The 47,955-nt window shown below is 61.2% G+C and carries 49 protein-coding genes and 1 pseudogene; 17 read left to right on the plus strand and 33 right to left on the minus strand.

What is annotated here, in order from left to right; genetic code table 11:
* Positions 1-478: group II intron maturase-specific domain-containing protein (locus CFE428DRAFT_RS30465; RefSeq protein ID WP_042726145.1), on the plus strand; the 478-nt coding region annotated here is incomplete at its 5' end.
* Between the two features lie 132 nt (positions 479-610).
* Here the strand turns inward: CFE428DRAFT_RS30465 and CFE428DRAFT_RS30470 are convergent.
* From CFE428DRAFT_RS30470 to CFE428DRAFT_RS30480, 3 genes are all read right to left on the minus strand, one after another.
* The gene (locus CFE428DRAFT_RS30470; protein WP_006983584.1) at positions 611-1,072 is read right to left on the minus strand and encodes an ERCC4 domain-containing protein; all 462 of its coding nucleotides are present in this window, start codon (positions 1,070-1,072) and stop codon (positions 611-613) included.
* A 169-nt stretch (positions 1,073-1,241) separates the two neighbouring features.
* Positions 1,242-2,279 (minus strand): AAA family ATPase, encoded by a 1,038-nt coding sequence (locus CFE428DRAFT_RS30475; protein WP_006983585.1) that lies wholly within the window; start codon positions 2,277-2,279, stop codon positions 1,242-1,244.
* Between the two features lie 31 nt (positions 2,280-2,310).
* The gene (locus CFE428DRAFT_RS30480) at positions 2,311-2,811 is read right to left on the minus strand and encodes a DnaB-like helicase N-terminal domain-containing protein (protein WP_006983586.1); all 501 of its coding nucleotides are present in this window, start codon (positions 2,809-2,811) and stop codon (positions 2,311-2,313) included.
* 336 nt (positions 2,812-3,147) lie between these two features.
* Between CFE428DRAFT_RS30480 and rpsT the strand changes: the two genes are divergently transcribed.
* Entirely contained in the window at positions 3,148-3,411 is a 264-nt protein-coding gene (gene rpsT, locus CFE428DRAFT_RS30485) for a 30S ribosomal protein S20 (RefSeq protein ID WP_042726151.1), read from the plus strand.
* Between the two features lie 189 nt (positions 3,412-3,600).
* Here rpsT and CFE428DRAFT_RS30490 read toward each other — a convergent pair whose 3' ends face one another.
* The 3 genes from CFE428DRAFT_RS30490 to CFE428DRAFT_RS30500 form a co-directional block, all read right to left on the minus strand.
* The gene (locus CFE428DRAFT_RS30490; RefSeq protein WP_006983588.1) at positions 3,601-3,924 is read right to left on the minus strand and encodes a PilZ domain-containing protein; all 324 of its coding nucleotides are present in this window, start codon (positions 3,922-3,924) and stop codon (positions 3,601-3,603) included.
* Between the two features lie 89 nt (positions 3,925-4,013).
* Entirely contained in the window at positions 4,014-4,790 is a 777-nt protein-coding gene (locus tag CFE428DRAFT_RS30495) for a TVP38/TMEM64 family protein (protein WP_006983589.1), read from the minus strand.
* Between the two features lie 10 nt (positions 4,791-4,800).
* Positions 4,801-5,652 carry a homocysteine S-methyltransferase family protein gene (locus CFE428DRAFT_RS30500; RefSeq protein ID WP_006983590.1) on the minus strand — a complete coding sequence of 284 codons (852 nt, stop codon included), beginning with the start codon at positions 5,650-5,652 and terminating at the stop codon, positions 4,801-4,803.
* A gap of 507 nt (positions 5,653-6,159) precedes the next feature.
* Between CFE428DRAFT_RS30500 and CFE428DRAFT_RS30505 the strand changes: the two genes are divergently transcribed.
* Complete coding sequence (locus CFE428DRAFT_RS30505; RefSeq protein WP_006983591.1) at positions 6,160-6,936, plus strand: hypothetical protein; 777 nt, start codon at positions 6,160-6,162, stop codon at positions 6,934-6,936.
* 16 nt (positions 6,937-6,952) lie between these two features.
* On the plus strand, positions 6,953-8,089 hold the full coding sequence (locus CFE428DRAFT_RS30510) for a heparan-alpha-glucosaminide N-acetyltransferase domain-containing protein (protein WP_006983592.1): 1,137 nt from the start codon (positions 6,953-6,955) through the stop codon (positions 8,087-8,089).
* Positions 8,090-8,690: 601 nt separating this feature from the next.
* Here the strand turns inward: CFE428DRAFT_RS30510 and CFE428DRAFT_RS30515 are convergent.
* Together CFE428DRAFT_RS30515 and CFE428DRAFT_RS30520 are read right to left on the minus strand one after the other, a co-directional pair.
* Positions 8,691-9,032 carry a hypothetical protein gene (locus tag CFE428DRAFT_RS30515; RefSeq protein WP_006983593.1) on the minus strand — a complete coding sequence of 114 codons (342 nt, stop codon included), beginning with the start codon at positions 9,030-9,032 and terminating at the stop codon, positions 8,691-8,693.
* Positions 9,033-9,043: 11 nt separating this feature from the next.
* Positions 9,044-9,715 (minus strand): SGNH/GDSL hydrolase family protein, encoded by a 672-nt coding sequence (locus CFE428DRAFT_RS30520; protein ID WP_042726154.1) that lies wholly within the window; start codon positions 9,713-9,715, stop codon positions 9,044-9,046.
* A gap of 384 nt (positions 9,716-10,099) precedes the next feature.
* Here CFE428DRAFT_RS30520 and CFE428DRAFT_RS30530 point away from each other — a divergent pair, with 384 nt between their 5' ends.
* Together CFE428DRAFT_RS30530 and CFE428DRAFT_RS30535 are read left to right on the plus strand one after the other, a co-directional pair.
* Positions 10,100-10,639, plus strand: a complete 540-nt coding sequence (locus CFE428DRAFT_RS30530) for an SGNH/GDSL hydrolase family protein (protein ID WP_006983595.1) — start codon at positions 10,100-10,102, stop codon at positions 10,637-10,639.
* Complete coding sequence (locus CFE428DRAFT_RS30535; protein WP_006983596.1) at positions 10,636-11,520, plus strand: hypothetical protein; 885 nt, start codon at positions 10,636-10,638, stop codon at positions 11,518-11,520. Before CFE428DRAFT_RS30530 ends, CFE428DRAFT_RS30535 begins: the two co-directional genes overlap by 4 nt.
* Here the strand turns inward: CFE428DRAFT_RS30535 and CFE428DRAFT_RS30540 are convergent.
* The 5 genes from CFE428DRAFT_RS30540 to CFE428DRAFT_RS30560 are packed head-to-tail and all read right to left on the minus strand — an operon-like array spanning position 11,517 to position 18,507.
* Positions 11,517-13,229 carry a HEAT repeat domain-containing protein gene (locus tag CFE428DRAFT_RS30540; protein ID WP_006983597.1) on the minus strand — a complete coding sequence of 571 codons (1,713 nt, stop codon included), beginning with the start codon at positions 13,227-13,229 and terminating at the stop codon, positions 11,517-11,519. The two genes, CFE428DRAFT_RS30535 and CFE428DRAFT_RS30540, sit on opposite strands and share 4 nt — an antisense overlap.
* Before the next feature lie 7 nt (positions 13,230-13,236).
* On the minus strand, positions 13,237-13,431 hold the full coding sequence (locus CFE428DRAFT_RS38340; protein WP_006983598.1) for a hypothetical protein: 195 nt from the start codon (positions 13,429-13,431) through the stop codon (positions 13,237-13,239).
* A 24-nt stretch (positions 13,432-13,455) separates the two neighbouring features.
* Positions 13,456-13,779, minus strand: coding sequence for a SorB family sulfite dehydrogenase c-type cytochrome subunit (gene sorB / locus CFE428DRAFT_RS30550; RefSeq protein WP_006983599.1), 324 nt, complete (start codon positions 13,777-13,779; stop codon positions 13,456-13,458).
* Between the two features lie 5 nt (positions 13,780-13,784).
* Entirely contained in the window at positions 13,785-15,005 is a 1,221-nt protein-coding gene (gene sorA, locus CFE428DRAFT_RS30555; protein ID WP_042726148.1) for a SorA family sulfite dehydrogenase catalytic subunit, read from the minus strand.
* A 37-nt stretch (positions 15,006-15,042) separates the two neighbouring features.
* On the minus strand, positions 15,043-18,507 hold the full coding sequence (locus tag CFE428DRAFT_RS30560) for a glycoside hydrolase family protein (protein ID WP_006983601.1): 3,465 nt from the start codon (positions 18,505-18,507) through the stop codon (positions 15,043-15,045).
* Between the two features lie 1,080 nt (positions 18,508-19,587).
* On the opposite strand from CFE428DRAFT_RS30560, the gene CFE428DRAFT_RS30565 reads away from it, so the two are divergent.
* Entirely contained in the window at positions 19,588-20,172 is a 585-nt protein-coding gene (locus tag CFE428DRAFT_RS30565) for a peptidoglycan-binding domain-containing protein (protein ID WP_157447698.1), read from the plus strand.
* 78 nt (positions 20,173-20,250) lie between these two features.
* Here CFE428DRAFT_RS30565 and CFE428DRAFT_RS30570 read toward each other — a convergent pair whose 3' ends face one another.
* A complete protein-coding gene (locus CFE428DRAFT_RS30570) occupies positions 20,251-21,099 on the minus strand; it encodes an aspartyl protease family protein (protein ID WP_157447699.1) in 849 nt (282 codons plus the stop codon).
* 148 nt (positions 21,100-21,247) lie between these two features.
* Here CFE428DRAFT_RS30570 and CFE428DRAFT_RS30575 point away from each other — a divergent pair, with 148 nt between their 5' ends.
* Complete coding sequence (locus CFE428DRAFT_RS30575) at positions 21,248-21,538, plus strand: hypothetical protein (RefSeq protein WP_006983606.1); 291 nt, start codon at positions 21,248-21,250, stop codon at positions 21,536-21,538.
* 51 nt (positions 21,539-21,589) lie between these two features.
* Here the strand turns inward: CFE428DRAFT_RS30575 and CFE428DRAFT_RS30580 are convergent, their stop codons facing one another.
* The 3 genes from CFE428DRAFT_RS30580 to CFE428DRAFT_RS30590 form a co-directional block, all read right to left on the minus strand.
* Entirely contained in the window at positions 21,590-22,036 is a 447-nt protein-coding gene (locus tag CFE428DRAFT_RS30580) for a response regulator (RefSeq protein WP_006983607.1), read from the minus strand.
* A 415-nt stretch (positions 22,037-22,451) separates the two neighbouring features.
* Complete coding sequence (locus CFE428DRAFT_RS30585) at positions 22,452-23,366, minus strand: sugar phosphate isomerase/epimerase family protein (RefSeq protein ID WP_006983608.1); 915 nt, start codon at positions 23,364-23,366, stop codon at positions 22,452-22,454.
* 591 nt (positions 23,367-23,957) lie between these two features.
* A complete protein-coding gene (locus tag CFE428DRAFT_RS30590) occupies positions 23,958-24,983 on the minus strand; it encodes a sugar phosphate isomerase/epimerase family protein (RefSeq protein ID WP_006983609.1) in 1,026 nt (341 codons plus the stop codon).
* A 229-nt stretch (positions 24,984-25,212) separates the two neighbouring features.
* Between CFE428DRAFT_RS30590 and hpt the strand changes: the two genes are divergently transcribed.
* Complete coding sequence (hpt, locus tag CFE428DRAFT_RS30595; RefSeq protein WP_006983610.1) at positions 25,213-25,758, plus strand: hypoxanthine phosphoribosyltransferase; 546 nt, start codon at positions 25,213-25,215, stop codon at positions 25,756-25,758.
* Here the strand turns inward: hpt and CFE428DRAFT_RS30600 are convergent.
* Positions 25,755-26,933 carry a prenyltransferase/squalene oxidase repeat-containing protein gene (locus CFE428DRAFT_RS30600; protein WP_006983611.1) on the minus strand — a complete coding sequence of 393 codons (1,179 nt, stop codon included), beginning with the start codon at positions 26,931-26,933 and terminating at the stop codon, positions 25,755-25,757. The genes hpt and CFE428DRAFT_RS30600 overlap by 4 nt on opposite strands.
* Positions 26,930-27,661: a YdjY domain-containing protein gene (locus CFE428DRAFT_RS30605; RefSeq protein WP_006983612.1), complete on the minus strand. Its 732-nt coding sequence runs from the start codon at positions 27,659-27,661 to the stop codon at positions 26,930-26,932. Before CFE428DRAFT_RS30605 ends, CFE428DRAFT_RS30600 begins: the two co-directional genes overlap by 4 nt.
* 265 nt (positions 27,662-27,926) lie before the next feature.
* Between CFE428DRAFT_RS30605 and CFE428DRAFT_RS34805 the strand changes: the two genes are divergently transcribed.
* Entirely contained in the window at positions 27,927-28,466 is a 540-nt protein-coding gene (locus CFE428DRAFT_RS34805) for a protein-tyrosine phosphatase family protein (RefSeq protein ID WP_049975805.1), read from the plus strand.
* An 8-nt stretch (positions 28,467-28,474) separates the two neighbouring features.
* Here CFE428DRAFT_RS34805 and CFE428DRAFT_RS30615 read toward each other — a convergent pair whose 3' ends face one another.
* The 4 genes from CFE428DRAFT_RS30615 to CFE428DRAFT_RS30630 form a co-directional block, all read right to left on the minus strand.
* On the minus strand, positions 28,475-29,146 hold the full coding sequence (locus CFE428DRAFT_RS30615) for an NPCBM/NEW2 domain-containing protein (RefSeq protein WP_006983614.1): 672 nt from the start codon (positions 29,144-29,146) through the stop codon (positions 28,475-28,477).
* Positions 29,086-29,562, minus strand: a complete 477-nt coding sequence (locus tag CFE428DRAFT_RS30620; protein ID WP_157447700.1) for a hypothetical protein — start codon at positions 29,560-29,562, stop codon at positions 29,086-29,088. The genes CFE428DRAFT_RS30615 and CFE428DRAFT_RS30620 overlap by 61 nt, the downstream gene beginning before the upstream one ends.
* A 70-nt stretch (positions 29,563-29,632) precedes the next feature.
* On the minus strand, positions 29,633-30,682 hold the full coding sequence (locus tag CFE428DRAFT_RS30625) for a prenyltransferase/squalene oxidase repeat-containing protein (protein WP_006983616.1): 1,050 nt from the start codon (positions 30,680-30,682) through the stop codon (positions 29,633-29,635).
* A gap of 114 nt (positions 30,683-30,796) precedes the next feature.
* Positions 30,797-31,594 (minus strand): ABC transporter ATP-binding protein, encoded by a 798-nt coding sequence (locus CFE428DRAFT_RS30630; RefSeq protein ID WP_006983617.1) that lies wholly within the window; start codon positions 31,592-31,594, stop codon positions 30,797-30,799.
* A 189-nt stretch (positions 31,595-31,783) separates the two neighbouring features.
* Here CFE428DRAFT_RS30630 and CFE428DRAFT_RS30635 point away from each other — a divergent pair, with 189 nt between their 5' ends.
* From CFE428DRAFT_RS30635 to CFE428DRAFT_RS34810, 4 genes are all read left to right on the plus strand, one after another.
* On the plus strand, positions 31,784-34,474 hold the full coding sequence (locus tag CFE428DRAFT_RS30635; RefSeq protein ID WP_006983618.1) for a glycosyltransferase: 2,691 nt from the start codon (positions 31,784-31,786) through the stop codon (positions 34,472-34,474).
* 133 nt (positions 34,475-34,607) lie between these two features.
* Entirely contained in the window at positions 34,608-35,576 is a 969-nt protein-coding gene (gene queA, locus CFE428DRAFT_RS30640) for a tRNA preQ1(34) S-adenosylmethionine ribosyltransferase-isomerase QueA (protein WP_006983619.1), read from the plus strand.
* 147 nt (positions 35,577-35,723) lie between these two features.
* Positions 35,724-35,942 (plus strand): hypothetical protein, encoded by a 219-nt coding sequence (locus tag CFE428DRAFT_RS38060; RefSeq protein WP_006983620.1) that lies wholly within the window; start codon positions 35,724-35,726, stop codon positions 35,940-35,942.
* Positions 35,943-36,350: 408 nt separating this feature from the next.
* Positions 36,351-38,273: a beta strand repeat-containing protein gene (locus tag CFE428DRAFT_RS34810; RefSeq protein ID WP_006983621.1), complete on the plus strand. Its 1,923-nt coding sequence runs from the start codon at positions 36,351-36,353 to the stop codon at positions 38,271-38,273.
* 131 nt (positions 38,274-38,404) lie between these two features.
* On the opposite strand, the gene CFE428DRAFT_RS30650 is transcribed toward CFE428DRAFT_RS34810, so the two are convergent.
* From CFE428DRAFT_RS30650 to CFE428DRAFT_RS39380, 10 genes and pseudogenes are all read right to left on the minus strand, one after another.
* Positions 38,405-38,710, minus strand: a complete 306-nt coding sequence (locus CFE428DRAFT_RS30650; RefSeq protein WP_042726150.1) for a hypothetical protein — start codon at positions 38,708-38,710, stop codon at positions 38,405-38,407.
* A gap of 113 nt (positions 38,711-38,823) precedes the next feature.
* On the minus strand, positions 38,824-40,167 hold the full coding sequence (locus CFE428DRAFT_RS30655) for an ABC transporter permease (RefSeq protein WP_006983622.1): 1,344 nt from the start codon (positions 40,165-40,167) through the stop codon (positions 38,824-38,826).
* A 1-nt stretch (position 40,168) separates the two neighbouring features.
* Positions 40,169-42,520, minus strand: a complete 2,352-nt coding sequence (locus CFE428DRAFT_RS36435) for an ATP-binding cassette domain-containing protein (RefSeq protein WP_006983623.1) — start codon at positions 42,518-42,520, stop codon at positions 40,169-40,171.
* Position 42,521: 1 nt separating this feature from the next.
* On the minus strand, positions 42,522-43,508 hold the full coding sequence (locus CFE428DRAFT_RS30665) for a substrate-binding domain-containing protein (RefSeq protein ID WP_006983624.1): 987 nt from the start codon (positions 43,506-43,508) through the stop codon (positions 42,522-42,524).
* A gap of 18 nt (positions 43,509-43,526) precedes the next feature.
* On the minus strand, positions 43,527-44,450 hold the full coding sequence (locus CFE428DRAFT_RS30670; protein WP_006983625.1) for a carbohydrate kinase family protein: 924 nt from the start codon (positions 44,448-44,450) through the stop codon (positions 43,527-43,529).
* 125 nt (positions 44,451-44,575) lie between these two features.
* On the minus strand, positions 44,576-45,394 hold the full coding sequence (locus tag CFE428DRAFT_RS30675; protein WP_006983626.1) for a DUF4432 family protein: 819 nt from the start codon (positions 45,392-45,394) through the stop codon (positions 44,576-44,578).
* An 83-nt stretch (positions 45,395-45,477) separates the two neighbouring features.
* Positions 45,478-45,861: pseudogene (locus tag CFE428DRAFT_RS41470) on the minus strand (DUF4432 family protein); the annotation flags it as partial.
* Positions 45,862-46,086: 225 nt separating this feature from the next.
* Positions 46,087-46,257: a hypothetical protein gene (locus tag CFE428DRAFT_RS38065; protein ID WP_006983627.1), complete on the minus strand. Its 171-nt coding sequence runs from the start codon at positions 46,255-46,257 to the stop codon at positions 46,087-46,089.
* The gene (locus CFE428DRAFT_RS38070) at positions 46,254-46,472 is read right to left on the minus strand and encodes a hypothetical protein (protein WP_006983628.1); all 219 of its coding nucleotides are present in this window, start codon (positions 46,470-46,472) and stop codon (positions 46,254-46,256) included. Before CFE428DRAFT_RS38070 ends, CFE428DRAFT_RS38065 begins: the two co-directional genes overlap by 4 nt.
* A 24-nt stretch (positions 46,473-46,496) precedes the next feature.
* A complete protein-coding gene (locus tag CFE428DRAFT_RS39380) occupies positions 46,497-46,871 on the minus strand; it encodes a hypothetical protein (protein ID WP_006983629.1) in 375 nt (124 codons plus the stop codon).
* 108 nt (positions 46,872-46,979) lie between these two features.
* Between CFE428DRAFT_RS39380 and CFE428DRAFT_RS30685 the strand changes: the two genes are divergently transcribed.
* From CFE428DRAFT_RS30685 to CFE428DRAFT_RS30690, 3 genes are read left to right on the plus strand one after another with little or no spacing between them, the layout of a single operon-like run.
* The gene (locus CFE428DRAFT_RS30685; protein WP_006983630.1) at positions 46,980-47,273 is read left to right on the plus strand and encodes an SWIB/MDM2 domain-containing protein; all 294 of its coding nucleotides are present in this window, start codon (positions 46,980-46,982) and stop codon (positions 47,271-47,273) included.
* Positions 47,274-47,314: 41 nt separating this feature from the next.
* Positions 47,315-47,491, plus strand: coding sequence for a hypothetical protein (locus CFE428DRAFT_RS38530; RefSeq protein WP_006983631.1), 177 nt, complete (start codon positions 47,315-47,317; stop codon positions 47,489-47,491).
* Between the two features lie 23 nt (positions 47,492-47,514).
* Positions 47,515-47,775, plus strand: coding sequence for a hypothetical protein (locus CFE428DRAFT_RS30690; RefSeq protein WP_006983632.1), 261 nt, complete (start codon positions 47,515-47,517; stop codon positions 47,773-47,775).
* Positions 47,776-47,955 lie beyond the last annotated feature (180 nt).

Here is a 47,955-nt window from a genome sequence, read left to right on the forward strand (position 1 = left end):
AGTGGGGACGAAACTGGAAGAGTTCGTGCGGGCGAAAATCGAGGACTGGCTGGGGCTGAAAATCAACCGGGAGAAAACCCGCGTGGTGGAGGTGCGAGAGCCCTCTGCGGAGCTGGAGTTCCTCGGTTACAGCTTCCGGTTGGACCGCGACCTGGGTGGGCGGAAAATACGCTACTGGAACATGCAGCCTTCGGCCAAAGCGCTGGCGCGTGAGCGCGAGAAGCTCCGTGGGTTGATCAACCGTCGGCGTGGCTGCCAAGCGCTGCCCGAACTGATCGCCGAACTCAACCGTCATCTGCGCGGCTGGGCCAACTACTTCGGAGCCGGTTACAGCCGCAAGGCGTTCCGGGAAATCAACGCTCAAGTCAGTCGGCGGCTGGCGCGTCATCTGCGTCGCCGCAGTCAACGAGGGTGGCGACCACCGAAAGGTACTTCGATCCACGCTCATCTCCAGCAACTTGGCCTGATCTACTTGTGAATGCCTCGTCCAAGAACGTTCTGCGAAAGCCGGATGCGGGAAATCTGCACGTCCGGTTTGACGAGGGGAGGGGCGGTCGACGGTCATGGCCATTACGGCTCTCATTCCGTCACCCCCCTCCTACTCTACCGTTTAAGCGCCTTTGGGTGGGCTGAGGGATTCGGCGGCTTGGGCGATGCTCCGGGCGTACCAGAAGGACCAGCGCTCGACCAACTCGGCGCCGTCCGCCGGGGTGCGCGCCCAGACCACGGGGACATACTTCGCTTCGACCGAGTAGAGGCTGTGCAGGATCGCTTTCGGGGCGGTGCGGGAGCGGTAGTGGCCTTGCTCGATCTGGCCGGGGCAGCCGATGACCAGCAGCCGGGCGAAGCGGTAGCCGCGCAGTCGTTCGAGCTCGCGGAGGAATCGGTCCCGGTCCCGCGTCAGGCTCTGGACGAGGTCCGGGATGCTCTTGCGTTCGACGCTGAAGAGGCTTTCCAGGCCGGCTACCGAGTAGTCGCCGGAGGTCAGGCCGCGCACCGCCGTGGGGTAGGCCTGGATGGGGAGGGGATCTTGTTCCCGGCTGTCGATGAGGATGGTGGGAGAGATGTCCATTAGGACACGGTTTTGCTGGTGTGTTCCAAAGCGTGTCGGCACCAGCCAGACACGGACACGGTTTTTGCCCTATATACATGGGCAAAACCGTGTCCGTGTTTGGCACACGGTTTTGGGGGCGGGACATGGTTTTTAGGACACGGTTTCGAAACGTGTCCTGAATCTATTTTCATGCTTTCCCTTCTTCTTCTTCCGGGTAGTCCGAGGCCAATTCCTTGGCCCATTCCGGGCTCGCTTCAAACATCCCCGCTACGGTCGAGCTTTCTACAATGAGCCCGTTTGTCTTCAGCTCGATCCAATAATTCTTGAATGAATTCGGATGGATCTTCTGCTCGACCGGCACGACGGCGGCGAGCAGCGCTCTTCGCACCGACTTTCCCTGCGCGAAGTATTCGCCGAAGAGAGCCTTGGCTTTGGTCACCCGGGAATTGCTCCGCGGGGCGTTGGGATCCTTCTTCGCCTTGCCCTTGCTTTTGAAGGCCACGTTGGTGCTGAGGTGCATCTTCGCTTCTTCATTCCAGGCAAAGCGGGGGCCGTCGTCCCGGGCCACGAAACACGAGCGGGCGCGCTCGCTGTACATCACGGTCACGCCGTGGGCGTCTTTTTCCAGGCGGAGATTGGTCTCCGCTTTGCGCTCGAGCTGGCTGCCGAGATGGCCGCGGGTTTTGCCAATATCGGTCCCCGGGTTCTCGTGGAGGACGCAGACGATGGCGGTGTCGAAGCGGATGGCCAGACGGTGGATTTCGTCGACCAAGGCGAGCGCTTCCTCCGGGTCGTTGGGATCCAGGCAGAGGTCGCCGATGCCGTCGATGATCACCGCCAGGATGCCCTGGCAGGCGGCTTGGGCGCGTTCCAGTTCGAGCGGGATGAGCTCGCGCCGCTGCTTCAAGGGCAGATCGGTGAGCAGATAGCTGCGCAGCCACGGGGGCGCATCCCGCCGGCCGGCGCGGTGCAAGGCGCGCATCATCGTCTTGTAGTGATCGTAAGGCGATTGCTCGGTGTCGAAGTGGACGACCGCCAGTTGCTCGGGGTTCTCCGAGACGAAGCCGAGGCAGTCGCCGGTGGGGTCCAGCGTCGAGCCGATGAGCGCGCCGATGGCCGCGCTCTTGCCGGCTTTGGCCTTGGCCTGGACGGCGAGCAAATTCCCCGGCGTGGCGATGACCGCGTCGCCGAGCTGAAAGACGGGCCGGGGCGGGGCCGGCGGCATCGTGGGGTCGAAGCGGCGGCAGCCCAGCACCTCACTGACGCTGCCCTCGGCCCGCGCCTGGGGCGATGCCGAGCACGCGCTTCTCCACCTCGGCGAGGATGTGCGGGACGTTATCCTGCTCGGTGTAACTACGCGTCGCGATGTCGGTGCAGACCTGGATGATCTCGCGGAGGGTGGATTTCTCCTGGAGGATATCGAGGTAATGCTCGGCGTTGGCCGCGGTGGGGAGGGAGGTGAAAAGTTCCGAGACGTAGGCCGCGCCGCTGGCCGCTTCGAGCTGGCGGGCGTCGTGCAAGGCCTGGCAGAGGGTGATGATGTCGATCGGCTGGCGATCGGCGTAGAGCCGCTGCAGGTGCCCGAAGATCAGGGCATGCTGCGGGAGATGAAAGTGGGCGGGTGCGACGCCCCGGCGGCGGCACAAGGCGCCCACGTCCTCGGGGGCCAGCAGGAAGGAGCTGAGCACGCCCTTTTCGGCGGAGGCGGATTGCGGCAGGAGCCGGTGCGTTTCCGGTGGACTGATCAGGTGGCTCATCAAAGCCGCTCGTTGATTCCCGAAATTTGGAGGTCAAGCCTTTTCGGAAATTATTTAAGCCGGAATCGACCGGATGACACCGCGGGGAGAGGGCAATCCCCTGCGGCAGAGAGTGGGTTAAGTGAAATTACATCTACGTGAAGGTTTCACTTTCCTGATGGGACTGGTCTCGGCAACCATCGCCGACCTGAGGTCAAGAACCTGATCCTCTTCCGTGCTCTGAGGGATGGCGCCGCTCCGAAGCCGCCGGCATGATCCTTCGATTTGCCGCATCCGCTGCTTGACACCACGTGGTTCACCGTTAGTCTTGCGACCCTTTTTCACTACTACCAGAACATGGCCAATACGAAATCTGCCGCCAAACGCGCCCGCCAAACCACCCGCCGCACTGCGATCAACAAGCGCAGCCTCACGGCGGTGAAGAATCAGCTCAAGAACGTGCGCGACGCCCTCAAGGGCGGCAGCAAGGACAAGGCGAAGGCCGCGGCCGCTTCGTTTTTCTCGACGGTGGACAAGGCCGTGAAGGCCGGCCGCCTGCACAGCAACGCCGCTGACCGCCACAAGAGCCGCCTAAACAGCGCGCTCGCCAAGCTGGCCTAATCCCGCATCTTTTTTCTGCCCGACTTCGCGTCTCACGCGAGGTCGGGCTTTTTGCGTTTTGGGAAGGCTCCTATTATTCCTATTTCTCGCATACCTCCTATCGATCAGCGCGCCGCTTCTCGAAGGATAGGAGGAATAGGACGGATAGGAACTATAGGAGGAGGCGCACCACGCCACCCCCGAACGGCCCTACACCGGCGCCAGTTGATGCGAAAACTCCCGGAGACTGGGCTTCAGTTCATCCGGGAGTTCGAGAAAGAGGAGTGTGCTCTCGTGGCGTTTGTCCGCTGTGGGCTCACACCAGACGACGATGCCTTCAATCGTCATTCGGCAGAAACCCAGCCGCGGGTCCATGTGCGTCAGCAACACGGAAAGCTGGGTGCCGATGCTGAATTGCCAGCGCGAGGTAAATCGCATGCCGCGTTCGGAGACATCGATGTCGCCAAATTCGCAGCGCTGGGCGTCTGCACCATAGTCCAGATAAAGCAACGGGGTATCGGTTCCGGTCAGCATGTGGGGTCTCTCTCGGGGCTTAAATTCTGCAGGACGCGAAACAAGCTAGCACGCTGCCCTGCGGTGTCAAAAGCGTGGTGAAAATCTTCTTAAGCATCCGCTTCGACGGGTTTTGTCTCTGCCGCGGCGAGTTCGGCGGCATCCGGGAACTCTCCCTTGCGCGCTTCTTTCTCGGCTTCCGCCAGGGCGCGCAAGGCGATCCGGGCCAGGGCCATGGTGGCCACGAAGGTCAGCGCGAGCCCGCCGAGCCAGACGACGTATTCGATGGGATGGGGGTGTGTTTTCCCCTGCCAGATCTTGAGGCCGTATTGGGCCATCGTGCCGAAGTAGGCGTAGAGGAAGAGTCCCGGCGCCTGGCCCAGCGCGACCCAGAGCATGCAGGTGCCAAAGCGGATGCGGGTGACGCCGTAGAGGTAGTTCAGCAGGCTCGAAGGGAAAAGCGGATGCACCTGGCTGAAGAAAATGATCTTCCAGCCGTCCTTGGCGATCGCCGCATCGAGCGCGGCCCACTTGCGCTTTTGCAGGAACTTCCGCGCCACCCAGCCGCGCCCGAGTTTGCGGCTGATGAAGAAGGACACGGCCGCTCCGCCGACGTTGCCGATGAGATTGAGGGCGAAGCCCCACCAGATGCCGAAGAAGAGCCCGCTGCCGATGGCCAGGACGCCACCGGGGAGGAGCAGCACATTGCAAGCGCCGTAGAGCAGGGGATAAAGCACCGCACCCCAGAATTCCATGGCGCCGATCTTCTGCTGCAGGCGCACGATGTATTCCACCACCGGATAGCGATGCGCCAGCCACGCCACCACGCCCGCCGCCAGCGCGAGGCCGGCAAACTGGAGGTAGAGGGCGCGTTTGAATTTCGACATGGGAAATGGCTCAGGTCGGCGTGGTCGTTTCGCGGAACGCCGCGGCCAGGGCGGCGATGTGCTGGGGACCGACTCCGCAGCAGCCGCCGAGCAAGCGCACGCCGCGCTCGGCGAGGGTGCGCGCATTGGCGGCGAAAACTTCCGGCGTGGTCGGATACGCAAGCTGTTGATCGTGCGTCTTCGGCAATCCGGCGCTGGGAAAGGCGGCCAGCGTTGCGTCGGGGTCCATGCCATCGAGCAGATGCAGCGCATGGGTGCCGTCCACGCAATTCGCGCCGACCACTTCCGCCTCCGCGGCCCGCACTTTGGCGATGGCGGCTTGAAAGGCCTGCCGATCGTTGCTCGTCAGCATGGCGACGACGGGGCAGTGATGCAGCGCCTGCTTGGCCTCGAGGGCGACGAGCAATTCATCCGCGTCGAGAAAGGTCTCCAGGAAAATGATCCGGCAGCCCCCATCGAGCAGCGCGCCGATCTGGTCGGTGAAGACTTCGTGGCGGTCAATACCGCGCGCCGCCGCTTCCTCGGCGGTGATCCCCAGCGGCCCCACGCAACCCGCGACGTACACGTCCTTGCCCCGGGCCACGTCTTTCGCCAATTGCGCGGCGGTCCAGTTCAGCTCGCCCACCCGGTGCTCGCAGCCGTATTGGGCCAGCCGCACCGCGTTTGCGCCGAAGGTATTCGTTTCGATCAACCGTGCACCCGCTGCAATGTAACGTTCGTGAACGCCCCGAACGAGATCCGGGTCACTAACGCAAAGTTCCTCCAGGCAGCGTCCGGGAGGCACGCCGTGGGCCAGCAGTTCCGTCCCCATGGCCCCATCGCCGATGAGGACACGGTGCTGAAGTTCGTCGAGAAAATCCATGGGCTCGGGAAATATCCGTGCCCCTTCGCAGCTTGCCGAGAAGAAAAGCGCCGGTTTTTCGCCCGGTGAATCGGCGCTCGCCAGACGGTCGGCTGTCAGATATTCGCCCGCGAACCTAAGCATTACCCACATCTCAAAAAGACTGCGGATGGAGCCCGCGAATCACGCAGATAACGCGAATGAGGAGATTTTATTCGCGTGATTTGCGTGATTCGCAGGCACTTCTTCTCTCCGCGGGACCTTCAAAAAAGATGTGGGTAATGGTTAGCCCGCGAACGGCGCATGTGGTGGGGAACTCCGTTGCAGATAAGCCACTACCAATCCTTTTGTGGTTCTTGCAAAGAGAAGAAGTGCCCGCGAATCACGCAGATCACGCGAATCAAATCCTTTCCAATTCGTGTCATCTGGGTGATTCGCGGGCTTCTCGCCGCGTTTTCGAGATGTAGGCAATGTTCTGGTCCGGTAGCGCTCGCCAAAGAGCCCATTGTGCGCTAGATACGCGCCTCCATGAAGCCGCTTTGTCTCATCCTCGCCGCATTCCTGGCCATCTTTGGCCTGGCCGGCTGCTTTCAGATGGAGCGCGTCATCAAGCTCAAGCCCGATGGCAGTGGCACGATCGAAGAGACGATGATGATCCCCAAGGCGGCCCTGGCGGATTTCCAAAAGTTTGCGCCGGGCAATAAACCGCCGGACGTCTTCGACGAAGACCGGCTCAAACAAGCGGCCGGCAAAATGGGAGAAGGCGTGACGTTCGTTTCCGCGAAGAAGATGAGTTCGGATGCCGGCGAAGGTTTCTCCGTGGTCTACGCCTTCACGGATATCAACAAGCTCAAGATCGACCAGAATCCCGGCGATTCCATGAGTGGCCCGGGTGGTACACCGCAGGGCGGCAAGAAAGATCCTTTCGTTTTCCATTTCACACCGGGACAGCCCGCCGTGCTCCGCATCTCCATGCCCCCGCCGCAATTCAAGCCGGCCAAGCCGGGTGACGCCGGACCGGACGACGCGACATTGCGGATGATGCAACAGATGCTCAAGGACTTGAAAATCGTTTCGGCGATCGAGGTCGGCGGCGCCATCTCGGAATCCAATGCCGAATATCATGACGGCTCGCGGGTGACCTTCATGGATGTGGACTTCAACAAGGTGCTGGCCGATCCCGCGAAATTCAAAGCGATGATCAAGGCGAACCCGCAGACGATCGAGGAAGCCAAGAAGCTAATTCACGGAATCGAAGGCGTGAAGATCGAGACCGCGCCCGAGGTGACCATCCAGTTCCAATAACCCAACCACCTCATCCATGAACCGCGCTATTGCTGAGAGCGGTTCCCCCCAGCAGACCGGCGCCGCGCTTCCCGTGCGGCGTCCCCGGGTGCTTTGGATCGATCTCTTCCGTGGCCTGGCCGTGCTGGTGATGATCGAGACGCACGTGGTGAATACCTTCCTAGCCAGTGGTGTGCGGACCGAGGGTTGGTTCTCGATCCTCAATTATATCAATGGGCTCGTGGCGCCGTCGTTCCTCTTCATCTCCGGTTTTGTCCAGGGGATGGAGCGGGGGTTGACCCCGACCAAGCCGGTGAACTTCGCCCGGCGCGCCCGGCAGCTTCTGAATCTGCTGCTCATCGCTTACGCGCTGCATTTCCCGTGGACCGAACTCGGCCAGCATCGCTGGGACGACGCGCTCCGCGTGGGCACGCAGGTGGATGTGCTGCAGTGCATCGCGGCCTCTCTGGGGTTGTTGCTCGGGCTGACCTGGCTGGCGCGGAAATTCGGTGGACGTCGCGAGCAGGAAGTATGGTGGACCGGCCTCGTCGCGCTGCTCGGCCTGTCGGTTTTCATCGCCCCTTACGCGGCGGAATGCCATGGCCTGCCGGTTCCGTTGCAGGGATGGGTGAACCGCAGCACGGGTTCCTGGTTCCCGCTGTTCTCGTGGGCGGGCTTTGTCTTCTTTGGCGCGCTCGCCGGGGCGGTGTATGGCCTGATGCGTCGCGCTGCGGAAGCTCCCGATAGCGCGCCCAACGGGAGCCCGATGTTTGCTTTCCGTCGCGCTTCCTCCGTCTTCCTTTTCACGCCGTTGCCCCTGGCGGCATCGGCCTGGGCCTTCCGCACGACGACCTACTCCGTGGTGAGTCCGGCTTCCTTTTTCGAGCGGGCCGCGTGGGTGCTGGTCCTCGCGGCGGTTTGCGAATGGTTCGTCAATCGCCAGCGGCCGGCATTGCCGCTCTTCGCCGGCAAACATTCGCTGGCGCTCTATGTCATCCACCTCGTCGTCATCTCGACGATCGCCGGTCTCGGTTTGCCGATGAATGCCATCCCGCTGCCCAACGTGCTCGGTGGGATTCTTGTCATCGGAGCGGCCAGCGTGGGGCTCACCTGGCTGCTCGACCAGGCGCGGACTTTCCTGGGGCATCTGAAATCAAACCGTAGTCACCGCTAAATTAAACGCAGTGCCCGCAGCGCGGCAAAGCCGCAACCAAACGCCTATCCATTTAAACGCAGAGGCCGCCGAGAACGCAGAGGGCCGCAGAGAGGAGGATTGAGGTGCGCGAGAATTTTGGACCACTGAATTGCGCGCTCGGTCCCAAGTTGCACTTGGGACCGCACTTTGGAGCGAAGTTTTACTTCGCATGGCGGGGGTGTCTGCGGGCGCGGAAAATGAGGAGCCCCGACCCGGGTGCTGGCGAAGACGTCCCCGCCTTCGCGAACTTGGATTGCGCGCTCGTTACCAAGTTGCACTTGGTAATGCCATTAGGAGCGAAGTTTTACTTCGCATGGTGGGGGTGTCTGCGGGCGCGGAAAATGAGGAGCACCCGAAGAACGCAGCGCGGCGGAGCCGCAACCAAAGGGTTAGACGCAGAACGGGACGATCTTGCCCACCCGAAGACACCCCCGCCATGCGAAGTGAAACTTCGCTCCTCAGGTCGTTACCAAGTGCAACTTGGTAACGAGCGTAATTGTAGGAAAGTTCGTTCCGGCGGGACGCCGAAACCAGCACCCGGGACGGGCGCGCTCCCCGGAGCTCTCCTGGCGGGCACTATCTACTTGTCAAAATAGACCGTGATCGGATGACTCGTCCGATTTTCGAATTCGAAGACGTTGATCCCACGGTAGTAGGTATCACCGGCGCACGATGACCCCGCCGTCTCCTGCGTCGGGAAGGAACGCAACGGGTTGAGCTCGGTAAAACGCACCTTTTGATTCCCATCGCGCGCGGTATGAAACTCGTAGCGCATTTTCTTCGCGGTAATATTCACGCCCAAGGCCACGCGATCGTGAGGCCGGATCGTCACAGATCTATACGGCGCCAGGACATTCCCATTGGCGCAGCCCGAGAAGACCAGCGCTATCACCGCCAAAAAGCACAAGGTGATTTGCTTCATGCCAAAGTCGCTTACTTCTTCGCTGGCAGCGCCGCCTCGATGCTCGCGGCCACCTGTTTCGCGAGCGTGATGTAACCCTCGGACTTGTAATGGACATCGTGCGGAATCTGCATCTCCGCCAGATGCGGCGTGATGAGCGTGTTGAGGTCGTCAATCGCCACGCCGTTCTCCTTCATCACGCGGTCGGCGATTTCGTTGTATTCCGACACCTTGCCAAACGAGCGCGGCGGATTCAGCGGGCCATCGGGGATCGGGGTGGTCGTCGCCCAGATGAGCTTCGCACCGGTGGCTTTGAGCTTTGCGACCAGCGCGCGGAGATTCTTTTCGTAGTCCCCCGGTTCCACCTGCCGTTTGCCATCGGGCATGATTTTCAAATCGTGAATGCCCCAGTTGAAATGGATGACGTCCCAATGGCCGTCACCGAGCCATTTGTCGATATTGGCGATGCCATTCTTGGTCGGGCCGCCATTCGCGGGAATGCGATGGACGTTGGCCTTGCCCTTGAGCAGGTTGCGCACGGGGATGGTGTAGCCGATGGAAATGGAATCACCGATGAGCAGCACGCGCGGCAAACCAGGCTGATCCTCGATCGGCGTGAGCGCGGTGGGTTTGGCGGGCGTTTGGGCGAAGGACGCGGTGGCCAGAGCGCAAACGAGGAAGAGAGCGGTGAAGAGCGATTTCATAGTCGTGTTCGGGGAGGGAAAGAGATTGGTCACATCCTTTCCCATCGACAAAGCCAAAGATTCACGCGGCATTAGGACTCTTTTACAGCGCACCCCCGATGAAACTTCCATTCCTCACTTTCGCTCTCGCCGCCTCCGTCGCGGTCGCCCAGCAATCCGTGCCTCCGCCCAAAGGCGAGCCGACCAATGCCGCCGAAGCCGCCACGCAAAAAGCGGCCGACGAGCGCAAACTCGATGAGGCCTATCAAGCCTGGGTGGCGAAACTGCCGCCGGACCAACAAGCTTGGGAGCAGGTCCTGCAAGCGAACCTCGGCAATTTCTATCTGCCAATCCACAAGCGGGAGAAGGTGGCTGGAAAGTCGAACGCCTGGGACTTCGTGCAGGATGACCCCAAGCTTCCCCGCGTGCTCCCTCATTGGGGACTCCGTCTCGCGCGGCTACACGCAAGCCACGCGCAAGGCGCTGGCCGGCAAGGCGAATGTCCATCGTGCGCCGGAAAACTGCGGGCCGACGGCCAACGGCTTGAAGAAGCTGGATGTCTGGCTGGGCGACGGCCATTGGGACGTCATCCATTTCAACTTCGGCATCCACGATCGCGCCACGCCGCTGGCTGACTATTCCCAGCGCCTGGAGCAACTCGTCGAGCGGATGCAAAAGACCGGCGCGAAAGTCATCTGGGCCAGCACCACGCCGATTCCTGACGATCCGGCGAAAAAGCAGACCGCCGAATCCATCGTAGAGCGCAACACCGCGGCGGCCGAAGTCATGAAGAAGCATGGCGTCGCCACCGACGATCTATTTGCCGCGATCACCCCGCACCTCGCGGAGATGCAGAATCCCCACGACGTCCATTACAACGCCACGGGTTACGATTTCCTCGGCCAGCAAGTCGGCTCGTCCATCGAGGCGGCCTTGAAGCGATGAAACTTCTCGCTGCGATCCTGCTCGCCGCTGTGCCGTGGGCCGCGAAGGCGGCGGATGCGAAGGCGGTGAATGTCAAACCGGGACCGCCGGCCATCGTCAGCGTCCAAACGCGTGATTTCAAAGTGGAGTTTGCCGGCGAACGCGCCTGGACCATTTACCGCATCCTCTACAACGGCGAAGTCGTCTGCGACAAAGTCGGCTTCTACGGCACGGTCTTCGCCGCCGAGGGCGGTAAATGGATCGGCACCGGCCACACCGACGGCGGCATCGAGCAGGTGCAGGACCTGACGCTCACGGTCGATGGCCAGCCTCGAGAACTCACCGACAAAGCCAGCTATCAAGGCCACCGCGCGGAAATTCACAAACACTCCATGATCGGTCCGCTCCGTCTCGAAGCGACTTACATCGTCACCGATGACGCGGTGCTGGAGCGTCATCGCTACGAGGCCACCACCGATGTGAAGATCAGCACGCTCTACGCGTTCATGCATCCGTGGCTGCCACGGACCACGGAATGGATGGCCGAGCTCGGCGACGGCTCGATCATCGACGGCAAGTTCGACAATAGCGGCGATTTCAAGTTGAAGCAGGACCCGAAATGGACCGCGCTTTACGATCCGGAAAATCACCGCGCCATGCTCGCGTGGTATCCCACGCCGCTCGTCGGGCAGGGGATCAAGACCGGCTATTGGGACAAGACGGTCTACCACAAGCTCTACAACCAGATCTATTCGCACGCAGCGGTTTCCGCCGGCACAAAGTTCGAAGCCGAGGTCATCATTCGCGGAGTCGAGTCCGACGCCGCCGCGTGGAAAGACGCCGCCAAGGCCCGCGCCGCCGATACGAAAGCGCGCTTCACGAGCGGCGAGATTCATTTCTAGGGTTTCAACACCTCTTTCCGCGTCAAAAGCTGCATATCCCCATTGGGCGAGACAACGACGATTCCTCCGTCGCAATTCACCAGCAATCGTCCATCCTTCAACAGCCGCGAAAAAAACGGCGCGCCGGGTAATTGCCGCCACGGATGTCCCTGCCATTGGCCGGCGGCGTTCTTTTCCAAACGATAAAGCACTCCTCCGTTCATTCCCAGATGATCCAGGCCAGTCGTGGCCAGGATCCCGTTCGGGGTTTGATAAACGGCCTGGGTATTTTCTCGCAGCACCATCTGCGATTTTCCCTGGTCATCGATGAAGACAATGTCACCACCCCATTCGCCGCTGTCGCGGCCCACGAGATAACCGCCGTCGACTTTGAGCCCGCAATAGATGCCGCGGGTTTCCCCGTTCGCTTCCAGCTTGGTGAGAACCGCTTTGGGGACCTCTGATTTGGCGGCTTGGATTGGGAAGCGGATCCGATTGGCGTCCGCGTCGTTGAGGATTTCCATGCCGAGTCCCGCGTTCCAATAGTCAAAGAACTCGAGCGGAAAATTGTCGTCGGGGTACCTCGACTTCGGGTGGATTCGGTCGCGAATCGCCGGCAAGGCGGTGATCGCCGCGCTGCGGACGGGTGGAAACCAGTGATCTTGGGAAACCTTCGTCAGGGCTGGCAACGCCGCCTTGACCTCCATGCGACCGAGCGCTTCCGCGGCGCTCATCACTACTCGCCAATCCTCCACGCAGCCGAGCAAGCGAATGAGTTCGCCTGCCGATTCCTGGTAGCCAATGTAACCCAGCGTGCGGACGGCGCACAGTCGCACCTCCCAATTCGCGGACGAAAGATACTTCACGACCGTGGGCCCGGCGGCTCGCCCGCGCTCGTGCAGGGAAGCGATATCGCGGAGGACTAAGAGGCGGATCGAATCCTCCTTCGCCGTGACCAACGATTCGGCGAGAAGGGGCGCCGACGCAGCCCCACCCATTTGCAGAATGGCGCCCATGGCGGCGGCACTCAAATCCGGGTCGGCACTCGCCTGCATTTTTTGCAGGTCGGGCGTTGCGCGTTCCGCGGTCAGACCAATCGCGCCCAAAGCGCGCATGGCGTGAATCCGCCTCGCCGTGGAGGCTTTTTCATCGTTCACGATTTGCCGCAGCGGATCGACCGCCGGTTCAGCATGCGCGGCCAGCTCGTGAAAGACATGGTCCATGGTTTGTGCCAGACGTTCGTCCCAGCCGAGATTCGTCTGGTAAACCCTGAGCAGTGGGGGGATGGCTTTTTCTCCGAGCAGTTTGATGGCCCACGTTGTCTGGTTTTCCGTCTCACGAGCGCGGACCAGTTCCTCGACCAGAAAGTCGATGGCGTCCGGTGTCCCAATGCTCGCAATCGCCGGCCCCACCCAACCTCCGTGATCGCGGTGATACGCCTCGATCAGCGGGGCAAGGTGCTCTTCTCGTAGCCCGGGCATATCTCGCAAAACGTAGGCCGCCGCATCGCGGACATTTTGATTAGGATCGCGGAGAAGCGGCAGGAGAGAAGGGATCGCACTCGCTCCAATGGCTTGGAGCTTTCCGGCAATCTTCTGCTCGTCGTCGGAAATTCCGCGACTGGTATTCCTGGTCCTTTTGATTTGCTGGACGAGCGTGTCGATTTCCGACGCCCGAACCGTGAGCGGCAAAGCCAGAACGATCAGGACGAGGGCCAGGACTGCTTTCATGCGCGCATTATTTCTCGGCTGGCGAAGTGGGTGTGTTCTTCCCATCGGGATTCACGACCAAAAATTCCCCCGGTTTTTCCCGTGGAAAATTCTGGTGACACAAGGGGCATTCGACAGGCTCCTGTCCTTCGGTGTGCGCGAAAGTCAGGGCGTGGAGCAGCGACCAATAAATGACGATCAGAAGCCCGAGCAGAGATCTCATTTCAGAGCGCTCTACCGCTGGATATTACGGCTTCTTCGTGTTCGGGATGCCGTAGGTGCTGGTCAGATAATCGACGAGCGTCGGGGCGGCTTCCTCGGGAGTCGGTGCGCCGTATTTCTCGCGCATCTTCTTGACCTCGCCTTCCCAGAATTTCCGGGGCATCGGAGGCTGGGTCTTGATGTAGTCGACGGAATGGCAGGTGAAGCAATTGGCCTGAGCCAACTCCACGCCCTTGCCGGGACGAAGGGTGGCAGTCTCCGTGGGGAGCTGGATGGTCACTTCGCCGGCGAGGGCGGTGGTGACGAGGACGGCGAGTGTGGAGAGGAGGAGGGCGGGGCGCGTTTTCATCGGAATCAGGCGATGGTGACTTTCACGGTTTCGACCACGTTGCGCATGTAACCCGCGGGGTTCCACAGCGCTTCCATGGGTTGCGACTGGCCCACCCGATTGATGGCCCGGCATTTCCATTCGGCGGCGCCGGCCTGCGGCGGGGTGTAGGCGAGCTTCCACTCGCGGAAGGAGAAGCGGCCGAGGTCGTCGCCGAGTTCGGCGGACTGCCAGCTCTTGCCGCCGTCGCCGGAGAAAAGCACTTCGCGAATTCCGCTGCCGCCATCGAAGGCGATGCCGCGGATGTGCGCGACTTGTTTGGTGGTGACCTGGGCGCCATCGGCATGGCTGGTGATGAACGAGCGCACGTTGAAACGATTGATCGGCACGGTGTTCTTGGTCGTCGTGCCGGGTTCAATGCAGGCGCCGGGCGTGTTCGGGATGCGATAGCCGGTGGCCATCCAAAAATTAGCGAGCACATCGGGGATGACGGTGAGTTCATTGAGATGCTTCACCCAATACGTGCCGTAGTAACCGGGCACCACGAGGCGGAGCGGGAAGCCGTTGAGCATGGGCAGCGGCGCGCCATTCATCTCGAAGGCCAGCATCACATCGCCGTCGAGGGCGTGGTCGATGTCGAGCGCTTTGACGAAATCAGGCGTCTGCGGAAGGACGGGCCCGTCGAGACCATTGCAAGTCACTTGCTTCGCGTCGGCCTGCAGGCCGGCTTTCTCCAGCACGTCTTTGAGCCGCACGCCACGCCACTTGGCATTGCCCATGGCGCCATTGCCAGATTGACCGCCGCCGACGCGGGGCACGAAGAAGCCACGGCTGTTGCCCGAGCATTGATTGACGGCGACGACTTCGACGTTTTCGAAATCGTGGCGCAACGCTTCGAGGGAGAGGGTGAGCGGGGTTTTGACGCGGCCTTTGACCTCGAGGCGGAATTTCTCCGGGTCGATCGAGGTGGGGATATTCGCGAGGTGATAGCGGACGAAGAAAGCGTCATTCGGAGTGAGGATGCCTTCGTTGAAAACCGAGAACGGGGTTTCGAGCTGCGGGGGGCGGCTCGTCTGCAAAATGAGCGGACGCTTTTGTGGGAATGTGGCCAGCGGACGTTCGCCATTGGCGAAAGGCAGCGTGACGGTATCGGCGCCGAAGGCGCGATTGCCGAGCAGCGCGGCGGCTCCGGCGAGGCTGGCATTGCGGAGGAACTGGCGACGACCGAGAGAGGAACGGAGGTGCATAGGGGAGACAATCATTCTTGCAGAATGGATTCCGGGTTCAAGGTTTCGCGGTGAGTTTGCGACCGTCTTTCGTTTCGATATCGACCTGCCAGGAAATCGGCGCGTGGAGATCGTCGACGCGCGCGGAAAATTCCCACGGGAATTCGTGGCCCTCGATACGTTGCTCCGGACCGTCGCCGACGCGATAGCGCAGAGTGGCGGAGCGGACGTCATCGATCGCCGCGGTGACGTAGACATAGAGATCGCGCCAGGTGAAGGGCGGCACCTGGAATTCCGTGCCCACGGCTTCCAACGTGGTACCGGAAAAGGGCGCGCGATGGAGGCCGGGTTCGGTGGGCAGGGTGAATTTCTCCGGCGGCGTGACGCGGTGGGTGGGCACATCGATGTGCACGCCATCGAGCGTGAGCACGGCGATGCCGAGACCCTTCAGCGTGAGCTCGGCGGTGCGACCCTGGATGGTGATCGGTTCGCCGTTTTTGTTGTTGAGGTGCACTTGCAATTGCGCGCCGTCAACGCTGCGCCCAAGCACTTTTTCGTCGAAGGTCACCCGCACTTTTTGCGGCTCGTGGACCTGGTTGAGCAGGATGACGTGAAACTTCCCGTCGCCCTCGGCGAGGACGCGATCGACATTGATGTTGTCGAGGGTCACGGCGGTGCGATGCAGCCACGGCCAGGCGCTTTCGCCGTACACTTCGCCGGGTGCGTGACCGTAAATGCGGCTGTCGAACCACACATAGCCGCAGCTTCGGACGTAGGGGAAGGAGATGGCGCCGGCTGAGCGCGACTCGACATCGGAGAAGAGATAGTCGAGCACGTAAGCCGCAGTCGGTGGGATGTGGTGGACGTAGAGCGAGGTGACGTCAGGGCCGGTGATGGGATAGTCGGGCCGCTGATACTCGGTGGTCGCGCCATCCAGATAGTAGCCGGGGTAGTTGGCGAAGCGGCCGATGACCGCGTTGCGCGCCGCGGTGCGGAAACCGGCATCGCCGGAGGGTCGCGCGAGGCGCAGCATGCTCGGGGCCCACGCGTTCATCATGATATTCGCCTTCGGGCCGTTGCGATTGTAGGTCGACGGTTGCTCCAGGCCGAGGCCGACCTGGCTCACTTCCCAAGCGGGGACGCGCTTCTCCGGCAGCTTCGGCGCGGGAGGATAGGGCGTTTCCCAAGTCGCGGGGCCTTCGTACATGCCGCGGCGGAAGAGCTTGTCGCCAAACCACCAGACGTGCCGGTTGATATCGTAGATGCCGCCGGGATGAATCGTGGTATCGCCTGGAGGAATGATCGGCTGCGTCCAGAACGAAGTCATCAGCCACCGAGCGCCCTCGGTCGAGGCATCGAGGAAACGCTTCTCACCCGTGGCTTCGTACAATTGCAGCAGCCCTTCCCAATCCGGCACGAAAGAGACATTCACGAAGGGTTCGCTGCCGAGATCTTTGGTGGGCGGCTTGGTGATATTCGCGGCGATGTATTTGTCCGCCGCGGCGATGGCGTCGTTGAGCCAATGCTCCTCGCCGGTGAGCCGGTAGAGCGCGAGTGAATCAGCGAAGGGTTGGGTGTGCCCGTTGGGATGGGTGATGCGAGGTCCGCCTTTGTCATCGAGGCACAGGGAGCCGAACGCGGCAGTGCGCCCCTGGGTCATGGCGTAGGCGGAGGCAAAGGTGGTCGCGCCGAAAAGCGCGCCCGGGCCGCGCATCGGTTGATGGTGATAGTAGTTGTCCCAGATCTCGTGTTCCGCGGCGAAGTGTGGGCCGGGTCGCGAGAGGAGGAACTCGAGCGAAGGCCGTGCGAAGCGATTGTAGAAATCCTCATCGCCGGTGAGCAGGTAGATGCTGAAATAGGTCAGCGGCGAGACCTGGCTCACGGTGTTGCGGCTTTCGATATTCCACGGTCCCTTGGCGCGGGCGTGCCAGCCGGACGCTTCCTCATTGCGCATGAGGTCGACGAGATTGAGCGCGGCATCGGAGAGCGACGCGGCCACCGGCCGGCGGTAATCCTTCAGCGCAAAGACTTCGTCGGCGATGCGCCGATACGCGGAGTACCAGTCGCCGCGCTGCAGCCACACGTGGAACTGGACATCGATGGCCTCGCCATTCGATACGCTGCCCGCCTGGCCGAGCACCGGCATATAGATGAGCGGCTGCGCGGCGCCGTTTTCATTGCGCAGGGCCAGGGCATAGCGCGAGTTGTCTTTCGTTGGCCACTCGAAGAGAATGGCCTGTGGATCGGCGACGAGCGCGCAGGAAACTCCATCGCGATTGATGAGCGACAGCGGGGTGGGGGTAAGCGCGCTGAGCATCACCGACGCTTCATCGGGAAAGCGTTTGCCCTCATACATGAAGGGCAGCAGCAGGAAATCCGCCGCTTCCGGCGCGCAGGTCAGCGGGCCGTGATAGCCGAGCGAGTAATGCCCGGGGCCTTTCGGCTCGAAGTGCAGGCTGACTTCCGCCTCCGGTTGGTGCTCGGAAAGGTGCCACGTGGCGATGAGTTGGCCGGCGGAGGTCTCGGGGAAATTCAGGACCACGGTGTCGGCGTCACGCTGTTCCACCTCGGAGGGATGGAGGGCAAAGCAGTGCGCTGAGGCCCAGGGTGCGGTGGCAATGCCCAGACGGCTCTTCACCGTCGCGCCGGCGCAACTCGCCTCGACGACCGGACTAAATGCCATGTCCCACGTGGGATGCAGGCGCGTGCTGACGATCTTGGGATCGCTCTCCTTCGGCCGAAAGAGGATGCGGTAGCCCTCGGCTTCGGTGCCGTCCAGGGGGATCCAACGCTCGCCGTCGCGCGTCGCCGCATGCAAGGCGATCGCCGAACCCGTGGCCGTCGTGGCTTCGTGGAAGCTCAGGCGCACGCTGTCGTTTTGCAGCGTCGCCAGCGGCTCGCCCTTCACCGATAGAAACGGCTCCGGCAGATAAGCGCGCTGGGATTTTTCATCGATGGTCAGCGGCACGATCGTCGCGGGAGATTTCGCGAGCTTCCACGGCACGCCTTCGGGGCGGTAGCTGAGATTGTCGCTCAGGACGAGCGTATCGCAGCGCGCCGAGGCCGTCGCTTCATCGCCGATGGCGACCAGCGTCGGGCCGGCAGCCAGATCGAAGGTGCCACCGTCTTCCCATGCCCAGCCATCGTCTGCAGCTTGTCCATGCTTGCCGAAAACCGTTCCCGAGCGGGTATCGCCCAGCCGCACGGTGAAGTTCCGGATGCCCGGGCGGTCGGCCGGAAAATCCTTGCTGCGCACCCAGAGCCGCCACGTTCCGGCATGAGGCACCTCCACGGCACCCGCGGCCGGCGCCCCTTTGGCATGCGGGCCGGCGAGAATGTATTTGCGGGCGAATTCGTTGCGCGGCGTGGTGACCGTCTCCCAATCACCGGGCAACTCGAGTTGCTCCGCCTCGATGACGAAGGTCGTCGCATGGAGAGCCGTCCTGGCGCCGGAGAAGAGAAGAAGCGCGATGGCCAGACGCGCGGCTTGAAGAATGGAGCGGAATGATGGGGAGCTGTTCACCTTGGGGAGTCCTACTTTACGCAGGGCGGTGTTAGATGAAGCAATCTTTCCTCGTCGGGTGAATGGGATTTCGAGGGTGGAGGCTCTTCGCTGTTTGGTGGTGGGTGCCGACGGGTTGGCGTTTGCCCTCGGTGAAATTATGGCAGTGGGCGCGAAGCGCCCCAAAAAGGGTCATCCTGAGCGGAGCAGGGAGGCATGGGCGGAGTCGAAGGACCTCTGACTTCCGTGGGTTTTTGCGCGGAGCGTCGGGAAGCTCTCGAAGAGAAAATGTCTTCTCCGGTGAAGCGGGTGAAGAAGAAGGATATTGGGCGTCCTTCTTCAGTAGGTAAAGATCTTGGTTTAGCGGAAACAATAACGTTGGTATCGCAATCTCGTCGCGCGATTACACGGCTCCGCGCGAAAACCCGCGGAGATCAGAGGTCCTTCGACTCCGCCCATGCTTCCCTGCTCCGCTCAGGATGACACGTTTTTTCCGGGCGCTTCGCGCTCACTCCAAACAGCGAAGAGCCAGAAATTTCGGACGCGACTGAACCTGCCGAATTCCAGCCTCGTGGAAAGATGCGCGGGGCGGCTTGCGTCGAGCCGCTGGCGAATCCCGAGCAAAGCGACAACAAGAAAACAACGGGGCGGAGTTTCATGTTATCTGTCCTTCACCATTCACTGCACGGAAGGAGGGGATTTTCTGTCTGCAGCGAATTCTGCGACACCTCGATCAAGACCCTGGCGATGAATCCGTGCACCTCCGGCCTGCGATTCAGTAGGTGGAGGTAATCCATAATGAATCGAATCCTAACTTACGGGTTGGCGGCGACCTTGGTAACCATGCTGACCCCGCCCGTTTTCGCTAAAGACCATGGGGACGGAGGCGGCCGTGGCGGTGGTGGCGGTGGACGAGGAGGTGGTGGCGGAGCGCGTGCTTCCGCTCCGGCTCACGTCTCAGCGCCGCATGCTTCCGCTCCGCGTTTCTCGGCTCCCCGCGTAGCGCAGGCTCCGCGTGCCCCATCGCCGAAGTCCAACGTCATGCGGGCGCCATCGCCCCGTGTCGCGACCCGGGCTCCGGAAATGCGTTCGGCGCCGAACATGCGTTCGCGGCCGAGCACGACAACGTTCGCGCCTTCGGTGGCGCAGCGTAACAACATCAATGCGCAACGGAACATCCGGGGACGTAACGGTCCGTCGGTGGCTTTCGGCGGATCGGTGAACAACAACGCCACCTTGAACGCACGAGGCGCGCGGACCAATAACAACTTCGCGACCACCAATCGTTCGCGGACCATGTCCACGCGAGACGCCCGGAGCTTCGGTGTTCCGGACCAAACCTGGCGTGATTGGGACCGCGGCCGAACCCACGAGTGGCATAACCACCACTTTCGCTGGTTCAACGGCAACTGGATCATCATCGACCCGGGTATCCCATATGACTATGGCTACTACGGCGACGACTACGGTGCGCCCTATACAGACTACTCCTACAGTACTCCTGATTCCGGTTCGCTCGTCATGAGTGCGCAGGATCGGTTGAATCGCTTGGGGTATAGCGCGGGGCCGGTAGACGGTGTTTTCGGCGCGCAGACGCGCGACGCGCTCGCCGACTTCCAAAACGACAATAACCTGCCGGTTTCCGGCGCTCTCGATACGGCCACAGTGCGTGCGCTGGGCCTGTAACGATCACCATTAACCTAATTCCCGCAGCGGCACCGCGAGTTCACCTTGCGGTGCCGTTTCGGCTTTATGGCAAAGCCTCTAACGAGGAGCGTCGGCGAGCAGGACCTGGTGATTCGACCAGTCGACAGTGACGAGGAATTGCGAGAGAAGGCCGTTGCCGAGGAGGCCCGCTTCACCGGGGAAGAGCGGGGCGCCATGCAAGGCGGTCTTCACCGTGCGCAGTGAGCGCTTGCCGAGCGCAACGGAGGTGAGGGAAGTATCGCTCTCATCGGTCACGAAGCCGATGGATACTGCATTATGCGCGCCGTGAGCCGCGGACTTGGGAACCACCCAGTGCAGGGCATCGTTGCAGCCGGTGTCGAGACGCGTCCAACGCACCGTGGAATCATTGACGCCGACGGGCACACACATGATGCCATTGATCGTCTTGACGGGCAGGCGTTCCGCGCTCGTCTTGGGCGTCGCCGACGTGATGCGGAGGGTGTGACGAATGTAATCGATCTGCACCACGCGGTTCTTGAAAAAGTCCACGCCGATCAAGCCATCGATCGGCTGGCTGCAAAGCTGATCCGCAGCGCTGAGATCCACCGCCAGAGGAATGCCGCTCAGTACCACCCCATTGGCGGAGGCGGTGACGCCGTTCAATTGACGCGCGGCTGAATCCACGCCTACACCGCGGACGTTCTCCGTTTTGCCGAGGGGCAAGTGCAGGCGTTGCGCGGTGCGAAGACTGAGCACCGAGGCGCCAGCACCGGAATCGAGCAGCAGGTGCAGGGGCTCCGCCGACTGGGGCACATGGGCTTCCACCCGGATAAAGCCATCGGTGAACGTAAACGGAATCTCCGCAGGCTGCGTAGTCGCCGCCGCTACGGGAAACGCAGCGAGGACAGCGAATACCAGAGTAAAGATGGCGGACAGTCTGGGCATGGGCGAGTGCTTCATTTCGCACAGAACTTTAGCAGAGCAAGGGCCAATTCAAGCGATGGGCACGCAGGGAAAGTGTGTATTTCGATTCAGTAGATGAATGAATGAGCTTTCGGGCTCGTCTCATTTTTAGAAATCAAACTGTATTGCCATGAATATATTTCGCACTTTGATCATTGGGGCTGTGGCCTTGGGCGGCTTTGCGCTCGCGACGCCGGCTCAGGCTCACGACCACTACTACCACCACCATTATTACCACTACGGTCCGCGCGTGGGTGTGACGTTTGGGTCGCCGTACTACTACTCGTACGATCCTTACTATTACGACTACGGCTACCGTCCGTATCCCTACTATGGATATAGCTACGGTCCCGGTGTGACCTTCGCTTTTGGTGGGCACCGCCACTACTACCACCATTACTATCGCCACCATCGCTGGTAGGCGGAGGGGTGGTCTCTCTGCCGCGCCGCCAGCCGTTTCTCTGTTGATCGGCTAGGCGGCGTGGGAGAGTGCGGGAAGAAAGTCCTCCGACTGCTCGGATGCGTCGGAGGAAAGGGCGGTGGAACGGACGAGGCGTTCGAGGCGGTCGAGGGTGAATGGCTTGGGTAGAACGGCACACACCCCCGCGGCAGCGAGGGAATCCGCGGTCAGGTCATCGTGACGCGCGGTGATGAGGACCACTTTGAGCTTCGGGTTTTGCGCGCGGAGCGTGCGGGCGAGTTCGAGACCGTTGAGATGCGGCATATCGCGATCCGTGATCAGCAGGTCGCAATCATTCGGATCAGCGACGAAGGACGTTTGCGCATCCAGCGGAGAGGTGAAGCTTTCGACGCGGGCCAACCCCAGATCGGCGAGATGCAGACCGACGATTTCGGAAAGGGCGGCTGCGTCATCGACAACGATCCAGCGGCGGGAGCAGGCGAACAGCGGGGAATTCATGTCCCCAAATCAACACCGGCCGTGTTAAGTCCGTATGTGGGTGGACGCGGAAAATTGTTAGGCTATTGTAAAACCCGTAAGCGAGGGCTGTAGACGCGGCCCTCCGCCGCCGTCTGGGAGAAGATGCGTCCTACAACTCCACGCGGTCTAAGAGACTGTGAAAGAAATCGCCAGTGAGGTCTCAGGCCCGCGAATTACACAGATAACGCGAATGAAATACACTCCATTCGTGTCATTCGCGTGATTCGCGGGCCCTTTTTTCACAGCCTCTAAGAGAGTGTACCGAAAGTCGGGTAAAAGGAGCTTTTGACCACGGATTACGCGGATTGCACGGATGAGACGAGCCGACTCGGATTTCTGTAATCCTCGCAATCCGTGGTCAGTCCTCCGCTCACATTGAATTTCGGTACACCTTCTAAGCGAGCCATTCCTGGAGTTTCGCGAAGTCCTTTTTGAAGTTCGCGATCATCTCCGGGCCGGTGCCGAGCGTCTTGTATTCGTGATGCTGGCAGAGCGGGCCGGTGTAGCTGGAAGCCTTGAGATGGGTGAGGAAACTCTGGTGCACGGTGCCTTCGCCGAAATTGCACCACACGGGTTCCCAGCCTTTGGCCGTTTTTTCCCAGCGGAAATCCTTGAGGAAGACGGCGGTGTAACGGGGTTCGAGCAAGCGCGCCTGGATGGGCCACGAAAGGCCGCCTTCGATCGTGGCGTGACCGATGTCGAAACATACCCCGATGTCGCGCGGATCGAGATCCTTGATCATCGTCCAGATGTCCCAGAGCGGCGCGCCGACCATGTCCGCGCCGGAGTGATTCTGCCAGCCGCCTTGCAAGCCGAGTTCGCGGTTGAACGCAGCGAGATCTTTGAGCGCGGCGCCGACTTCCTTGACGGTTTCGGGGACCGGTTTATCGGCCGTATATTTGACGAAACCGAAGCGGTATTTCTTGATGCCGAGCTTGGCCGCGGTGCGCAGGACTTTTTCAGCCAGGGGATCGAGTTGGGTGATTTCCGTGGTGATGATGGTCACTTCCTTGCCGCGCTTTTTCAGCGCCTCGACCATCTTCGGCAGATCCTCTTCCACGCGCTCCGGGGCGATCTGCCCGGCCTTGGCGCGGACGGGGCATTCGATGCCATCCCAGCCGACATCCGCCACGAGATCGGCGGTTTCCTCCGGGCCGAGTTTGGCGAAGGGTTTGCTGAAAGCGATGATCTTGAAACGGGGAGCGGGAGATTCGGCGCGCGCGAGGCTGGGCGCGATGGCGGTGATCGCGGAAGCGAGCGCGGTCCTGGCCACGAAGTCGCGGCGGGTGATCTGGGAAGTGGTGTTCATAGAGCGGGGCGAGCGTAGAGGGAGGGCGCTGCTCCGTCCTAAGCATTACCCACATCTCAAAAATACTGCGGATGGGGCCCGCGAATCACGCAGATAACGCGAATGAGGAGGATTTTATTCGCGTGATTTGCGTGATTCGCAGGCACTTCTTCTCTCCGCGGGACCTTCAAAAAAGATGTGGGTAATGGTGAGGCTCCGTCAGCGCCCAAATTCTGGAAAGGATTAAACGCAGAGGTCGCAGCAACCGAAGAAATTTTTAAACGCAGAGGCCGCAGAGACGCAGAGAAGAAGTGTAGAGTGAGCTTCCTATCCTGTCTTTTCTCTGCAGTGCTAACCCGAAAAGTGTACGCAGCTTGCGGAAATTTTTTTGACCACGGATTTCACAGATTTCACGGATTAGAGGTCGCCGCGGATTCTTTAATCCGTGAAATCCGAGTAATCCGTGGTTGATCTCCTCCTCAGTCGAAAACCGTTTGGTTGCAACTCGCCGCGCTGGGTCTCTGCGTTTTTCCTCATCCCCGACGAAAACGAACCGGGCCACGCCCTGGAAAGAGCGTGACCCGTCAGATCGATCAAATAAACAGCACGCTCCTACGCGCCCATGCCATCCTCAAAGCTGCCGGCGGCGGGCTTGATGAGGAGATGGTCGCGGACGTAGGCGATGCCGTTGGCGCTGGTCGAATCGAGGTCGCGATGCGCGCTCTCGGCTTCGACCACGAGCGGGGCGGTCTTGGTGCCGTGGAGCTGGCAATAGCGGTTCGGAAATCCGACCATGAGCAGGAGCTCGACATAGCGGCTCATGTTCAAGTCGCCGCTCGGCAGGTCGGTGAACTGCATGGCGCGGCCGGGCCAGTTCGGCTCCATCGTGCGCAGCGGGAAGCCGGCGCGGATGGTGAAGTTCTTCACGTGCGCGGCGTAAATGTATTGGCCGACCTTGAGAAAACGCGTTTCCCACGATTCACCTTCCCAGCAGTGCGACGGATCGGCATTCACGGCCATCGTCTCGTCGTTGCCGGTGATCTTCACGAGATTGAGGAAATCGTCGGCCGTGCTCGCGGCGGTGCCGGGATGAATCTCATGGCAGAGCTTGATGCCGAGCTTGCGGGCGTGATCGCGGATCTTCTTTGTCTTCTTCACGAAGCGATCGTTGCCTTCCTTGATCAGGTCGTAGCCCGGGCCGGCCCAGAAGCCCCACGGATACCCGGTGGCGATTTCCCAGCCATAGGCGGTGCCCCAGAACATCGGCATGACTTTCAGTCCGAGGTCGGCGATGAGGTCGAGGAGCTTGAGCGAATAATTCTCCGCCCATTTTTCGATCTCGGCGGGCGACTTCTTGGCAATGTCGGCGGGGATGAACGGGCGGATCGTCGGCGACTCGGTCCAGGCCGTGGTGTGCACCCAGATCGGGCAGTGGCCGCTCACGCCGTCGATGGTCAGCTCAGCGTCCGCGAACGCCGCTTTGATTTCCTTGGCGGACTTGAAGAGCTTGCCGCCATGGAGCATGTAATTGCTCGGCTGCGCACCGGTGGCGCCGCTGCGCTTGGCGTAAGCGAGGAAGTCGGCGAGGGGCTTGGCGCCGTGCTGGGCGCCTTCGATGGAGGGATGGTAGCAGGACATGGGTAAAATGAGGGTGTGAAGAGAAGGGAATACGATCTAGCGGGCGGGCCGGGGAGGTGCAATAGGAATGATCCCGGGGGAGGAATGCGGAATGCGGAATGTGGAATGCGGAATGTGGAATGTGGAATGCGGAATGGCGAATCCCGTGAAGCGGGGAGGCATTCGTGCTTTTGCATTCGTTCGTTCCCGCGTATGCGGGATCATTACTCATTCGTCATTTCCCTTTCCTATGCTCAACGACGTCGAACGCATTCTCTTTCACGAGCAGACCATTCTCAGCCGGCTCGATGAACTGGCGCGGGAAATCACCGAAGCCTATCGCGGAAAGGAATTGACCGTGGTCGCGGTGCTCAATGGTTCGCTCATTTTCGCCGCCGATTTGCTCCGGCGCATTCCGCTGCCGCTCAAGCTCGATTGCCTGAGCGTGGCCAGTTACCATGGCGGCACGGAAAGCAGCGGGGCGGTGACATTCAAGCAGCTCCATACGCCGGACGTCGATGGCCGGCATGTGCTCGTCATCGACGACATCCTCGACAGCGGCCGCACGCTCCACGCCATCTGTGCGCGGCTGCGGAAGGAAGCGCGTCCAGCGAGCGTGCGGGTCTGCGTGCTGCTGCGCAAACGCATTGCCCGCGCCGAGGAACTGGAGGCGGATTTCGTTGGCTTCGATATCGGCCAGGAATTCGTCATCGGCTACGGGCTCGACTACCAGGAAGAGTATCGCAACCTGCCGTTCGTCGGCGTGCTCAAGCAGGAGGTGTTTGCCTCCGGTTAGAGCTGATTGTAAACGATCTCCAGCGTGATGACTCCGTAGGAGGTGACCAGCGCCGGATCCTTTTCCATCCAGCGCGCGGTGTCGTTGACCCACGAGCCGTCGCCGGCCTGGAGTTGGATGAGCTTGAGGGCCAGGTCGTGCGCCCAGTCGAGCTTCCGTCCGTCGGCGGTTTCGAAGTCGTGAATGCCGGAGGTCGCGAGGCCTTTCGCGGCGAGGTGATAGTAGTAATAGAGCCCCGCCCGGCCGAGGCCTGGGTTTTCCTCGAGCGTGTAGTTCTTCTGCAGCCATTCGACCGCGGCGGCAATGCGCGGGTCGTCGCGCTTGAGATCGGCGTAGATGTAGCTGAGCAAGCCGGCATACGTCATGGTGCCGTAACTGCGCAGCGCTTTCTTGCCATTGGGTAGGTCCTGTTCACCGGCGTTGCTGTCGCCCGGATAGTAGATGAAGCCGCCCTTGTTGGCCGCATCTCCACTAGCCCATTTCTGTTTGTTGTATTTCGGCAGATTCTGGCAGCGGGAGATGAAATCGATCGCCGCCTGCCAGTTCAGTTCCTTGGCGCCGGAAGTTTCGATCGAGGGATGCGTGGTCTTGTAGGCACGCAACGCCTCCAAGGCGATGAGCGTATTGTCCAGGTCGGGAAATCCGCGCCGCGGATTCACCCCCGTCGGCCCATAGCCGATGCCGCCATTCATCTCCGGCTGAGCCAGGTTTTCCGCCTGCATGCCGACGATGAAATTGTTCGCGCGCTTCAGCATCGGCTCATCCTTCGGATCGCCAGTATTGAGCAGCGCCATGAGGCACACCGAGGTATTGTAGTTGGAAAGGCCGCTCGTGTAGATGCCGCCGTCGGGCTGCACTTTGCTGCGCAGGTAGGCATAGCCCTTGTTCAAGACATCGGCGTATTCGGTTTTCGCCTTGCCGGTGGGTTCGCGGTAAAAAGCGATGAGCGGCAGGGCGGTGAGAGCCGGATGCTCGGCAGAGGCTTCGGCATTCTCGGGATTGGCAATGGAGCCGTCTGCCTGCTGCTGTTTCTTCAACCAGGCGAGACCTTTGTCGATGGCGAGGAGGACTTCGTTGCGGACGGAGAGATTGGATTCCTTGCGGGGAGGCGGTTCCGCGGCAAAGAGCGAGTTCGAGCCCAGCAGGGCGACGGCGAGGAGAATCGTGGTTTTCATTTCGCGGGAGATTTGGCGTCGGGCGCCGAGAGGAGAGTGAGGGTGATCTCCACCGGGGTTTTGACCGGTGGGACGGCCTTCGTGTTCACCGCCCAGATCTGATCATTATCATTACCCTTGCGCGGATTGTTGATCAAGGCGGCGGGGTAGGTGACGAGCGCGGCGTGGGCGCCTTCGATCTGGGCGAGGAAATGGCCCTCGTTGAACGTCGAGCCGTTGTAGATCCACGGGCCGCGCGTGACCTGCTTCTTCGTCTCGGTATTGAAGAGCCAGTCTTCGACCGGCGCGCTCTTCTCGGTGCCGCCGGCTTTCCAATGCACGGTGATGTCGATGTCATCCCCCTTCAGCGGGGGCGCGGTCTTGAGGTATTTCGAGTCGATCTGGCTGGGCGGTAGGTCGCCACTTTGCGACCCGGAACCCTTGGCACCCAGCAGCAGCATGGCGAAGTGCAGATCGCTCGGTGTCACGTCGGAGACCAGCAGGCTTTCGTGGGTGTTGCCCTGCTCAGTCACGATGAGGTACTCGAGGTTGCCGTCGTTCATGTTCAAGACGCCGGGGAAGGTGACGGTGCGCGCCTTCTGGTCGAGCCGGATTTGCCCGATCTGGTAAACGCCCGGGCTGATTTCGTGCATGATGGGCGAGGCGGGCGGCGGTTCATTTTGGGCCTGCACGGGCGTCAACAGAAGGGCCGTGCAAAGCAGGAAAAGGAGGGAGGGCAATTTCGGCATGCGGGAGGGAAAATAGCCGGGTTCCGCCGCGTGGCGATGGCGGAGTTTTGGGGAGAGTTGATAGTTGATGGTTGAGAGTTGATAGCCACGGGTTCCCCTGCGTCATTTCTCCCGCGCTTCCTCCCCGGAACTCATTGGATGTTGGATGTTGGATGTTGGATGTTGGATGTTGGATGTTGGAAGTTCCGCCTTTCCCGCTCGGTCGGAAGTAGTCGGATCGGGAGGCGGCTCGACAACGATGGGTCGGTTGAGGCACCGTTTTCCGGTGCACCCCCTTCAGAAACGCATTTTCATCTGCGGTGAGCATGAGCGGGTCGACTATCGCTGCAGTGGGATTTCGCATTTCATCTGCATCGCGAATCCTGGAGCCACGGTCACGCTGCCGGAATGGTTCAAGGGAGCCTGCCTGCAACTCTGGTTTGGCGATGTCGTTTCGGAGCGGGACGCTGCTCTATGCAATACGCGAGCGGTGAGCGAGGAGGATATTCGGCAGGCAATCGAGTTTTCGCGGGCCGCACTGCAGGAACCGGAGACGAAGATGCTCGTTTCCTGCAACTATGGAGCGTCGCGCTCCACCGGGTTGGCGTATGTGCTTCTGGCCGACCATCTCGGCGCCGGGAAGGAAGCAGAGGCATTCCAGCTCATGCTGAAAATTCGGGAGACGGCCGTCCCGAATGGCATGGTCATTCGCGTGGCGGATGCGGTGCTGGAGCGTAACGGCGAACTGCTGGGCCCCCTGCGGAAGTTCAATGCCGAATTGTCGTCGGAGCTATTTCCTGTGTCCTACGGCTTCAAACGCTCCTAGGAAGAGCCTTAGTGGCGCAGGAAGAAGGCCTGGATCCAGTGCCCCTTCGTGTCCGCGGTGGCGTTGGCTGTGGCGTCGACGCGGAGGATGAGATTGTGGACGCCGGTGAGCGCGACGCGCAGGAGTTGAGGCGCTTCGCCGGCGGTGAGGGCCGGGCTGCGGGCGACGACGCGTCCATCGGCCAGGACGCTGAAGACCATTTTTTGGTCGGCTGGCGTGCTGTCATCCGCAGCGACCCGGGCGATAAATTCCGTGAAGCCGGCGGGCGCCACGCAACTGGCCACGCACTTGGCGGCCATGGTGAAGCCGCGCTCGGGGAGGAGATGCAGGCCTTCGGTTGGTTCGGCGCGCAACAGCCCAAACGTGGCCACGGGGCGGCAGCGACTGGCCCCGGCGCGGATCTCGACGACGTCGGAAGTGCCGAGGAGGAGATTGTCGTAGAGCGTGCCTTTGATGGTGACGTTGGTCCGATCGGGGGCAACGTATTCCGCGGGGAAGAGGGAGCCGTCGCGGGTGCGGACTTCGTAGGGCGAGTTGGGCAGATGGGCATCGCGCAGGACCAGGGCGTGGATATCCCTCGCCGGAAAAGTGCGCGGGCCAAAGATGGGATTGAAAACCTTCACCACCTCGACGTCCGCACCTTTGATGGTGCCGGAAAAGAAATCGCCCTTGGGCAGCAATACGCCGGTTTGCCCGCCGGGGATACTGGCGCGAGCTCGACGGGGAAGGGGGTGTAGATGATCCAGGCGATCTCGTCGGCAGAGAGGGAGAGGTTGCGCTTGGGAAACTTGACCACGGGATCGTTGAACGGTCCCCACGGCGCCGCGAGTCGCACCCCGCTGCGCAAGACGACACCCGGGGTGAACATCTCCTGCGCCGGAGCGCCGTCGAATTGCACGCGATAGATGCTCCCGAGGTCCATTTTGACCACGGGGCCTTTCTCCGGCCGAAAGACGACGCCTCCGAAATCGAGCTCGGTTTTGCCGGTGAGAACCTCGCCATTGAAGGTTTCAATGGAGCCGGCGTGGACGGCCAGGCTGCCCAGAAGCGCGAAGAGCATGAAGGTCAGCAAACGCATCGACAGGCTTCGGACCACCGGAAAGAGGTTGAAACGCAGAGGTCGCAGAGACGCAGAGGATACGAGAGTGGACGTCAGGTTCAAACGATCAACGCTGGTAAAGAGGGATGTAGTGCCACGGCATGGCGAGGATCGTGGCGTGGGCGGCGGTGCAATAGACCGGCCCGACCTCGCCATTCCAATAGCATTGGTCGCCCTCGCGTTTCACGCTGCCGAGGAGGGTGTCTTTCATGAGGCCATACCAGCGCTTCCAGGTATTGCCGCCAATCATGTAGAGCGCGGGAGTGGCGTAATTGCAGCCGTAGGTCCACCACTGGCCGCCGCCCCGGTTCTTCTCGAAGAGATAATCGCAGCCGGTCTGCACGAGGGGATCGTCGTATTGCCCGCAGACTTGCAAGGAGTAGACGGCTGCGGCAGTCCGTGCGAAGCCGGCTTCCCCGCGGCCGGCCTGGTAGCTGAAGCCGCCGGCGGCGCCGGATTTGCAACGCCGCACGTAATCGATGGCGTCGTCGATGGTTTGTTGCGGCACATCGAGCCCGCCATTTTTCGCTGCGCGCAGGGCGACGACCTGCATGACGGTGACAGAGATATCGGCATCGCCGGGGAAAGGGCGATAACGCCAGCCGCCTTTATTTTCGCCCTTGTCGCTCTGCGTACTGACGATGAGTTTCACCGCGCGCTCGAGCTTGGTGCGGATGGCGGCGGAGCGCGTCTGGCCGTAGAGCTCGGCGAGCGCGATGGTGGCGATACCGTGATTGTACATGTACTGGCCGGCGGCCACCCCCCGGTAAGTGCCATCGGGCTGAATGGAATCGAGGAGGAACTGCATCCCCGCGTTGACCTGCCGTGCGTAGTCGCCTTCCTCGGGCAGATTTCCGGCAGCGACGAAGGCCAGCAGCACGTAGCCGGTGATGGCCACGGGATGATCGCCACGCCGGCCGACCGCGGTCCACGAACCATTGGTCTGCTGCTGGGCGGCGAGATAGCGGAGCGAGCCATTGATCACCGCTTCGGTCGGCGGATCGACCACCACGGTGTCGGTGGCGGCGGGCTCCTCCGCCGACAGCGAAAGGGAGCACGCCAAAATGACCGCGCAAATCGTCGCGGTGATAAAGTGGGGCGCTAGAGGGGAGGGCACGAAGGCTACGTTAGCAAGTGGGAGGGAAATGGAAAGGGCGGGAGAGGGATGGGCAGAAAGTGCGGAGGAATAGGAGCGATCGGATTCCTATACCTCCTATACTTCCTATTCCTCCTATCGAACGACCCGCGATGCCGCGCTCAACGCATACCGCCCTCCTTTTTGCGCGAGACGCAGCGGGGCATCGAAAGTCTTGCTGAGATTGCGCGAGGTGAGGACGGCTTCCTTTTCCCCGAAATCGAGCACCTGCCCCTTGCGGAGCAGCAGGGCATGGCTGAAGACGGGAACGATTTCCTCCACATGATGGGTGACGAAGATGAGTGCCGGTGCGCCGCGCTGGGCGCCGAGGCGCTGGACGAAGGCGAGGAAGTGTTCGCGGGCCACGGGATCGAGGCCGGCACAGGGTTCATCGAGGATGAGCAGCCGGGGCCTGGCCATGAGCGCCCGGCCGATTAGCACCCGCTGGCGTTCGCCCTGGCTGAGCACTTCCCAGCGGCGGTCGGCCAGATGGCTGGCTTCCACGGCGCGCAGGATGCGGGTGGCGGTCGCGCGATCGGCCGATTTCACGCTGCCCCAGTAATCGATCATGGCGTATTTGCCGCTGATGACCGTGAGGAGGGCCGGTTCGTGGTCGGCCAGCATCTGGCGCACACTGGAGCTGACGATGCCGACGTGGGTGCGGAGCTCGCGCCAGTCGGTCTCGCCAAAGGTCTGCCCGAGAACCGTGATCGCGCCGCTGGTGGGGGAAAGATACCCGGTCAGGGAACTGAGCAGGGAGGTCTTCCCCGAGCCATTGGCGCCCAGGATGACCCAGTGTTCCCCCTTCTGAACTGTCCAGGAAAGGTCATCGAGAATGCGCGTTTCGCCGCGACGAATGGTCAGATTGCGAATATCGAGGATCGGAGAGGGCATGAGGAATGCAGAAGGGCGAAGTCGGAATGGGGAATGAGGGATGACGGATGCCGTAGAGGGAGGGAAGACGCAAATTCAGGGGCATGAATTTTGGCCGGCCGGATACGTCATTCCCAATTCCGAATTCCGCACTCCGCATCCCGCCACTTGCCGATTGCATGCACTCACGGTAAGAACAGCACCCTTTCCATGCCCGAAGTCCTTGAGCCCAGTGCTCCTCCTGTCATCTCCAATGCACCTCTCGAACCCATTCGTGTTCGGGCGAAGTTCTTTTTCGAAGGGGACAAGAAATGGTTCATCAAGGGGGTGACCTATGGGCCCTTCGCGCCCGATGCGGCCGGCGATTTCGTCGGCGATCCGGAAAAGGCGAAGCGCGATTTCACGCTCATGCAGGCCATGGGGGTGAACCTGCTGCGTATTTATCATATTCCGCCGCGCTGGTTCCTGGACCTGGCGAAGGAGTTCCGCTTGCGCGTGCTCATTTCGATCCCGTGGGCCGAGCACGTCGAGTTTCTCAACAACCCGAAGATTCGCCGGCAGGTGGAGCAGACGATTCGCGAGGGCGTGGCCAGGAACAAGGGGCACGAGGCCATCTTCGGCTATTATGTGGGCAACGAGATTCCCTACGCGATGGTCCGCTGGCTCGGCGCGCGGCGGGTCATTGAGTTCGTCGAGAAGCTCATCCGCATGGCGCGGGAGGCGGATCCGCGGGCACTCTATAGCTACGCGGCTTATCCGCCCACGGAGTATCTGCTCCCGAGCAATGTCGATTTCGTTTCTTACAACGTCTATCTCGAGCGGCAGCGGGATTTTGAGAAGTATCTGGCGCGTTTGCAAAACCTTGCGGAAGACAAGCCGCTGATCTTTGGTGAGTTCGGTCTCGATACGATCCGCAAGGGCGAGCAGGAGCAGGCCGATGTGCTTTCGTGGCATCTCGAAAGCGTGGTCCGTGGCGGCGCCGCGGGGACGATCTTCTTTGCCTGGACGGACGAATGGTTCACCGGCGGGCATGACATCACGGACTGGGCCTTTGGCCTCGTGACGCGCGATCGCCAGCCGAAGAAGGCGTTTTACGAGCTGCAGAAGTATCTGCGTTGCGATGGTTCGATCACCGAGCGGGTGAAGCTGGAGCGGTATCCGCGGACGAGCGTGATCGTCTGCAGTTACAATGGTGGCAAGACGCTCAAGGACTGTCTCGAATCGCTGGATGAGGTGACCTATCCCGGGTTCGAGATCGTGCTGGTGGACGATGGCTCAAAGGATGATTCGCAGGCGCTCGTGAAGTCCTGGCTGGAGAAGCGGCAGGCGCGCTGCAGCGGGGTGGTGAAGGATGAGGCGGTGGCCTCGAACGTCACTGGCCAGCATCATGATGCGCGGGTGGAAGCTTACAGCGGGGGCGGGAAGCTGCCGGATTTTATCTGGATCGTGCAGCCGAACATGGGCCTGAGTTATGCCCGTAATGCCGGAGCGCATGCGGCGACCGGCGAGGTGTTCGCTTACACGGATAGCGACTGCATGGCCGATCCGGATTGGCTCTATTACATGATCGGCACGCTGATCAGCGGAGATTATGTGGGCGTGGGTGGGCCGAATATCTCGCCGCCGGCGGTGAACTGGATTCAGGCCGCCGTCTCCGCGGCGCCGGGTGGACCGAGCCACGTGTTGCTGACCGACGTGGTGGCCGAGCACATTCCGGGCTGCAACATGGCCTTCCATCGCGCGGCCTTTTACAGCGTGAGTGGCTTCGATACGGAATATCGCAAGGCGGGCGACGACGTGGATTTCTGCTGGCGCTTGCAGACGAACGGCGGGGTGATCGCGTTCGCCCCGAGCGCCATCGTCTGGCATTACCGGCGCTTCACGCTGCAGGCCTTCCGCAAGCAGCAGGAAGGCTACGGCGAGGCGGAGTCGATGCTCCGGTTCAAGCACCTCATTTTCTTCGGCCCGACGGGCACGGCGAAATGGAAGGGGCAGATTTATGGGGCGCCGCGGTTCACGTGGCTCTTCAACAAGCCGATCATTTATCACGGTGTCTTCGGGCACGGGCTTTTCCAGTCGATCTATCCCACGCCGCAGAGCGAACTCGCGGCGTATCTGAGCAGCATCGAATTCGTCGTCCTCACCGGCTTCATCGCCGTGTTGGGTTGGCCACTGGAGAAGCTGCGCATGGTGCCGCTGCTCATGTTCCTCGGCACTTTCCTCGTGGCGCTGAGTTACATGATTCACGCGCGCATCGAGGCGAAGTTCGACACCATTCCCGCGCGCTTGCTGGTGGCGTTTCTCGCTTTCATGCAGCCGCTCGGGCGCGGTTGGGCGCGGTATTTCACCTGGCTCAAGTACAAGGTCACTCCGACCAAGGTTATCGCGCGTCCCGAGGCGGGGCTCATCGCCGGGGCGCACAAGGGCAGCATCTCGAAGCTCGATTTCTGGAATGAGACCGGCAAGGGCCGCGAGCAATTGCTCACGGAGATCTTCCAATTGCTCGAGGACGAGGGCTGGAACTATTCCGCCGATACCGGGTGGAAGGATTGGGATATCCAGATTTACGGCAACCAATTCTGGAGCATCAGCGTGCGCACGGTGACGGAGTATCACGGCGGGCCGAAGTGCCTGACGCGCGTGCACTTGCTCTATCACGCCGTGGCGACGACGTATCTCATCAACGCGGTCATCCTCGCGGTGCTGCTCTATCGCGCGGCCTTCGCGCAGCAACACCACAACGACGTGTGGCTGTGGGGGCTCTATGTGATCCTGCTCGGTTCGTTTGCCCTGCGCGCCCGCCGGCTCAAGCGCCGCGTTGCGGATCTGGTGATTCACGCCACGCAGAGTTGCGAGCTGATGCGGGTCTTCGGTGCGGCGAGCAAGCCGGCGCCGAAGTGATGTGGGGAGTGATCAGTGATCAGTAATCAGTGATCAGTAATCAGTGATTAGTAATCAGTGATTAGTAATCAGTAATCGCGGCTATGAAACTGATCACTGATTACTAAATACTGATTACTTTTTCTTGGACAACATGCTCCTCACCAGCGACTACGACTACTCCCTCCCCGACGACCTGATCGCGAGCCATCCGCTCGCCCGTCGCGAGGACTCGCGCATGATGGTGCTGCACCGTGCGGAGCAGCGCATCGAGCATCGGTTTTTTCGCGAATTTCCGGGTTTCCTGCGCGCGGGGGATCTGGTGGTGCTGAATGATACCCGGGTGATTCCCGCGCGCGTCTTCGCCGATGGTGGAAAGATCGAATTGCTGTTTCTCGAGACCGTCCGCGAGGACACTTGGAAGTGCCTCGTGAAGCCCGGGCGCAAGATGCGGCTCGGCGCGACGGTGCAGATTCGCGGCGTGACCGGGACCGTGGAGGAGATTCTGCCGGACGGTGAGCGGATCATCGCTTTCACCGGTCCGGTCGATCTGGACGCCGCGGGCGAACTTCCGTTGCCGCCCTATTTCGCTCGTGCGGTCGAGCCCGCGGATTCGGAACGCTACCAGACGGTCTTCGCCCGTGAGCGAGGCGCGGTCGCGGCGCCCACCGCCGGGCTGCATTTTACGCCGGAGATTCTCGCCCAGGTGCCCCATACCTTTGTGACCTTGCACGTGGGCGTGGGTACGTTTCGTCCGGTGCAAGTGGACGACCTCACGCAACATCGCATGCACTCCGAGCGCTTCCGCATCAGCGAGGAAAGTGCGCGGGCCATTAACGCCGCCCAGCGGCTCGTGGCCATCGGCACGACCACGGCGCGCGTCCTGGAGTCCCAAGGGCTGCCGGTTTCCGCCTGCGAAAGCAGCACCGACATTTTCATCTACCCGCCGTATCAGCCGCGGGCGGTGGGCGCGTTGCTCACCAATTTCCACCTGCCGAAGAGCACGCTCCTGATGCTGGTCAGCGCCCTCGCGGGCCGTGAATTTGTCCTCCGCGCCTACGCGGAAGCCATCGCCCAGCGCTACCGCTTTTACAGCTACGGCGACTGTATGCTCATTTTGTAGACTTTAAGACGCGGAAGGGGCCCTTTCTCTGTAAAAAGCGGAGCATCTTTACAATTCCTTAACAATTTTCCGGTTGCGTGCTCATACGCACTTAACACTCGGCGTGTTCACTATGGGGCAGAGCTTGCGATCAACCCCGCAGGCGAAATGAATATGATCGCTCTTCCCATCCAGCCCAAGTCCTCGGTGCACAGCCGCCCGTCCTTCCGTATGCTGTGTGCGTGGTGTGAACAGACGATCGAGCGCAACAACCCCCCAGCCGGTCCGTTGATGGGAAATTCTCATGGGATTTGCGCTCCCTGCGCACGGCAGCACTTTGGGTTGGACCTGGAAGCGATCGCCGCCGAAGCGCAACTCTGCGCGTAACTCGCTGCCCCCAACGGAGGGACGCGCTCCTGCGCGTGCCGAGATTGGTGAACGTGGCGTTCAACCCGAGATGGTCACGTCACGGTGGCGGAATCGGAGCCCAGAATTTTCCCCACGGAATTCTCCGCGTGCTGAACTCAACTATTTGCGCATAGTGGAAAACACGACATTTCACCAAAGCGTCACCGACCCGTAGTCGGATTGTCACATGGCCCGCTTACGAGCAGGCGATGCCCAATCCATCTTGTTCGTTCCGTCGTGCCGGCGCCTCGCGTCGGCTGTATTTCCCCACCAGTATCTGTGCCGGTATTTTGCTGGCCGGCGTGCTCGCCGATCGCGCCGCTGCCCAGAGCTTCACCGCCGGTGATATCGTAGTTAGCCGTAGCACTTACACCGGAGTTTCCGGGAGTGTTCCCGTTCCCTGGCACGCTGCCCAACGGCTCGGCCTCGGTGGCGGATGGTTCCTTCCCCAATGTCTTCAATAACGAGACTCCGGATGCTTCCTTCGGCATCACCTCGCCGATCTTCATCGACCAACTTACACCCACCGGCGCTTCCACCGGAGTGAGTATCAATGTCACGAATCTGGTCCAGACCCAATTGGGCGCGAACCTGACGACCAGCTTTCCGTCGAAGTCGGAGCTCGGCTTGAGCCTGACGCCGGACGGCACGGCGCTGACGTTCATGGGCTATGGCGCCGCCGCCAATCAGCTCGATGTCTCCAATTCGAATACGCCCGGACACATCGATATCACCAATCCGATCAACTCGCAGGGCGTCCTGAGCAATCAGCGCGATATCGCGGAGCTGAGCTATCAGGGCAATATCCAGCTCACTACGACCAATGCGTATTCCGGGAACAACGGGCGCAACGTCGTCCTTGGCTCCAATGGCAACTATTACATGGTCGGCAACGCCGGTAACAACGGCAAGAGCCTTTCCTTCACTTCCGGCGCGGTGACGATCGCCAGCGGCAGCGATGAGGTGACGCTCTCGGGTTCCGGAAAAAATACCACGGCCAACATGTATGTGGGCGCGCCGGTCAGCGGGACGAACATTCCGACCGGTGCTTACGTGACCTCCATTGTCGATCAGACGCATTTCCTGATCAACGCGAATGCCACCGGCACAGCGAGCGGCGCCTACGTGGCGAATGAAGGCGCCTTTCAACTTACTGGGGTGAGCTTCAGCAACACCAGTTCGACGGTGACGGTGGCGGATACCTCGAAGCTGGCCGCCGGCATGCCGCTGACGGGGACGAACTTCGCGGCGAACAGCTACATTCAGTCCATCACCGATGCGACTCACTTCGTAGTGAATACGCTGCCCACGGGCAGCGCCACGGGCTCCAGTTATGTGGCTGCGGTCTCGAACTCGATGCTCAGCGACAATACCGGTGTCCAGATGATCACGAAGGGGACCAATGATACGACGGGCTCGAACGTCGCTGCTGTCACCAACAGCACGGCCGTGGGCAAGGTCAACGGTACCTATGGTTCGGCCACCGGCTATCAGCGCGGCTTTACCCTGTCCCAAGTCCCGGGGCAAACGGACGACAAATCCGGCAAAGACAATAACTACCGTGGCCTGACCGACTATAACAACGCGGTCTACGTGACCAAGGGTAGCGGTGGCAACGGCCTCGATGCGGTGTATCAGGTCAATCCGAATGGTGGCGGTTATGTGGCGCCGGGATCGAGTGCCGGATTGGCGACCTCCGCCACCGCGGGCACCGCGAGCATCAATCCGCTTCCGGGCTGGCCGACGACCAGCACGGGCGCCAATGAAGGCGCGACCAACGGTTCGACGGTCTATCATCCGTTCGGCATCTGGTTCGCGAACGACACCACGCTCTATGTCGGTGATGAAGGCCTGGCCGGTAGCACCAATGCGGCGGCGGGCGGCCTGCAAAAGTGGAGCTGGAACGGCACCTCGCAACAGTGGATGCTGGATTACACCCTGGCGGCGAGCACCATCGCCAGTTACGCCGTCGGCGGCATCGGCACGCTGCAAGCGGAAGGCCTGCGCAACATCACCGGCAAGGTCAATGGTGACGGCACGGTGACCATCTATGGCATCACCTCCACCACCGGCCAGACGTTGAACGACGAGGGCGCGGACCCGAACCAGTTGGTTTCCATCACGGATACCCTGTCGACGACCTCTCTACCGACCGGCGAGAATTTCGATGTCCTCGAGACCGCCGCCGATGGCGACGTGCTTCGCGGTGTCTCGTTCGCTCCGTCCGCGGTTCCCGAACCTGGTTCAATGACCCTGCTCTTCGCGGGGGTGGCGCTCCTCGGCGGTTATCGCCGCCGGCGCCAGGCCTGAGCCGCCGACTGGGAAAAAGATTTAGTTGGGTAAAGCGTAGTTGATCGGCCCTTCGAGTTTCACTCGAAGGGCCGAACTGCTTGGTGAGCGTTGGAGGCCACCGCGCCGGCGGTGCTGGATCAACCCGAGGCCTACTGAGCCGAGATCCGTTCCGGGTCGTCGACGTGATATGGATTACCGCTCAAGGAGCCATGAACAATCGGCTCGTCCTTGGGTTTTGCCGCATCTGCACCGGAGCCGGTGAGGGGACTTTCCGGCGTCTTCGACGCGCATGGAGCAGCAGGAGCGCTGACCGCCGGCCGGACGGCGAGCACGTGCGATTGTCCCGCAGTCGTGAGTAACATCGCCGCAACGGCGACGAAAGGAAGCGCGATGCAGACCCGCAACCAGATCGGTGAAGTCGGAATTGTCCCCAAAATACTCGTGAATCGTTTCATGGTGGCAGCGGAATGACGCTTTGGGGGCAGCGGATCCATCCTTTCCGGCGCACGGTGCGCGAGCCACGTTTCAAGCCAGCGGAGATCGCGTGGCGATTTGGTAAATTCGAAAACTAATCCGCAGCTTCGCCTCGGCGCCAGCGGCGGTGCCGGAGGGTATCGAGGAGGACGGCGACGAGAATCACCAGGCCGAGCACGACCTTGTGCGTGTAACTCTCGACGTTGGTCAGGTTCATGCCGTTTTGGATGACCGCGATGGTGAAAGCGCCGACGAGTGTGCCGAGCATGCGGCCTTCGCCGCCGGAGAGGCTGGTCCCGCCGACGACCACGGCGGCGATGATATAGAGCTCGTACATGTTACCGTAGGTGGGCGAGCCGCTCTTCAGTTGCGAGGCCATGATCACGCCGCCCAGCCCGGCGAGCAGGCCGCTGGCGGCGTAGGCGAAGAGGAGCACACGCCGCACGGGCACGCCGGAAAGTCGCGCCGCTTCCCGGTTGCCGCCCACCGCGTAAAGATAGCGTCCGAGGCGCATGCGCGACATGACGACATGCGCCAACCCATACAGAACGAGCATGAGCAGGACGGCATTCGGGATATGCAGGAAATCCGCCCCGCGGCCCAGCCAGACGAACGAGTCCGGAATCTGATAAATGGATTGGCCTTGGGCGAGCAGATAGGCGAGGCCGCTGCCGACGAGCATCATGGCCAGGGTGACGATGAAGGGTGGAATGCGGAAGAGCGTGATCATCCCGCCGGAGAAAGCGCCGACGAGTCCGCAGAGCAGAATCGCGGCGAGACAGGCGATCGTCATGCCTGTGGTGGAGGCGTGGGTGGCGCCGGCGTAGTCGCGAATGAAACGTGCGGCCAGCACGGCCGAGAGCGCGATGAGACTGCCGACCGAAAGATCGATGCCGGCGGTGATGATGACCATGGTCATGCCGATGGCGATGATCGCGATGACGGCAATCTGGTTGGCGATGTTGAGCAGGTTTTCCGACTTGAGAAAATTCGGCCAGCGATAGGTCCGTGGCTTGACGATGCGCGGGTGACCCAGGGCAGGGAAGTCCGTCGGGATATCGGAGAAGACCAACCAGGCGGCGGTCACTTGATTCCCGGCGATGGCATCGAGTGGCTTGTTGGTGGCCGCCAATTTTTGCAACACTTCGCGCGCGTCGCGTGGTTCGCCGATGGCCACCGTCACTTGCAGGCCAGCAGCGGTGAGTTCCTGCTCGAGAGCTCGGGCAAAGACGGTGTCTTCGGCTTGCGACCGGGCGGCGATGAGCACCTGGCCGCCTTTGCCCGGCGCACGCACGAGGTCGGACGCCACCTGGTGCACGGCGGTTTCTCCCGTGGGCGTTTGTTCCGTGAGCGTGACCGTGCTGAAGAAAACGCAGAGCAACAGCAGCACGAAGATCATGCCATAATCGGAGAGCAAACGCTGGAGGGCTGGCTTCATATCAGGCAACGGCCAGCTGCATCATCTGCTCCTGCGTGGCGTGGGCCACATCGGCGATCTCGCCGGTAATGCGGCCATCGTGCATCACCAGGATGCGGTCGGCCATGCCGAGGACCTCGGGCATTTCGGAGCTGATCATGATGATCGCTTTGCCCTGCGCGGCGAGTTCGTTCATCAGCAGGTAAATCTCGTATTTCGCGCCGACATCAATGCCGCGAGTGGGTTCGTCGAAGATCAGCACTTCGCAATCGCGGGCCAGCCATTTGGCGAGGACGACCTTTTGCTGGTTGCCGCCGGAAAGATTGCGCGCGTGCTGTTCCTGGTGGGGGACTTTGATGCGCAGCGTCTCGACGTAGCGTGCGAATTCCTCGCGTTCACCGCGCAGGTTGACGAAGCCATCGGCGGCCAGCCAATCGAGATTGGGCAGGCCGAAGTTTTCGCGAATCGAATGGCCAAGAATGAGGCCCTGGAGTTTGCGATCCTCGGTGAGCAGGCCGATTCCCGCGGCGATGGCGTCGCGCGGCGTGCGAATGGCGAGCGTCTGGCCGTCGAGTTGAATGTCACCGGCTTCGCGTCGATCGGCGCCGAAGATCAGCCGGACCACTTCCGTGCGACCGGCGCCGATGAGACCGGTGAGGGCGAGGATTTCACCGCGTCGCACCTCGAAAGAAACATCCCGTACCGCACGTCCGCGCTGCAGGCCGGTGACTTTGAGGCGCGACGGCCCGACGGCGACAGAGCGCTTGGGAAATTCGTCCTTCAACTCGCGCCCGACCATGAGCTCGATCATCTGCTGCCGGGTGAGTTCTCCGATCGGCCGTTCGCCGACGTTCGCGCCATCGCGCAGCACCGTCACGCGATCGGCGATGGTGAAGATCTCGTCGAGCCGATGACTGATATAGATCACCGCGATGCCCTGGCGGCGCAGATCGCGGATGATTTCGAAGAGCCGTTCGACCTCGTGCGAAGTGAGCGCGGCGCTCGGTTCATCCATGACGATGATGCGCGCATCGAAAGCCAGCGCCTTGGCGATTTCCACGAGTTGCTGTTGCGCGGTGGTGAGGCGGCGGCAGGGCGCATCGAGATCGATCTGCACGCCCAGCCGGCGGAATAACTCCGCCGCCCGCTGGCGTTCGTGTTGCCGCTCGATAAATCCGGCCCGGGTGCGTTCCTGCCCGAGGAAGATATTCTCGCAGGCGGTGAGTCCGGGGACGAGATTGAACTCCTGGTAGATGATGGCCACGCCGGCCGCGCGGGAATCGTGCGGCGCCTGGAAACGCATCTCCCGGCCGGAGATCGCGATGCTTCCCGCATCCGCACAGAAAGCCCCGCCGAGGATTTTCATGAGCGTGCTTTTGCCCGCGCCATTTTCGCCGAGCAAGGCGAGCACTTCGCCAGAGTGAAGTGTGAGGTCCACCCCGCGCAGGGCGCGCACGCCGGGAAAGGACTTCACGATGCCGCGCATCTCGAGGAGCGGCGGCGCGGCTTCCGTCATAAACCGAGAGCGTTTTCCAAGGCCTCCCGCATGACCACGGCGTCCCGAGGGTGATGCCCGGTCCCAGAATTTCGACCACCCACGATGGCCTGGTTCACGAGCATCCCCGAGCCCGTCGACCGGTATGCAGCCGCGGGCTTCCGCATCGCGCAGGAGGCGGGTGCGTGGGGGATTGAAGATGACATCGGCCACGACCATGCCGGAGTGGAGCGAATGCACATCGATGGCCAGGCGCGCCTCGCCATCATAGAGGCCGATGGATGTGCCGTTGATGACGACATCCGTTCCCGCCGGCACCGCATAGTCGCCATTCCAAACGACCAATTCCGCTTCCAGCTTGAGCTTGGTGCGCAATAACTCGACCAACTCGCGGCCACGCTCCTCGCCCCGATTGACGACCGTGATTTTCTTCACTCCTGCGAGGCCGAGTTCCACCGCGATGGCGCGCGCTGCTCCGCCGGCGCCGAAAAGCACCACGGACTTTCCGCGCGGATCGATGACGGAGACGAGCGACTTCAGGAAACCTTTGCCGTCGGTGTTTTCGCCGATGAGCTGATCGCCGCGCCGCACGACGCAATTGACCGCGCCCATGATCCCCGCGGATTCGCCGAGGCCATCGAGATGCGCGATGACATTGACCTTGTGTGGCAGGCTGCAATTGAAGCCGCGAAAACCCATCGCCTTCGCGCCGCGGACGGCATCCGAGAGATCGGCGGGCGTCACTTCCATATTGATATAGCGCCAATGCAGGTCGTGATGCGCGAACGCCGCCTCGATCACGGCCACGGTGGGATTGCCCGCCGCTCCTTGTGACATCGAGCCGACCAACGCGTGGAGAAAATTTTGCGAAGCGGCCATGTTATTTGAGGCTCGGGTCTTTCTCCGCGTCGGCCTTCTTGTAGAGGCTCGTGGGGATGAGCATCTGCGGCGGCAGCGTCTCGCCCTTCGATTGCTGGATGATCGCATCGACGATTTGCGCGCCCATCTTGTCGGGGAATTGAATCGGGTCCGCGTAAATCTTCCCTTCCTTGATGGCTTGCTTGCCTTCGGGCTGGCCATCGAAACCGACGATCACGACCTGGTCTGTCTTGCCGGCTTTTTCCAGCGCGGCGCGGGCGCCGAGAGCCGCGGGATCGTTGATCGCGAAGATACCGTGCAGGTCGGGGTTCGCTTGCAAGGTATCTTCCGCCGCCTTGTAACCCTGATCCTTCGCGCCGCCGCTCTCGAGTTCGGCCACGATATCGACTTTCGATTTCCCCTCGGCGTTGTGGGCATCGATGATCTCACGGAAACCCTTCACGCGGAGCTGGCAGGACTCGGCCTGCTTGAAATGGAGGATGGCGATCTTTCCCCCGGCTTCGCCCAAGGCCTCGATCATTGCCTTGGCGGCTTCCTTGCCGCCGCCGTAATTATCGGTCGCAATCTGCGTGGCGATCTTCACGCCGGGTTCGTGGCAGGGAATGTCGACGGTGAAGACGGGGATGCCGGCGGCGTTCGCTTCCTGGATGACGGGCACGATGGATTTCGAATCGCACGGGCTGAGGACGATGGCGCTGACCTTTTTGACGATGAAATCCTTGATCTGGTTACTCTGCTTGGCCACGTCCTTGTCGCCGCTCACCACCACCGCATCGTAACCGCGCTTCTTGCCCTCCGAGACGATGTTATCGCCGATGACTTTGAAGAAAGGATTGTCCAGGGTGAGCAGTGAGACGCCGATGGTGCCTTTGCTCGCGCTGCCGGTGGGCGGTTGAGTATCGGTGGAGGTGCTCGCGTTTTCCGACTTGTTGCAGCCGGCGAAGACCGTGAGCAGGCAGGCGAGAGCGATGAAGAGTCGATGTTTCATTGGGGGGAACGGAGTGGTCTAGCAAGTGACCGCGTCTTTTCTTAGCGCGGCTTGGAAAGGCTCGAGCAATGGGTCGGGAAGGGGAGGCGTCGCGCCGGCTTGCGAGCAGACATAAGCCGCCACGGCATTGGCGTGCTGGCTGATCTGGTCGAGAGACCAGCGATGCAGGAAGCCGACGGTGACTGCAGCGGTGAACGAGTCACCCGCGCCCACGGTGTCGCGCACGGTGATGGGTGTCCTGGGTTGCTCCACGAGTTGGCCATCGGCCCAGAGCATGCTGCCGTCGCCGCCACGAGTGAGGGCGATGAGCCGAAGCGAAAAGCGTTTGGCCAGGGCAGTGAGCTGCTCCGCAGGGCTGCCGGTGAGCTGGAAAAGCTCGGCCAGGACCGGCAACTCCTGATCGTTCAGTTTCAGGGCATTGGCGGCGGTCAGCGAGGAGGTGATGACATCTGCCTGGATGAAAGGGGGACGAAGATTGATGTCGAAGATCCGCAACGTGTCCGGCCGCGTCGCGGCGAGCAGGGTGGCGACGGTCTTCACGACGTGCGGCGTTCTTTGCGCCAGCGAACCGAAGCAGACGGCATCCGCGTTACGCACCGCCTCGAGCGCAATTTCATCCGCGGCGATCCGATCCCACGCTACGTTTTCGTGAATGATGTATTGCGGATGGCCAGCGGCATCGACCGTCACGGACACTGTGCCGGTGGGCGCGGTGGAGTCGATGGCGAGAGTATCGGTGGGCAAACCGCGCGCTCGAAAGCGTTCGATGATTTCCCGTCCGTCCGGGTCATTGCCGATGCGGGAAATGAGCCGGGCATCAGCCCCGAGCGCGTGCGCGTGACAAACAAAATTGGCCGGCGCCCCACCGAGTTGTTGGCCTGCGGGTAAGAGATCCCAGAGGACTTCACCGATGCCGACGATTTTAAATTCAGGCGAAATCATATCTTATAGACTGTGAAATAAACCGGCAGTGAGATCGTTTGGCCCGCGAATTACACAGATGACGCGGATGAAAAATGTTCCATTTGTGTCATTCGCGTGATTCGCGGGCACTTTTTTACAGTCTCTCAGTCTTCCTTCTCCGGCTTTTCGTCGAGCACCGGTTTTACCTCGCCCTGCAACGCCGAGATCCGCTCGCTGAGACGCTGGGTTTCCTCGGCCGTCGTGTAGATTTGGAAATCGATGGCGGCATGGTGGTTTTCGCCCGCGGCCAGTTTGGGAACGCGGCCGTGGGCGCGTTCGATGCGACGATTGGCCGGGAAATTGGTGCCGGGCTCCAGGCCGGTGACATAACCTTCCGGCAAGGAGGTGGTATTCTTCCACATCGTCACGTAGGGCAGATCCTTGACCGGGAAGGTGAGCGAAACGGCGCGGTCGCGGGCCTTGTTTTCCAGGCCGATGGTTGTCCGGCCATCCTTGTCCGCGAGGGGATGGAGACAATAGACCTCCTCGACGAAGCCCGGAGTCGGCCCCGTGTAGGTCGCATACTGCGCGATATCCTTGGCGGCGTGTTCGTTGAAAGGAGTCACGCGCGAGGCGGCGGCGAGAAAGGTGGACCCTTCCTCCAGGAGCGGGTGTCCATAGTTAGTATGGTAAAGTAATTCGAACTCCTGCTCCTGCCCGCCGTGATTGGTGATGACATCCTCGATGCGAAAACTCGTCGAGCCGGGCTCCGTGGAAATTTCCGTCTGCAGCTCCAGCTTCGGCCCATAAAACATCCGCTCGTGCACCTTTCCGCGCAGGCGAATACGATAGGGCGGGGCGGGGTCGATGGAGACTTCCACTTCACTGGCCGGGATATTGGCGATCTTGCCGTGGAGGGTGAGTTCCATGGTGGCTTCCTCGCCCACGTTGTTAATGAATTTGTCCGGTGCCCGGGTGGCCATTGCTTTCCAGGCCGCAACGGACCAACCCATTCATTGAAACCGTCCAGCCAGCCGAGGCCGCCGCGGCTTTGGAGATTGATGTAGCTTGGGTTCACCACTTCCTTTACCGGCGAATCCCAGCCGAGCCGCACATCACCGCTCGTCACGGAAAGGACGCCCATGCCGCGTGTGGGAACGACGGTGATCTTCAGCTTCCCATTGTCGATGATCACCAGATCCACGCCTTCCTGCTTGCCGCCGTGGAGCGAGATTTTGCGGACCGACCACGCCGATCCCCTGGCGCCGCCCGCGTGGCCGCTCTGCTCCCAGGTATCGACGCGAATGTTGTCTTTGGCGCTGAGGAGAACTTTGTGCATGGGTTCCGCGGCGGAGAGGTTCATGACGCCGAGAGTAAGGGTGGCGGCGAGGACCAAGGGGAGCGTTTTCATGGGCAGGGGGATGACCATTGGTGAACCGCGATGCTCCATGAGGCTGGCGTGGAGGTCGAGCCGATTTCGGTTTGGCCGATTGGTTGAAGGGACACTCGGCTTCGAATTTCGCAGCGACCCGGTAGCGGCATCGGAGAAATAGGAAGAGTGGGAGTCGTGAAAATCCTATTCCTCCTATTCTTCCCATACCTCGTATCTCCTGGACGGTCGCCGACCGCCGCTACAGCGAGGGATCGCTATGCGATACTGGAGCGCCGATCCGCCCTAGTGGTTGTAGAAAAACCCGAGAAAGAAATTCTTGTCCTGCTCGTCCATGTCGCTCTCGTACCATTTCGGTTCCGTCCTCTTCCACGGCTTCTCCTTGTTGTGGTCGTGAGCACAGCCGGAGAGCAGGCTGTTGGAAAGCAAGGCCAGGAACAGGAGCAGAATCTTCATGAGGTCGGGCGAGACAATGGGATAGCGAAATGAATTTGTCTCCCGATTTCTAGCCCTATCTGTCTCGCCTTGCGCCAGCGCCAGTCATGTCCGTTGAGGATGCCAAATTTGCTTTCGACAATCTGATCAAAGGATACCCCATCGAATGATTCGATCGTGATGTGCAGCAAAGCTTCCAAGTCGCCCGCTTGATACGGGCGAATGACAACGTTCATTGCTGATTCGCTCAGCGCGCGTGCTTACTTCGCTTTCTTCGCCTTGGCCCAGCGAGCTTTCACCGCGGCGACGATCCGCGCGCGAGCTTCGGGGCTCAAGTTACGCTTCTTGCGGCGCTTGCCCGCCTTGGGAGCGGCGACCGTTTCCGAATCCGAATCGCCCTTGGCCTTTGCCCACCTGGCCTTCTGCGCGGCGGCGATGCGCGCGCGACCTTCCGCTGACAAACCACGCTTACGCCGGCCCGGCTTGGCGGCTGCCGCACTGACACTGACTTTGGCGGCGCTCGGAACGTGTGCACTGGAGCCGAGGATCGAAGCCAATTCCGCTTCCAATTTTTGGATCTGTTCGGAAATGGTAATGGCTCGTTTGAGTTGGTCGATCGATGGGGTTGTGGACATAGATGGTAGAATTACTGATGGAATTATCCCTGCGAGTCAATTGTATAACTTTACACAAATGTCGCAATAGGGATTGCGCTCCGAGGGGCAAATCATATTATCGCCGCCATGCCTACCAAAAAAGCTCCCGCAAAGAAAGCTCCCGCTCGTAAAGCTAACGCCGCCTTCCTCAAGCCTGTTCAACCTGATGAGGCCCTCGCCAAAGTCGTCGGTTCCAAGCCGCTCCCGCGCACCGATCTGACCAAGAAGCTTTGGGACTACATTAAGAAGAATAAGCTGCAGGACGCGAAGAAGAAGACCCAGATCAATGCCGACGACGCGTTGAAGGCCGTTTTCAATGGCAAGAAGAGCGTGAGCATGTTCGAGATGACCAAGCTGGTCTCGGGACACCTCACCAAGTAAGTATCCTATCTCATAGTCAGCAAGATCCCCGACCGATCGCCATGCACCAAGCCCCGGAATATGGCATCGGTTGGGGATCGCTGGCTTTGATCAATGCCGGTCTTGCGCAGGGCAAGAATCGCAGTGGCATGAATTGGTTTCTCGTGTCCTTGCTTCTGGGGCCGATCGCGACTTTTCTCCTGGTCGCTTTCTTCGAAAAATTGCCGGAACGGCCTTAGCGTTTTTCCCGCGCCTGTTAGCCATGGGGGATCTGACCAATCCGAAGGCGATTAAACTGAAGGGCGTATTATTTTTGATCACCGGGGTGTTGGCTTCGGCGTTGTTGTTAATGGAGTCGCCGACTTTGCGGACGGCGGTATTGCTGGTCATCGCGATCTGGAGCTTTTGCCGGTTTTATTATTTCGCGTTCTACGTCATCGAGCATTACGTGGACCCAGGGTTTCGCTTTGCGGGGTTGGGGGCGTTTTTGAGGTACTGGTGGGGGCGGGGGAGGAAAGGGTGAGAGGTGGCGTTACGTTGACGGGGACTTATAGCGGTGGCGGAAAAGCTTCGGGGTAATAGCGGTAATGCCGCGCGTGAGTCCTCGGCAGGAGATGCGCGAAGCGCCCCAACAAAAACGGCAGTCATCCTGAGCGGAGCGGGGAAGCNTGGGCGGAGTCGAAGGACCTCTGACCTTCGTGGG

This window comes from Chthoniobacter flavus Ellin428, assembly GCF_000173075.1.
In the GTDB taxonomy this organism is placed as follows: domain Bacteria; phylum Verrucomicrobiota; class Verrucomicrobiia; order Chthoniobacterales; family Chthoniobacteraceae; genus Chthoniobacter; species Chthoniobacter flavus.

Coding starts and splice junctions, on each gene's coding strand:
- CFE428DRAFT_RS30470 (WP_006983584.1), bottom strand. CDS start 1,072: ATGGACATCTCTCCCACCATCCTCATCGACAGCCGGGAACAAGATCCC.
- CFE428DRAFT_RS30475 (WP_006983585.1), bottom strand. CDS start 2,279: ATGCCGCCGGCCCCGCCCCGGCCCGTCTTTCAGCTCGGCGACGCGGTC.
- CFE428DRAFT_RS30480 (WP_006983586.1), bottom strand. CDS start 2,811: ATGAGCCACCTGATCAGTCCACCGGAAACGCACCGGCTCCTGCCGCAA.
- rpsT (WP_042726151.1), top strand. CDS start 3,148: ATGGCCAATACGAAATCTGCCGCCAAACGCGCCCGCCAAACCACCCGC.
- CFE428DRAFT_RS30490 (WP_006983588.1), bottom strand. CDS start 3,924: ATGCTGACCGGAACCGATACCCCGTTGCTTTATCTGGACTATGGTGCA.
- CFE428DRAFT_RS30495 (WP_006983589.1), bottom strand. CDS start 4,790: ATGTCGAAATTCAAACGCGCCCTCTACCTCCAGTTTGCCGGCCTCGCG.
- CFE428DRAFT_RS30500 (WP_006983590.1), bottom strand. CDS start 5,652: ATGGATTTTCTCGACGAACTTCAGCACCGTGTCCTCATCGGCGATGGG.
- CFE428DRAFT_RS30505 (WP_006983591.1), top strand. CDS start 6,160: ATGAAGCCGCTTTGTCTCATCCTCGCCGCATTCCTGGCCATCTTTGGC.
- CFE428DRAFT_RS30510 (WP_006983592.1), top strand. CDS start 6,953: ATGAACCGCGCTATTGCTGAGAGCGGTTCCCCCCAGCAGACCGGCGCC.
- CFE428DRAFT_RS30515 (WP_006983593.1), bottom strand. CDS start 9,032: ATGAAGCAAATCACCTTGTGCTTTTTGGCGGTGATAGCGCTGGTCTTC.
- CFE428DRAFT_RS30520 (WP_042726154.1), bottom strand. CDS start 9,715: ATGAAATCGCTCTTCACCGCTCTCTTCCTCGTTTGCGCTCTGGCCACC.
- CFE428DRAFT_RS30530 (WP_006983595.1), top strand. CDS start 10,100: ATGACCCCAAGCTTCCCCGCGTGCTCCCTCATTGGGGACTCCGTCTCG.
- CFE428DRAFT_RS30535 (WP_006983596.1), top strand. CDS start 10,636: ATGAAACTTCTCGCTGCGATCCTGCTCGCCGCTGTGCCGTGGGCCGCG.
- CFE428DRAFT_RS30540 (WP_006983597.1), bottom strand. CDS start 13,229: ATGAAAGCAGTCCTGGCCCTCGTCCTGATCGTTCTGGCTTTGCCGCTC.
- CFE428DRAFT_RS38340 (WP_006983598.1), bottom strand. CDS start 13,431: ATGAGATCTCTGCTCGGGCTTCTGATCGTCATTTATTGGTCGCTGCTC.
- sorB (WP_006983599.1), bottom strand. CDS start 13,779: ATGAAAACGCGCCCCGCCCTCCTCCTCTCCACACTCGCCGTCCTCGTC.
- sorA (WP_042726148.1), bottom strand. CDS start 15,005: ATGCACCTCCGTTCCTCTCTCGGTCGTCGCCAGTTCCTCCGCAATGCC.
- CFE428DRAFT_RS30565 (WP_157447698.1), top strand. CDS start 19,588: ATGCGTTCGCGGCCGAGCACGACAACGTTCGCGCCTTCGGTGGCGCAG.
- CFE428DRAFT_RS30570 (WP_157447699.1), bottom strand. CDS start 21,099: ATGCCCAGACTGTCCGCCATCTTTACTCTGGTATTCGCTGTCCTCGCT.
- CFE428DRAFT_RS30575 (WP_006983606.1), top strand. CDS start 21,248: ATGAATATATTTCGCACTTTGATCATTGGGGCTGTGGCCTTGGGCGGC.
- CFE428DRAFT_RS30580 (WP_006983607.1), bottom strand. CDS start 22,036: ATGAATTCCCCGCTGTTCGCCTGCTCCCGCCGCTGGATCGTTGTCGAT.
- CFE428DRAFT_RS30585 (WP_006983608.1), bottom strand. CDS start 23,366: ATGAACACCACTTCCCAGATCACCCGCCGCGACTTCGTGGCCAGGACC.
- CFE428DRAFT_RS30590 (WP_006983609.1), bottom strand. CDS start 24,983: ATGTCCTGCTACCATCCCTCCATCGAAGGCGCCCAGCACGGCGCCAAG.
- hpt (WP_006983610.1), top strand. CDS start 25,213: ATGCTCAACGACGTCGAACGCATTCTCTTTCACGAGCAGACCATTCTC.
- CFE428DRAFT_RS30600 (WP_006983611.1), bottom strand. CDS start 26,933: ATGAAAACCACGATTCTCCTCGCCGTCGCCCTGCTGGGCTCGAACTCG.
- CFE428DRAFT_RS30605 (WP_006983612.1), bottom strand. CDS start 27,661: ATGCCGAAATTGCCCTCCCTCCTTTTCCTGCTTTGCACGGCCCTTCTG.
- CFE428DRAFT_RS30630 (WP_006983617.1), bottom strand. CDS start 31,594: ATGCCCTCTCCGATCCTCGATATTCGCAATCTGACCATTCGTCGCGGC.
- CFE428DRAFT_RS30635 (WP_006983618.1), top strand. CDS start 31,784: ATGCCCGAAGTCCTTGAGCCCAGTGCTCCTCCTGTCATCTCCAATGCA.
- queA (WP_006983619.1), top strand. CDS start 34,608: ATGCTCCTCACCAGCGACTACGACTACTCCCTCCCCGACGACCTGATC.
- CFE428DRAFT_RS38060 (WP_006983620.1), top strand. CDS start 35,724: ATGAATATGATCGCTCTTCCCATCCAGCCCAAGTCCTCGGTGCACAGC.
- CFE428DRAFT_RS30650 (WP_042726150.1), bottom strand. CDS start 38,710: ATGAAACGATTCACGAGTATTTTGGGGACAATTCCGACTTCACCGATC.
- CFE428DRAFT_RS30655 (WP_006983622.1), bottom strand. CDS start 40,167: ATGAAGCCAGCCCTCCAGCGTTTGCTCTCCGATTATGGCATGATCTTC.
- CFE428DRAFT_RS36435 (WP_006983623.1), bottom strand. CDS start 42,520: ATGGCCGCTTCGCAAAATTTTCTCCACGCGTTGGTCGGCTCGATGTCA.
- CFE428DRAFT_RS30665 (WP_006983624.1), bottom strand. CDS start 43,508: ATGAAACATCGACTCTTCATCGCTCTCGCCTGCCTGCTCACGGTCTTC.
- CFE428DRAFT_RS30670 (WP_006983625.1), bottom strand. CDS start 44,450: ATGATTTCGCCTGAATTTAAAATCGTCGGCATCGGTGAAGTCCTCTGG.
- CFE428DRAFT_RS30675 (WP_006983626.1), bottom strand. CDS start 45,394: ATGGCCACCCGGGCACCGGACAAATTCATTAACAACGTGGGCGAGGAA.
- CFE428DRAFT_RS38065 (WP_006983627.1), bottom strand. CDS start 46,257: ATGAAGATTCTGCTCCTGTTCCTGGCCTTGCTTTCCAACAGCCTGCTC.
- CFE428DRAFT_RS38070 (WP_006983628.1), bottom strand. CDS start 46,472: ATGAACGTTGTCATTCGCCCGTATCAAGCGGGCGACTTGGAAGCTTTG.
- CFE428DRAFT_RS39380 (WP_006983629.1), bottom strand. CDS start 46,871: ATGTCCACAACCCCATCGATCGACCAACTCAAACGAGCCATTACCATT.
- CFE428DRAFT_RS30685 (WP_006983630.1), top strand. CDS start 46,980: ATGCCTACCAAAAAAGCTCCCGCAAAGAAAGCTCCCGCTCGTAAAGCT.
- CFE428DRAFT_RS38530 (WP_006983631.1), top strand. CDS start 47,315: ATGCACCAAGCCCCGGAATATGGCATCGGTTGGGGATCGCTGGCTTTG.
- CFE428DRAFT_RS30690 (WP_006983632.1), top strand. CDS start 47,515: ATGGGGGATCTGACCAATCCGAAGGCGATTAAACTGAAGGGCGTATTA.